Raw genomic sequence first — 57671 nt, forward strand, 5'->3', positions numbered from 1 at the left:
TCCCAGAAACACTAGGATATGATATCGCTCGCGAAACCTTACTCACAGCAAATGAAATCTCAGGAAGTGAACTTCAAGAAAAAGGAATACAACAGGCTGTTTATAGCAAGGACACTATGCTAAAAGAAGCATTTGAACTTGCTAAACAAATAGCGCAACATTCCAGAGCGACGCTTGTTGCTTTCAAAGAACAATTAGTTCATCACAAAATCACTAAAATCGATCAGGTTTATACACGAGAGCTCGCAATGCATGAGCAAAGCTTTGTAGGAGCAACGACTGCATTGCAGCAAATAGAGAAAAACTTTATTCACGATAGTGAAAATACTATTGTTACAAAACAACTTTCTAAAACTACAGCCAACACCGAAAAACAATCGCATATGAAACGTACCATTGGAATTGACGAAGTTTTACATACGATCAAAAAATTCCTAGCAGAAGAACTGCATATGGAAGCCAACCTAATCGATGAAGAAATACAATTTGTGGATTTAGGAATGGATTCTATTACAGGTGTCACATGGGTTCGAAAAATTAACAATCAATTCAAAACGAATATAGAAGCTACAAAAGTATACAGTTATCCAACACTAAAATCGTTTAGCAAATACATCAAAGAACAAGTAGATGAAACATGGATTGACGAAGTAGCTGAAGAAGTTCAAGAAAGTAATATGTCTGTGGAATTTGTAGAACAAATTGTTGAAGAAGTCGTAAATGAAACCATTGATGAACGAGAAGTATTGATGGCGATTAAATCGTTCCTAGCAGAAGAATTACATATGGATGTAAAAGATGTCGATGAACACACACAATTTGTGGATTTAGGAATGGATTCGATCACAGGTGTCACATGGGTTCGAAAAATCAATAATCAATTCAAAACGGCCATAGAAGCAACGAAAATATATAGTTATCCTACGTTAACAGAACTGAGTACATATATAAAGTCAACCATTGAAGAACATACGGATACGACAAAAGTTGTGAAGAAGGTGAAACGAAAACTAATCCAAAAACCAACTTATACAAAGAAACATACAGTTCAAAAACAGGAAAAGAAACTATCAATATTCAATCGAAATGGATTGACTTCTTGGAAAGCACAACAAACACAGCAGAAACAACAGACACAAAAAACAGTTGCTAAAAATATTCGAAACAACAACGATCATCGAATTGCAGTCATTGGTATTGCAGGTCAATTTCCAAAAGCGAAAAATGTAGCAGAATTTTGGAATAACCTAGCTGCAGGTACAGATTGTATTAGCGAAATTACTTCAGATCGATGGAACCATAAAAAGTATTTCAAAGAAGGTGATCCAACACCTAACAAGACTAACAGTAAATGGATGGGCGCATTGGAAGACCATGATAAGTTTGATCCGCTGTTTTTTAACATTTCTCCTGTAGAAGCAGAAAATATGGATCCGCAACAACGCTTATTTTTACAATCTTGTTGGCATACGATCGAAGATGCAGGATACAATACAAATGCATTATCAGGAACCAAATGCGGTGTATTTGTAGGTTGTGGTGCAAGCGATTATCATCAATTATCTAGAGAACACAGACTCAGCGCACAAGGATTTACAGGAGGTTCTACCTCAATACTAGCGGCGCGTATTTCGTACTTACTCAACTTACAAGGACCGTGCCTATCTATCGATACGGCATGCTCGTCATCGTTAGTGGCGTTGGCAACAGCCTGTGATAATTTAGTTTCAGGTAATTGTAACGTAGCACTTGCAGGCGGAGTAGGAATCATGGCAACTCCAGCTATGCACATCATGACAGCACAAGCAGGAATGCTTTCGCAAGATGGAAAATGTCATACCTTCGATCAAAATGCGAATGGATTTGTGCCAGGAGAAGCAGTGGGAGTTGTGATGTTAAAACGTTTAGCAGATGCCGAACGAGATAACGATCGTATTTATGGGGTCATTCAAGGTTGGGGCGTAAATCAAGACGGAAAAACCAACGGAATTACAGCGCCAAATGCAACATCACAAGCGAGTTTAGAAGCAGAAGTATATGAAAAATTTAATATCGATCCTGCACAAATCCAATTGATTGAAGCACATGGTACAGGAACCAAATTGGGCGATCCTATCGAAGTAGATGCCTTAAAACAATCGTTCAAAAAATATACAAACAAAGAAACCTACTGTGCATTAGGTTCAGTAAAAAGTAATATTGGTCATACGATGTGGGCAGCTGGTGTTTCAGGTTTCCTGAAGGTTATTCTCGCTTTACAACAGCAACAATTGCCACCAACGATCAATTATAACAAACTCAATGAACATATCAGTCTAAAAAACAGTCCATTCTATGTAAACGATACTTTGCAAGATTGGAAAACGGACACAAATGAAATCCGCCAAGCAGCAATTAGTTCCTTCGGATTCAGTGGAACAAATGCGCATATGGTGTTGGCAGAATATGTTCCGCAAAAACATCAGCAAAACATTGTTGACTATACGCTAAGTGGATTTGCAATTCCACTTGCGGCTAAAAACAAAACGCAACTTTTACAGAAAGTAAATGATTTAATCACTGCCGTAGAAAGTACTCAGAATGATTGGAAGCTTGAAGAAATTGCCTATACACTACAAGTTGGAAGAGAACCTATGGAGACGCGTGTTGGATTTATCACTAATACCAAAGAAGAGCTTTTAGAACAACTAAAAGGCTATGCAAAAGGAGACGATTTTATCAAAGGAATGTATGTAGGCGATATACACGAAAATAAAGATGAGTTGCGTCTTTTTGCTCAAGATGAAGACTTAAAAGAAACCATAGTACACAAATGGATTCATGAGAATAAATTGTCCAAACTTTTAGAATTATGGGTAAAAGGATTAAACTTTGATTGGAATCTAATGTATGGTGCCAATACGCCAAAACGAATTGGGCTTCCATTATATCCGTTTGCACAAAAACGTTATTGGTTTGAAGCTACGCAATCATTTAATGTAGAAAATAATCGTTTGCAACTGACACAAAAACTGCATCCACTTGTACATAAAAACACTTCCGATTTTACGCAGCAACAATTCACATCAACATTCACAGGAGAAGAATTCTTCTTACGTGACCATCAAGTAAAATTAAATGAAGCTGGAAGTCAAAAAGTATTGCCTGGTGTAGCGTATTTAGAAATGGCACAAACGGCAGTAGCTATGTCATTATCTGTAGAAAACACAGCACAAATCTTAGAATTACATGATGTTGTTTGGATGTATCCAATTGCTGTTGAAACGGAAAAGAAAGTAACCATTGTACTCTTTGAAAATGAAGAAACAGCACAAATTGATTTCGAAATAAGAAGTGTTATCAATACGGATGAACATACCACACAAGAAATCATTCATTGCAAAGGACAAGCTGGATATATAGCAACTCCTAAACTTTCAAAAATCAATCTCAATGTGCTAGAAGCAACAATGAACAAAGGAATCTTAGAAAAAGACAAAGTATATCCAATATTTGCCGCTTCTGGGTTGGAGTATGGAGAAGCACACCAAGGAATTGAACAAATACACATAGGAGAAAATGAAGTATTAGCAACAGTATTGTTGCCAGAAATTCTAGAGGATGACGAAAACACGAGTGCTTTTGAATTGCATCCAAGCATTATGGATAGTGTATTCCAATCAACTATCGGATTAATCACTGCCCTAGATACCATCTCAGAAAAACCATCCTTACCATTTTTAGTAGAATCACTTCGAATCTATAAAAGATGTACAGAAAAAATGGTTGCATGGATTCGAAAATCGTCAACAAGAGTTGCAAGCAGTGATACGCTAAAAGTTGATATCGATATCTGTGATGATAATGGAAACATTTGTATCCAAATACAAGGATTCATTGCACGTCAATTACAAGCAGTGGCAGATAATGCCAACTCTATAGTTGTAGAAACTGCTTCAAAAACAGATAAAGAAAACGATCAATCTTTTGATGAAATCTATCATAAAAACTTAATAAAAAGTTACCTAAACGACGAAGTTTCACTAGATGACATTTTAGAACTCGTTTAGCATCATCATGATGAAACGAACATTAAAAATTAAAAATAGTTCCACAAAAAGAATGCTTAAAATTTTTAATGCGAGAACATAGCAGTTGTTGTACGCGTTCTCAATGTTACAATTAATTTATTATCAGATAATTATTGAAATTTAAAAGTGTGAAAAATCTACTACGAAATATATTTTTAGACTTATCAAATAAAAAGCTAACTGAAGCAGAAGCTTTGGAAAAGATAAGAGCAATCAAAGCAACACAAAGACCTACGGCAGAAAGTACATTGTATGCGAGTCCAACTTGGAAAATAGTTGAAAATATACGTGATGATCAGGCAAAAATTGCAGCACAACATGTCATTTTGATACATGCTACATCCGATTTGCAAAAGCAATTGAGCAAGCAACTTTCGGAAAGTACAATACACAATGTAACTGCAAACCTCACTTCTGTTGCAGCGAATTTTACTAATATGGCATTGTCTTGTTTTGAGATTATCAAAAATATTCTTGAAAATAAACTTAAAGGAACAACCTATGTGCAAATTGTGTTGGGCACTTCCGTAGAAGAGAAACTGTATGAAGGATTAGCTGCGTTGTTAAAAACGACAACCTTAGAAAATCATAATCTTGTTGGGCAACTCATTATTTCCGATCAAAAAACTGCTGTAGAAAAACTTGCGAAAGAATTGCAAGCAGAAACAGCACAAGTGACAGATGCAGTTATAAAATATGAAGCAGATAAAAGATATGTAAAACGTTTAGAAGAAGTTCAACAACAAGCATCAGAGAATACTATTTACAAAGAAAATGGGGTCTATCTGATAACTGGTGGATTTGGAGGAATAGGAATTGCGTTTGCCAAAGAAATTCTTCAACAATTAGAAAAAACAGCTGTCATTCTAGCTGGACGTTCAAAATTAACTTCTGAAAAGAAAAAAATACTAACACAGCTTTCAACAAAAAACAAAACACTACAATACATTCAAATGGATGTAACCAATGCGCAAAATGTAGTTGAAAGCATTGAAAGTATAGTGAAAAATCACAAAAAGTTGCACGGAATTATTCATGCAGCAGGAATTAATAAAGACAATTTTATACTTAAAAAATCGGTTGCAGAATTCCAAGAAGTAGTGCAAGCAAAAATAGCAGGAACCTACAATATAGACGAAGCTACAAAGGCAATTGACTTAGATTTTATCACGTATTTTTCATCAATTGCTGCATGGTTTGGAAATCCTGGACAAGCAGATTATGCGGTAGGAAATGCTTTTATGGACGAATTTGCCAAGTATCGAAATCAACTAGTAGCATCAGGAAAACGCAAAGGAAAAACACTTTCCGTAAATTGGCCACTTTGGGAGAATGGAGGTATGGAGATTGATCAAGAAATCAAATCTAGATTGCTAGAAGAAACAGGCTTCATTCCATTAGACGATCAAACAGGAACTTCCATATTTCAACAAGCAATCAACACTAATTACTCACAAATTTTAAGTGTAAAAGGTGCACTTGATACTATAAAAAACACAGTATTCAGTCAAACTGAGAAACTTCAAAAAGAAGAAATACAAATAACAGAAACCATAAGTGAAGAAGAATTATTCAGCAAAACAACAGCATTTGTGCGCGATGAATTTTCAAAAATCATCAAATTACCAGCGCGTGAAATTGAAACACATGTTGCTTTAGAAAAATATGGAATCGATTCTATCCTAGCTATGAACTTAACAGGTCAGCTAGAAAAAACATTTGGACGACTTTCTAAAACCTTGTTATTCGAGTATCAAACCATTGATGAATTGAGTGCATATTTAACTAACAATTTTGCGGCCAAACTAACGGCAAAGTTTTTACCAAATACTGCAAAACAAACAGTTTCTAATGCTACAAAAAAGACTTCACCAAACAAGTCGAAGCACAGGAAAACAGTAAGAAAGAAACTAAAAACACAACCAACGCAACAGTTCAATACCGTAGAAATACCAAAAAATACAAATCAAAACGATCCTATAGCCATCGTAGGTTTAAGTGGGCGTTATCCAGCATCTGAAAACATTCAAGAATTCTGGAACAATTTGCAACAAGGGAAAGACTGTATCATTGAAGTTCCAAAAGATCGTTGGGATTGGAAAAAACACTACAGCAACGATAGAACAGAACCGAATCGTCATTACAGCAAATGGGGCGGATTCATTACAGGAGTAGACGAATTTGATCCACGTTTCTTCAACATATCTCCAAGAGAAGCCAAAAATATTGATCCGCAAGAGCGTTTATTCTTGCAACACTCGTGGATGGCAATGGAAGATGCAGGATATACACGCGAACGTTTGCAAATAACATCAGAAAATGATTTGTCGGGACAAGTAGGTGTATATGCAGGCGTTATGTATGGAGAATACAATCTCTCAGGAAGTTTGGCAAGTATTGCAAACAGAGTCTCATACGTACTCAATCTGCATGGACCAAGCATCACTTTAGATACCATGTGTTCCTCATCACTTACATCGGTACATTTAGCCTGCCAGGATTTAAAATCTGGACGTACAGACATGGCACTTGCTGGTGGCGTAAATGTAAGTATCGATTCCAATAAATATCAAATGCTCAGTACAGGGCAATTTATCTCAAGTGATGGACATTGTCAAAGTTTTGGAGAAGGTGGTGACGGTTACATACCAGGCGAAGGTGTTGGTGTAGTTGTATTGAAACGATTGTCGGATGCAGAAAAAGATGGCGATCATATCTACGGAATCATCAAAGGTAGTGCGTTGAATCACGGAGGAAAAACCAATGGCTATAGTGTGCCAAATCCACGTGCGCAAGCCAGCGTGATCAGTCGCGCTTTACGAGAAGCAAACATACATCCGCGACATATAAGCTATATAGAAGCGCATGGAACAGGAACCAAATTAGGAGATCCTATTGAAATTACGGCACTAAACAAAGCTTTTGGAATTGATAATGAACAACATTTCTGTCAATTAGGATCTGCCAAATCAAACATAGGACATTGTGAATCAGCCGCAGGAATTGCAGGCATCACAAAAGTACTGTTACAATTACAGCACAAACAAATTGTTCCTTCATTACACTCAGAAAAACTCAATCCACATATCGATTTTGAACATACACCATTTGTGGTGAATCAATCTTTAAAAACCTGGGAAAATCCAATAGTGGATGGTCAAATCATTCCGCGAATTGCAGGAGTTTCTTCATTTGGAGCTGGTGGCGCTAATGCACATATTCTTATCGAAGAATACAATCCAATCAAAGAAAAATTTGCAACGCATACTCTAAATACAGAAGTTGCGATCGTTCTATCGGCACGAACACAGTCACAACTTCAAGAAAAAATACAAGAGCTTGTTCAATTTTTACAAAACAAAGAAAACAAACTGGATCTATTAGCAATTGCATTCACGCTTCAAACAGGTAGAGAAGCTATAGACGAACGCTTTGCTATTACAGTCGTTTCTGTTCAAGAATTAGTAGAAAAATTGAGTACATATCTTAACAATACATTAGCAGCTACAGCATATCTTCAAGCAAAAGTAAAAGACCATAAAAATGAAGTTTTAGACTTTAAATCTAATGTCAACTATAAAGAAACACTTTCAACTTGGACTAAAAATGGAGACTACACACAGCTCTTAACTTGGTGGACTAAAGGAATTGACGTTCCATGGAATGAAGTATACACAAGCAAACAACCGCAACGAATTAGCTTGCCTACGTATCCATTTGCCAAAGAAAGCTATAGATTGACACCTGAAGAAAGAGGTCGCGTAGCACAAGAAACGACAAAGGCAACCCTTCATCCTTTCGTACATGAAAATACGTCAAACATTTCGGAAACGCGTTTTAGTACAACCTTTGGAGGTGATGAACCGTATGTAAAAGATTTTAGCATTCATAAAGAAAATCAGAAGTTTTATGGATTGCCGTTTTCAGCAAGTATCGAAATGGCTAGAGAAGCAATTGCACAAGCAATTCCAAATACGACAGAAAATACAATAGTAGCCATTACAGATGTAAAATTTGGAGCGTTTATCAGACATACTGAGGAAATACCGATACACATTGCAATTCTTCCTGAAAATGACATGGCAATTGCGTACGAAATCTACAGTCAACATGAAGAAGAACACATTCACGTACAAGGAAAAGCGACGTACATTGATAAAAAATCAACGATACAATTAGATACAAATGCTTTGCGTCAGCAAATGACAAAAACGGTCATTGCAGGAGCTTCACTTTTTGTAAATACTACGATTGAGCATGGAGCAATATACCAAAGTATCAAAACACTATATCTTGGAAACAATCAAGCATTAGCACATTTACAATTGCCATCAGAAGCAGTAAGAGATCTAAAAAATTATACCGTACATCCAAGTATTTTAGAAAGTACAGTACAAGCGGTAGCAGGAATCATCGGAGATCAAAATCAACAAGGAACAACGACGATTATTCCAACGGCAATACATACAATAAACATATATGGTTCATGTACAAGTGAAATGTATGCTTGGATTCGCTACAGTGAAACCGCTACACAATTAGACAATGAAATAACACTAGATATTGATATTTGTGATGCAGACGGAATCGTTTGTGTAAAATGCATAGGTATTTCTTTTAGCACTTCCGTAGAAAGTACTCAGAGCGAACCCATTGCAAGGACAGCAGCTGCAGTACAAGAAATAACGCCAGTGGAAATGGAGGAAACGCCACAAGAAATTTTCTTTAGCACTTTAGTGGAATCTTCAAGGTTAGCAACGGAAACGGACATAGAAGGCAGAACGCCTAATTCATTAGAAAAACCTTCGACGATCAAGTTGGCAACTCCAGAAGCGATTGTGTTTGATAAGAAACTTGCTGCAGGTTTGAAAAAAGGACGAGTACAACTTACACGTGATAATTCAGTTCAAACAATACGCACAACAACTCCAAAAATACGCATATTCAATACAGGGAAAGGTATTTACAAACTGCAATTAGAAGCATCTAAACTAGATAGCATGCTGATTTCACAACTCAAAAGTGCGTTGCAGAAACTCACCAACGAAGAGCACCTAAAAGTGCTTCATATTGTAGGAACACATACTGACTTTTTACACGGAGACAATGAAAGTTTTAATGAAGCTTTAGATCAAAAACTATTAGAAGCGTTGATTTCGTTTCCATATCCAATCATTGCCAACATGGAAGGAAACGCTTCCAATGTTGTATTCTTACTCGGTTGCTTATGTGACTTTATGATTTGCAATGAAACAGCAACATACAGTCTCTCACAAACAAATAATGAACTTACACAGCTTTTCAATGAACGTTTTGGAGACGTTTTAGCAGCAGCCATATTAGAACCAAATAAGCGTTTTACAGGAACACAGCTCAAAGAAGTTGGATTCACTATGCCAATTGTTGACTCAAAAGAAGTAACAGCCACGGCAGAAAAATTAGGAGAAAATCTAGCAGAAAAGTCACAGTTGTCGTTAGGTTTACTAAAGCAACATCTTTCAAGGCATCTTGCAGAAAAGGTTCGATCGTTAACAGCAATTGTAACAGAAGAAACAATAGCTTTTGAAACCATACCAGTTTCAAACACAAAGTACATCAATATAAAATACACAAATGATCAGGTTTGTGAACTTACGATCAAGGAAACCAAATTAAAAGGGATTCAAGTACTTGTTAAAGAAATAGACACATTGATCGCAAGTGTGAATACAACAAAAAATCATCTTCCGCTAATTTTAAAAAGTGAACAAGCGAGTTTCATCCCAGAAACAGCAAAAGATACAGATGTTTTAAAACTTTCAGAAAGCCTCTTCAATTGTAAATATCCAATCATAGCAGTATTCAACCAGTCACCAAGTGCAAAAGCATGGTTTATAGGTTTGCATACAGACAAAGTTATTTACAAAGAGTCTTCAAATTATACAGCAAAAGGATTACTAGCAAATAAAGTATTAGCATCACAAGCAAAGTTGATGTTTACCGCGCGTTATGGAGCATTGGCAAGTAAAGAGATTCTGTTATTAGACAAAACATTCAGCGGAAGCGAATTACAATCATTAATTCCAACACTTAGAACAACAGAAGAAAACGAACTTGCAACAACATGGGCGCAAGAAATAAATAGTGTAAAAGCTTGGAAAGCTGCTGTAAACAATATAATTACAGAAAAGCAGTCACAAGTATCAAGTTGGAAAGTAGCTTCTATTGAAGAAGAAAAAACACCAGAAGAAGGAGCAGTAGCCTTACAATCATCTGTAATCAAAGCTGTAGCGCACAAAAATGGAGTCCTAGAAGTTCGCTTAGAAGAACGAAGCGCAAAAAACATGTTTACAGACGCCTTTATGGCTGGTGTCAACGAAGTTTTTGAACACATAGAAAACAATGCATACAAAGTAATCATCCTCACAGGGTATGACAACTATTTCGCTTCAGGAGGTACAAAAGAAGGCTTGGTTGCCATTCAAGAAGGAAAAAGTAAATTCACGGACACCAAGATTTTCCAATTAGCGATGGAATGTAAAGTTCCAGTAATTGCTGCCATGCAAGGACATGCCATTGGAGCAGGTTGGGCAATGGGAATGTATGCCGATTTCACAATATTCAGTAAAGAACGAAAATACAGAAGTCCGTACATGAACTACGGATTTACGCCAGGAGCAGGAGCTACCTATATTTTCCCAGAAGTTGTAGGATACGATTTGGCGCGTGAAACTTTATTTACCGCCAATGAATATAGTGGTTTGGATTTTCAACATAAAGGACTTTTGTTACCTGTGTTATCTAAAGATAAGGTGGTATCTCATGCTATGGAATTGGCAAAAATGATTGCACAAAATTCCAGAAACACATTGATAGCCTTCAAACGTCAATTAACCCAAAACCGTATTGCGGAAGCGGAAGCAACCAAAAAGCTAGAAGTAGCAATGCATGAGGAAACATTTGTCGGAGATGCAGTTACATTACAGCAAATTCAAGAAAACTTTACACACAAACAAACGATTACGACTAGCGATAAAGTAAAAAATATTGAAAATGAAGCGATCATAGTTTCTGAAGAAAATTCCATTTCGGATATTGTCGCAACGATCAAAAAATTCTTAGCGAACGAATTGCATTTGCATGAAAATGAAATTGAAGAAGATGCACAATTTGTCGACATTGGTTTAGATTCTATCACAGGAGTTACCTGGATTCGAAAGATTAATGAGTATTACAAACTTTCGCTAGAAGCAACACAAATCTATACCTATACGACATTACAACAACTAGGTAATTTTATTCAAGAAGAACTTGGAACAGTAGTGAATGCAACGAAAGAAATAAAATCCATTGCGGTTGCAGCACCTACTATTGAAACAACAGTGTATGAAGAAGAAATTGTTGAAGCAGTAGATGAAGTATCTGATATTGTTGTGACGATCAAAAAATTCTTGGCAAGTGAGCTACACTTAGAAGAAAATGAAATTGACGAAACAGCTCAATTTGTAGATATCGGTTTAGATTCGATCACAGGAGTTACGTGGATCCGAAAAATAAACGATCATTACAAAACAAGTATAGAAGCCACACAAATCTATACCTATCCAAGCCTGAATAGTTTAGGTGAATTTATCCAAGAAGAATTACAACGACTAGGATTGGCTAAAAACACAAAAGTTCAAGTCAAAAAAGTAATAACGCAACCAGCAAATACGGTTCAACAGAAAGTATCAAACGCTGTACATCATATACAATTTGAAGAGCGAAAACTAGTTTCTATTCGCACACAAAATTCAATCAAAAAGCATACGTCAAAACCAAACAATTACGCATCGCAACCTATTGCCGTTGTTGGAATGGCAGGACAATTCCCTAAAGCGGAAAACATTCTAGAATTCTGGGAAAATATTGCACAAGGAGAAAATTGCATCACGGAAGTTCCGAAAGAACGTTGGGACATCAATGAATATTACAGAGAAGGGACGCCATCTTCAGGGAAAACCAATAGCAAATGGTTGGGAAGTTTGCCAGGATATGATCAATTTGATCCCTTATTTTTCACTATTTCGCCAATAGAAGCAGAAAGTATGGATCCGCAACAGCGCTTATTTTTACAATCATGTTGGCATAGTATTGAAGATGCAGGATATAATCCGCAAGCACTCTCAGGAACAAAATGTGGAGTTTTTGTAGGTTGTGCAACAGGTGATTATCAACTACCATCAAGAGAGCAACAACTGAGCGCACAAGGATTTACAGGAGGAACTTCTTCTATTCTAGCAGCACGAATTTCATACTTCCTAAACTTGCAAGGACCCTGTATCGCATTAGACACTGCATGTTCTTCATCATTAGTTGCCATTGCGAATGCCTGTGATAGTTTAGCTTCTGGAGCAAGTGATGCAGCATTAGCAGGTGGAGTATATGTGATGACTGGACCAGAAATGCACGTCAAAACAGCACAATCTGGAATGCTTTCGATAGATGGAAAATGCCATACCTTCGATCAAGAAGCAAATGGATTTGTTCCTGGGGAAGCTGTGGGAGTTGTGATGTTAAAACGTTTGGAAGATGCTGAACGCGATCAAGATAATATTTATGGAATCATCAAAGGTTGGGGCGTAAATCAAGATGGAAGAACCAATGGAATTACTGCGCCAAATGCAGCATCGCAGACAAACTTAGAACAGGAAGTATACGATCGATACGAAATCAATCCGGAAGAAATTCAACTGATTGAAGCACACGGAACAGGTACCAAACTTGGTGATCCAATAGAAGTAGCTGCGTTGAAAAAATCGTTTAAAAAATATACAGAAAAAGAACAATATTGCGCCTTAGGATCTGTAAAAAGTAATATTGGCCATTGTTTAACGGCAGCAGGTGTCGCAGGATTCATCAAAGTAATGAAGGCAATGGAACATAAAAAATTGCCACCAACCATACATTACAATCAACTCAATGAGCACATTTCTTTACAACAAAGTCCTTTTTATGTAAATGATCGTTTGCAAGATTGGGAAGTAGGAGTATTTGAAACACGTCATGCAGCTATCAGCGCTTTTGGTTTTAGTGGAACAAATGCGCACTTGGTGATGAGTGAATATATTACTGAAACAATAGATAATGCGCAAATCAATGTCATCACGCAACATAAAAAATACCTCATTCCAATTTCTGCACGCAATGAAGAACAATTGGAAATTCAGGTTGAAAATCTTCTGGAATATGTCAAAGAAAATGTAGCTATGATGGATTTGGTTGAAATGGCATACACGCTTCAATTTGGTCGTGAAGCTATGGAAGCACGTCTAGGTTTTATGGTCACTTCTGTAGAAGAACTCATCGAAAAGTTAACCGCTTATTTACAAGGAGAAGAACTGATCAAAGATTACTACAAAGGGCATATCAAAGAAAACAAAGAAGGACTCAAATTGGTAAGTGGCGATCAAGAAATGAAACAACTGATTGTAGAAAAATGGGTTGCAGATAAAAAATTAAACAAGTTGCTCGATTTATGGACAAAAGGATTGGATTTTGATTGGAGTATTTTATACGGAAATCGCAAACCAAAACGTCTGCGTTTACCTAGCTATCCATTTGCAAAAGAACGTTATTGGCTTGAACCAACAACCATTTCATATACAGCAGCTGTACAAGAAGAAGCAAGAGCAAAATTGCATCCTTTATTACATAAAAATACAGCAAACTTAGCAGCACAAGGATTTAAAGATGCAACGCAAAAAGAAGATGCTTCTACTGAAATAAAACGTAAAAAAATCAAACGCATCAACTTGCCAACTTATCCTTTCGATTTGGAAAAATGTTGGCCAGAACCAGCTCAGAAAAAAGTAGAAACTTCTACAGAATCGACACTCGTATTTAAAGATATAGGTGCTATAGAAGATGTTATTGAGCGCATAGACGGTGAATTATTAGACACAGACGAAGCAGTATTATTATTAAAAGACTTGCTATAAAATCGGGTCAAAAATTCACAAAAAAGATTTCAAATTTCCATCAGCATAAAAAGACACATAAAATGATAGATTTTATTGAATACATAGTTTCAGAACTAAAACAAAAGAGACTATCTAAAGGAAATGCTTTATCTCTGATAAAACAATTTTCACAAAAATCATCCACGAAAGCAGTACAAAAAGCAATTCATCCATTACTGCATACCAATACTTCTGATTTTTATCAGCAACGGTATAGTACTGTTTTCGATGGAAGTGAACCATTTTTGTCAGATCATCAGGTGCGACTAGGCGAAAGTAATTATATGAAAATATTGCCTGGAGTAGCCTATTTAGAAATGGCGAATGCAGCGGTGGAAAATGCGTTGCCAAATATCACAGAAACGCATTGTATTGAGTTGAAAAATGTTGTTTGGATGCAGCCGTTTTTTGTGAATGGAGACAAGGAAATTCACATTGCATTGCTAACAGAAGATGAAGAAAACATACAGTTTGAAATATACAGTAATGAAAATGAAGATCAGGAAATCATTCATTGCAAAGGTGATATACAGTATGCTGAGAAAAAAGAAAATATTGTACTAGATATTGAAAAACTTACAGCAAAGATGCAGCGTAGCGAATTGCAAATGGCTGAAATTTATAAAACATACGATCAATTAGGATTACAATATGGCGAGACGCATCAAGTAATTTCTAAAATCTATCAAGGAACTGATGAATTGATTGCCAAACTAGTACTTTCAGACGCTTCAAAAAGTACAAAAGATGTCTACACACTTCATCATGGAATGCTTGATGGAGCATTGCAAGCTAGCCTAGGTTTGGTAGACGATTTGGCAAACCTTTCGGGAAGTCCCATGTTGCCATTTGCTTTGGAAAGCATTCAAATAGTTGAGGCGTGTACAAACGAAATGAACGTTTGGATTCGTTATTCGGAAGGCGCTAAAAGTACAGATACAATTACAAAATTAGACATTGATGTATGTGATGCAGATGGAATGGTTTGTGCGCAACTTAGTGGATTTACTTCAAAAACATTTGCTGCGTCTACTATTAAAACGATGGCTAATTCAAAAGCTTCAACAGTGGTATATGCTGAACAAATTTGGAAAGAAACAAAAGGAGAAACAGCCGATATAGCCTTTGAACATCATGAAATTCTCTTTTATGACTTTTCTAAGAAAGAAGTACAAGCTATTGAAAACAAATTATCGAATGTAGTGTGCAATACATTAGAAGTTTCTTCAGATAAAAACATAGCAGAAATATATGAAGAAGTGTCGCTTCAAGTATTTGAAAAAGTACAAGCAATCATTCAAAAGAAGCTAAAAGGAAAAGTAAACTTACAATTAGTATTTAAAAATACTCCTGAAAATCAATTACTCACAGGAATCGTAGGTTTACTAAAAACAGCCTCCTTAGAAAATCCAAAATTCTCTGGACAAGTCATTTTTACAGATCAACATATTTCTGAACAAATTATAGATCAGCTACGATTCAATCAAACAAACTATGTGGATACGGTTGTAAAATATGAACATAATACACGCTATGTTTGGCAATTTAAAGCTGTAGACGTATCTACATCAGAGCCTGCTATTTGCCTTAAAGAAAATGGTGTATACGTTATTACAGGCGGATTTGGTGGTTTAGGAATCATTTTTACAAAAGAAATTTTAAAACAAACTCCAAAAGCTACAATTATTCTCACAGGACGTTCTGAACTGACGACAACTAAAGAAGCCAAACTAAAAGAGCTTACCCAAAATGGAGGAAAAATAAGCTACCGACAATTAGATCTATCAAGCGAAACAGAAGTTCATACGTTTATAACTAGTATCAAAGAAGAATTTCATCAGCTCAATGGAATCATTCATGCTGCAGGAATGACAGCAGACAATTTTATTCTTAAAAAGACCAACGAAGAATTCACAACAGTACTTACGCCAAAAGTAATAGGAACCTATCATTTAAGTACCGGAATACAAGAATCAGATGTGGATTTTATACTATTGTTTTCTTCTGGAGTAGCAGCATTAGGAAATGCAGGGCAAGCTGATTATGCACTTGCAAACGGATTTTTAGATCAATTTGCTAACTATCAAAATAAGCAACAAAGCAATACAAAATACATCGCAGTCAATTGGCCATTGTGGAAAGATGGAGGCATGGGACTTCAAACAGAAATGCTAGAAAGAATGGAACAAGAAACAGGTGTACGTCCATTACAAACTGTCAATGGATTAACGGCATTTCATCGGGCACTTTCTCTTACAGCTTCTACGTTATTTGTATTGGAAGGAGACGCGCAAAAAATACACACATTACTCTTTGAAAAACCTGTTGTTGAAGTAGTGCAAAAAGTAACCGAAGCAACGCAAAAAGAAGCTACGACAGCAGACACATCTGATAACTTACTTGAAAAAACGAGTGCATACTTGCGAAAAGAATTTTCATCAGTATTAAAAATATCACTGCATAAAATTGATACACGAGCTGCTTTAGAACGCTACGGAATCGACTCTGTAGTTGCAATGAATTTAACAGGAAAGCTAGAAAAAACATTTGGTACCTTACCTAAAACACTCTTTTTTGAATACCAAACTATTGATGAACTAAGCGAATACATAGCAGCAAATTTTCAAGATAAACTACAAAGTTTATTCTCTATTGAAAAAACAGCAAAAACGTCGTCGATACAATCAGTTGTAAAAGAAATTAAGAAGGAACAAATTCCAACACGTACTCGAACACAACGAAGAAAATTTAAAGCAACAGCACAGCATCAAAATTCATATGCAAAATCCTTAGAAACGGTGATTAATGAACCAATTGCGATTGTAGGATTGAGCGGAAGATACCCTGAGTCGATAGATGTTGAAACCTATTGGAATAATTTAAAAAATGGAAAAGATTGTGTAACCGAAGTACCAGCACAACGTTGGGATTGGCGTGATTTTTACAGTGAAGACACATCAAATCCTGGAACGCATACCAGCAAATGGGGCGGATTTATTTCGGGAGTAGATGAATTTGATCCACGTTTCTTCAATATCTCACCAAGAGAAGCAAGTTATATAGATCCGCAAGAACGCTTGTTTTTACAACATGCTTGGACAGCTATTGAAGATGCAGGATATACACGTCAAACATTACAAATTCCTACGGAAAACGATCTACCTGCTCAAATAGGTGTGTACGTTGGTGTCATGTATGGCGAATACAATTTATCGGGAAGTTTGGCTAGTATTGCCAACAGAGTTTCGTATTTCTTAAACCTTCACGGACCTAGTATGACCTTAGATACCATGTGTTCTTCATCACTCACTGCAATACATCTGGCGTGTCAGGATATCAAATTAGGTCGTACCAAAATGGCAATTGCAGGAGGTGTTAACGTAAGTATTGATGCTAACAAATACAGCATGTTAAGTACTGGACAATTCATTTCGAGCGATGGTCATTGTCAAAGTTTTGGTGAAGGTGGCGATGGATATATTCCAGGAGAAGGCGTAGGCGCAGTGATCTTAAAACGCTTGTCAGATGCAGAAAAAGACAAAGATCATATCTATGGAATCATCAAAGGAACAGCACTAAATCACGGCGGAAAAACCAATGGATACACAGTGCCAAACCCACATGCGCAGGCAGCTGCTATTTCCAGAGCATTGCGTGAATCAAATACAGATCCAAAACATATAAGCTATGTGGAAGCACATGGAACAGGAACCAAATTAGGTGATCCTATAGAAATAGCTGCATTGACAAAAGCCTATAAAATAGCGCCAGAAAATAGTCATTGTTTGGTAGGATCGTCCAAATCAAATATTGGACATTGTGAATCGGCTGCAGGAATCGCAGGATTTACAAAAGTGTTGTTACAAATGAAGCACAAACAAATTGTACCTTCATTACACTCAAAACGTCTCAATCCAAATATTGATTTTGAAAAAACGCCTTTTGAGATCAACCAAACCTTGCGGAACTGGGAAAAACCTGTGATAGCAGGAAGAACCATTCCGCGTTTAGCAGGATTATCTTCGTTTGGTGCAGGCGGTTCTAATGCACACATCATTCTTCAAGAATATGAAAGTGCAACAACCGATACGCATACAACAAAAGCAACTGAAATTTTGGTGCCTTTATCAGCCAGAATTAAAAGTCAATTGCAACAAAAAGCAACGGACTTACTAGCGTTCATTAAAGGAAATAAGCAAAAAATTAATGTACTAGAGCTCGCTTATACATTACAAGTAGGAAGAGAAGCCATGAATGAAAGAGTTGGTTTTATAGTGACTTCTATCGAAGATTTAATCGAAAAACTAGAAGCATTTGTAAAAGGAGAAACGGAGGTTGTTGAAATCTATCGAGGTCAGGTACATCAAAACAAAGAAACCATTTCATTATTTAATTCAGATGAGGATTTTCAAGAAACCATCAATAAGTGGATTGATCAGAAAAAATACGCTAAAGTCATAGACTTATGGGTAAAAGGATTGGAATTAGACTGGAATAGTTTATACGGTGATGAAAAAATACAACGCATCAGTTTACCAACCTATCCATTTGCCAAAGAAAAATACTGGAATGCTCCTGAATTACGTGGAAAAGTATTGCCGCAAACTCAAAATATTGCTACAGTACATCCATTGTTGCATATGAATACTTCCAACTTTGATCAGTTGCGTTTTACAACAACTTTTAGCGGGAAAGAATTTTTTGTAAAAGATTACCAATTAAAACTGAATGGTACCGGAGCTCAAAAAGCATTACCAGCATTGGCAAGTCTTGAAATGGCACGCGCTGCAGCGGAATATGTAAAACCCGTAGCAAAAAAGATGAATACGCTGACCTTAAAAGCTATTCTTTGGGGAAAACCATTTATTCTTACTACGAATCATCAATTCCATATCGTTTTAGAAAAAGAAAATGCAAGTGAGCTGTATTTTGAAATTGCAAGTCAACAAGCAGCAACAGAAATCATTCACGCACAAGGACAAGCAGTGTATGAAGAAGCTAAAGCAACGGTACAATATGATCTTGCAAAACTTCAAAATGAATTAGCTACAAATACGAAGTATGCGCAAGAAATTTATACCGCATTTGCAATCATGGGACTGTATTATGGAACGTCTAATCAAGTGATTCAAAAAGTAAATACGAGCAAGAACGTGCTTTTGGCCGAAACCATTTTGCCACAATCCATCGAAAACAGCCTCACTGATTTTGTGTTGCATCCAAGTATGTTAGACAGTGTAGTACAGGCAGCTATTTGCTTAGTAACCGATTTAAAACTATCGGAAAACTACATGTACATTCCTGTGGTACTAGACGAGCTTACGCTATACAGAAGTTTTACCAAAAAAATGTTTGTATTAGTGCAGCATGCTGAACATAAAGCTGTAGCAGATTCTGTAGCTATCAATGCTGATTTTTGTGATGAAAATGGAATTGTTTGTGCGCAACTAAAAGGACTGCAATTGCAACAAATACAACTAGACAGAACCATCAAGCAGCAACCAATTGCATTGAATATTGAAGCATTGTCGGCACCAATTGAATTTCTAGCCTCTAAAATAGAGAAACCAAACGATGTACAATTACGAGAACTTTCTACCTATATACTAATAGAAGCAGCAACAATTTTACCAAAACCGAACAATATTGATTTGAGACAGACAAATATTGTACAAAAAGCGGTTGCTCATGAAGAAAAACCTGTACTAAAAAAGATTCGTCTGGAGGATGTTTCAACTACGAATGATGCGCCAAAAATTAGAAAAATTACGATTCCAGAAGTAGAACCGATTGCATCACAGAATGATCGTACTGAAGTCAAAGTAACACCTGTAGTTACTAAAAAAGCAGCGAATACAAATATTGGAAATACATTCTCGAAAGAATCACTAAAACAAATGCTCATCAATACACTTGCAGATGCACTGTATCTAGAACCGCATGAAATTGATGCTGACCAATCATTCATTGATATTGGACTCGATTCTATCGTAGGCGTAGAGTGGATTAAGACCATTAACAAAAAACTGGAAATGGAGTTGTCTTCCACTAAAATTTACGATTACGCTACCATCAATGCGCTTGCTAAATATGTCTACAGTGAATTGCAACAACAACAGCGTTCTTTCGCAAATGTAGTTTCCTAACCAAAAACAAAAAATAAACTGAGAATTTCTCATCAAAACATATAAAATGAATAGTCCAACCAAGACACAAATACAAAAACGCCTGATCATGAGTTTGGCAGACGCGCTCTATTTGGAGCCTTCTGAGATTGATGCCGAAAAATCATTCACAGATTTAGGTTTAGATTCGATTGTGGGTGTAGAATGGATTAAGACCATCAATAAGGAATTTGATCTTGAACTTTAATCTACCAAAGTGTACGATTATGCTACCGTAAAACAATTAGCGAATTATGTAGCAGAGGAGTTAAGTAAAAAACCAACGACAGGAGTCACTTCCAATATAGAAAAGGTTGCTAATGAACCCATTGTAAAAGCAACACCGATCATTACGCCTGAACAAACGGAACAGAAACCGACAATAACACTAGACACACCAAAAACAACAGCTTCACTGTCAAGTATATCACTGAATGCATTGACTTCATTTCCAACACTGACGAAAAAGACAAAGAAAAAACAAGTTGAGAAAATCAGTAGTGGATTTAAGGATGAGAAAATTGCCATTGTGGGAATTTCTGGAAGGTATCCAGATGCGCCAAACTTACAGCAATACTGGGAAAACTTAAAAGCAGGAAAAAACTCAGTACGAGAAATTCCTAAATCACGTTGGGATACAAGCAAATATTTTGATGCAGATCCTACAAAACCTGGTAAAATATACTGTAAATGGTTAGGAATGTTGGATGATGTAGATTACTTTGATCCGTTATTTTTTCAAATTTCTCCAGCAGAGGCAGAATCGATGGATCCACAACATCGCATATTCTTGGAAGAAAGTTACAAAGCATTTGAAGATGCAGGATATGCTAGAAACAATTTGAGCGACAAAAAGTGCGGTGTGTATATGGGAATCATGAGTAATGAATATGCACACTTAATGGCAAAAGGAAGCTCAAGTTCTATCAATACTACGGCGAATAGTTTTGCAATTGGTTCCGCTAGAATTTCCTATTTCCTAAATTTAAAAGGACCTGCAATTCCATTTGATACGGCGTGTTCTTCATCACTAGTAGCAACACATGTAGCGTGTCAGGGATTATTAAACAATGAAATTGACATGGCATTGGCTGGCGGTGTAAGTTTATATCTCATTCCAGAATCCTATGTTGGAATGTGTCAAGCAGGCATGTTATCACCAGATGGTCAATGCAAAACATTTGACGATTCCGCCAATGGATTTGTACCAGGAGAAGGTGCGGGAACTATTGTTTTAAAACGTTTGTCCGATGCAGAACGCGACAACGATCATATTTACGGAGTCATTATTGGTTCAGGAATCAATCAAGATGGAAAAACCAATGGAATTACAGCGCCTAGCGTCAATAGTCAAATAGAATTGGAGCGAGAAATCTATAATCGTTACAATATTGATCCAGAAACCATTAGTTATGTAGAAGCACATGGAACAGGAACAAAACTAGGCGATCCAATTGAGTTGGAAGCGTTGGCAACTGTATTTCAAGAGAAAACCGATAAACAAAATTTCTGTGGAATTGGTTCTGTGAAGAGTAACCTAGGACATACTTCGGGAGCAGCAGGAGTAGCAAGTATTCATAAAGTACTGCTGAGTATGCAGCACAAAACCTTAGTACCAAGTTTGAATGTAGAAAAAGAAAACTCCATTTTTGACTTTACCAATTCTCCATTTTATATCTCACGAGAACAAAAAGAATGGGTAACGAACGCTACAGCAGCAGGAAAACCGCGCAGAGCAGCCATTAGCTCTTTTGGTTTTAGTGGAACAAATGCACATTTGGTGATAGAAGAATACCAACAAAACACAGCTACTGTAAAAGCAAAACCAGCCATAAAAAATGATGGTGTCATCGTCCCACTATCAGCAAGAACAAAGGAACAATTAGTTCAAAAAGTTACAGACTTACACACAGTATTAACGGCTAAAAAATCGATTCTCAATCTAAAAGATATTGCATTTACTTTGCAAGTAGGTAGAGAAGAATTAAGACTAAGAGTAGCTTTTGTAGTGACTTCTATTGATGAGCTTTGTGATAAATTTGAAGCATACATTCAAGGGAAAGCACAAATACCAAACGTATTCCAAAAACAAAAAGGAAAAAACAACAATGCTTTAGACATTTTTGAAAATAATGCAACGCTAAGCACACTTGTTGATACATGGATCAAAGAAAAAACCTTTGATAAATTAGCTGAAGTTTGGGCAAATGGATTTGAATTAAACTGGCAACATTTCTACGGAGATGCACAACCAAATCGAATCAGCTTACCAACCTATCCATTTGCTAAAGAACGCTATTGGCCACAAATTTCTGAACAAGATTTTTTGCCAAAAGCAACATCAGAAACTATGGTAACTGTTGAAAAAGCAGTGCCAGAAACCATCGGGAAATTATACTACACGAAAACTTGGGAAGCTAAAGAAATCAACTCACAAACAAATTTATCTTTTCCAGCAAATGCTACGGTATTAATTCTGGACACAGAAGAAACACTCTACACGAACTTTCAGCAACAAGTTAATTTAGGAGAGAATAGCAAAGTAGTATATGTAAAACTAGCGGATGCATACAAAAAAGTGACTTCATCGCACTATGAGGTAAATCCAACAGAAGAAAAAGACATAGTAAGGTTCATTACTGAGTTAGAAGCTTCAGAAGCTATACCAATATATATCATTCACCATGCAGCTAAATTACATCAAAATGATCTGTTGAATGCTATGCAGATAGGCATATTTGCGCTTTTCAATATTTGTAAAAATTTATTGAGTTTAAAAACAAAGCAAGCCATAAAGATCATTTCTGTTGGTCAAAACACTACACCGATAGAAAATTCATTGCAAGAAGCACTTGGCGGATTCTTCAAAACACTTTCACTTGAAAATCCTAAATACAAAGCCAAAACAATCCAAATAGAAGGCAATCAAAATGCTTCAAAGAATTTAGTAACAATACTTACCAATGAATTTTTAGAAGAAACTTGGCAACAAAACGAAATCAAATATAAAATTGCCAATGCACAAAAAACAGAGCGATATACCAAAACACTACAGTCATTTTCGCCTGTACAACGAAACTTGGCAATTCTACCGATAAAACAAAAAGGAGTATACATCATTTCTGGAGGAATAGGAGGATTGGGCTGTATCATCAGTGAATACTTAGCCAAACACTTTGCCTGTACCTTGGTACTATTTGGTCGTTCTGCATTAGACAAAACCAAACAAGCACGACTTGATGCATTAAACGCCTATCAAGCAAAAGTGATATATCAACAAGCAGATGTGACCAATTATGAATCCGTTGAAAAACTTATAAAGACAACTAAGAAAGAATTTTCAGAAATCAACGGAATCATTCACAGTGCTGGTGTTAGTAAAGATAATTTTACACTGAAAAAATCACTGACGGAAGCTCAGCAAGTCATCAACCCGAAAGTCCTAGGAGCTATTCATTTAGACAATGCAAGCAAGGAAGAGAAGTTAGATCTTTTCGTACTCTTTTCATCTATTGCAGGAGTTTTTGGAAACTATGGACAAAGTGATTATGCATTTGCGAACCACTTTTTAGATGCGTTTGCGAATCATAGAAATCAACAGACAAGTAATAATGTACGTTATGGAAAAACGCTTTCCATCAATTGGCCGTTTTGGGAAGAAGGTGGTTTTTCGCTTTCAGAAAGTGATATAGCGCAAGGAAAAGAACATATCGGAATTCATCCAATCTCAACAAAAGTTGGACTTGAATATTTTGAAGAATTTCTTTGTTCAGATGTATCGCAAGCTATTGCATTGTACGGAAACGGACAAAAAATTCAACAATACATACTACAAGGAGCAAAAACCGAAGAAAGTACGCCAACACAAGTTACAACAGTAATAAAAGATGCTGAGTTGTTAGAAAAAACACAAACATACCTTCAAGAACTGATTGGAAATGTAATCAAGTTGGAACCTTCGCGAATCGATATAGAAGAACCATTTGATGTATTTGGAATCGATTCCATTATCATTGGTCAAATCAATATCAGCCTAGAAAATGATCTTGGCGAATTGCCAAAGACCTTGCTGTATGAATATCCAACCATCAAAGAGTTGGCAGAACATTTACACGTAGAAGCCAAACAACAACTCCAAAAAGTATTACAAATTGTCACACCAGTGGCAACCCTTACTTCCGCAGAAGTTAAACGCGATATCATAAAAGTTGAAGCGCCAAAGCAAATAATACAATCACAGGAACTAACAGATGACGAACCAATTGCAATCATTGGAATTGATGGAAAATATCCAAAATCAGATGATATTGATACCTATTGGAAACATCTAAAAAAAGGAAAAAATCTTATCGAAGAAGTTCCGAACACACGTTGGAATTCAGATAGATATTATGACGAAAACCCTGAAAAAGCTGCGGAAGGTAAAATGTACAGCAAATGGGGCGGATTTGTAAATGATGTTGACAAATTTGATCCAAAATTCTTCAAAATTACCGCACAAGAAGCCAAAATGATGGATCCGCAAGAACGTCTGTTTTTAACCTCTGTTTGGGCTGCGATTGAAGATGCTGGATATACAAAAAACAGTCTTCGAGAAAAGTATAAAAAAGGAAAAGGAGCCGATGTTGGTGTTTTTGTAGGAACTACCACCAATACCTATAATATTATAGCAACGGATGCGTGGAGTACAGGAAATTATGTAAATGCGAGTGCATTGCCTTGGTCTATTGCCAATAGAGTATCGTACTTAATGGATTTTCAAGGACCAAGTATGCCTGTAGATACGGCCTGTTCTTCTTCATTAGTCGCCATACATCTGGCATGTGAAAGTTTAAAAAAGAACGAATGTAAAATAGCAGTGGCTGGCGGTGTCAACTTATATTTACATCCATCAAAATACCATTCTTTATGCAGCAAACAAATGGTTGCTAAGGGTGACAAAAATTACAGTTTTGGAGCGGGAGACGATGGTTTTGTTCCTAGTGAAGGTGTCGGAACTGTTTTATTAAAACCACTAAGTAAAGCCATTGCAGATAACGATCATATTTATGGAGTCGTTAAAGGAAGCGCCTATGGTCATAGTGGAAGTTCAAATGGATATGCTGCACCAAATCCGAACTCTCAAACAGCATTGATTGATCAAACATTACAAAATGCGCAAGTCTCGCCAGAAACAATCAATTATGTAGAAGGTCATGGAACGGGAACACAACTAGGTGATAGTTTAGAGATTCTAGCATTAACGAATGCATTCCGAAAAAATACGACAGAAAAACAATATTGTGCTATAGGTTCTGTAAAAGCAAACATGGGACATTCAGAGTCAGCAGCAGGAATTGCAGGATTAACCAAAATTTTATGGCAATTAAAACACAAATTATTAGTGCCAACGATCAATTCAGATGAAGTGAATCCAAACATAGACTTTTCTTCAACGCCATTTTACTTACAACATCAAGTAGCTGCGTGGAAACAAATAAATAATCAACCAAGGCGTGCGCTGATCAATTCTTTTGGTGCTGGTGGCGTAAATGCATGTTTGGTCATTGAAGAATTTGAACAACCACAAAAAACGAATCAAGAAAACAACAATGATCCGCAATTGATCTTACTGTCAGCTAAAAACAAAGCAAGTTTGCAGCAATACACAAATCAATTACTTACCTATTTAGGGAAACATAAAAACGAAGCATTATCCGATATTGCTTTCACGTTACAAGTAGGACGAGAAGCAATGTCCGAACGATTAGCTTTCTTGGCCAAAGACAGAAAAGAATTAATGCAACAGTTAAAGAGCTGGCGAAACAATCAACCTGCTCAAAATGCATATGAAAGCAAACATGAAGAAGGCGCAATTAAAAAGCGATTCTCAAAGCACGAAAAAGAATATCTTCAATTCTTATTAGACAAAAAGAATCTTTCTGAAATTGCGGGTATGTGGATTGAAGGTGCTGATGTCGATTGGCAAAAACTATATACGCATACAAAACCAAAACGAATTTCATTACCAACCTATCCTTTTGCTAAAGAAAGCTACTGGATAACAGAATTTAATACTTCAGAAGCTGTACAACAAAAACAAAATAAGGTTGTTGGCGTAAATTTACATCCATTAGTATCGCATAACATATCAACATTACGAAGCATTGGTTTTGAGTCCTCATTACATCCAAACGAATACTATGCAAAAGATCATAAAATCAATGATGTAGCTGTATTCCCTGGCGCTGGATTTATAGAAATGGCAACTGTTTGTGGAAATATTGCTGGTGAGCGTAAAGCGAGAAAAATCAAAGAAATTGTATGGATGCATCCATTAACGTTTGAAAATGCTTCAAAATCAGTGCAAACCTATTTAGAACAAAAAGGGAATGCGACCTACTATCAAATAAGCTCGTTGAATGATAAAAATGAGCTTGTTACACATTCTGAAGGACGAATCGTTTTTGAAAATACTCGTAATACTTCTCAAGAAACAGATCAAATAGCAATTACAGCATTGCAAGAAAAATGTCATACATCCATTGATAGTCATGCGTATTATGATTCCTTTAAAGAATCAGGAATAGCATACAAAGAAGCGTTTCAAACAATTCAGGAATTACATATAAGCGATACCTATGCGCTGGCAAAATTAACGTTAGACGCTAAACTAAACCCCGATTTTGATCGCTACATACTACATCCGAGCATCTTTGATGGCGCTATGCAAACGGTGGCTGGATTATTAGCAAACGCTGATATAAAAGAAGCACACTTACCATTTGCCATTGACGAATTAGAAATGATTCGACCATTAACATCTACTTGTTATGTAATTGCTGAATTTGCAGATACGGATACAGCTGTTCAATCCGATATTAAAAAATTCAACATCAAAATCGTCAACAAAAAAGGAGCACTTTTAGTACAAGTACACAATTTTTATGCAAGAGCGGTACAACCGACTACAGCTCAAGAGAAAGTAGCAACGCTATAATAGTCAGTAGTTTAACTCTCGATTATCGATTAACAACAATCCGTTAAAAAATATACAAACACCCATGTCAAAATTTAAATCATCTAATGAAGCGTATCCTATTGGTGTATTTACGTCAAAATTTACTGGGAACGAACTTATCTTAGCAGATCATATCATCCAAGGACAAAAAATTCTTCCAGGAATGGCATACTTGGAAATTTCTAGAGCAGCTGTAGCCAATTCAATTACGCTTTTGGAAGATGAAATGATTGTACTAGAAGATAGTGTCTTTGTACAAGCAATTTTAGTATCTCAAAAAAGAAAAGTAGAAGCTAAAGTATATCCTGGAAGTTTTGGCGAATTTGGGGTAGAAGTCATGACAAGTCAAGGCGTGCACTTTCAAACAAAAGCTTTGATAAAAAATAAAGCTGATATACGAAAATCAGCAGCAATTACAGAAACACTCGATCTTATGCAATTGCAAAACGAATGCAATCAAGCAGGACCAACCAAAGCTAAATTTTACGAAAACATGCGGAAGCGTGAAGTATTTCTAGGTCCTAGTCATCAAGGAATCGAATCCATTCATATAGGGAAAAATACAGCTCTAGTTCATTTATCATTACCAGATTCCAGTCAACGCAATATGGCAATGGATCCAGGAATGTTAGACAGTATTATTCAAGGAGGAATCGCTTTGGCAAGTAATCCTGAAGCCAATGTGGTGCCTTTTGCCGTAAAAAATACGTTTGTTTTCGGCGATCTCACAGATACAATGGTAGCCTATATTGAAAAAAAGGAAGAAGGAATGGATTATACCGTGTCTGACGAGCATGGAGACGTAAAAGTCGTTATCAAAGGTTTTCAAGCACGCGAAATAGAAATTGCGGCTCAAGAAGAGCAATTGGTTTATTACAAAGCTACTTGGGAAACAAGCGAAAACGTTGAGGAAGAAACAGATGATATCACTGTAATAAAAGGTGCAAAAAGCTATGAGGAATTAGTACAAACAACGTTTGCTGAGGTAAAAAAGTTAATTGAAAAAAAGATAACAAATCATCTAATAGAAGTACAAATTCCTGAAGATAAACCCTCATGGAAAGGAATTATTGGTTTACTAAAAACTACTACTATTGAATATCCAAAGCTAGAAACCAAAGTTACCATAGCTAATGCAGTCTTAGAAACAACATTTGTAGAAACCGATTTTTCAAACGGTACTTTACAAGTGTGGGAAAATGGTAAAACAATATTAATCACAGGAGCACTTGGTGGTGTAGGAAAGTTAATCTGTCAAGACATTGCTGAAAAAAGTACGAATTCCTCATTAATCCTTGTTGGAAGAAGCACGCTAACCAATGAACGAAAAAAGTTTATCAATTCACTTACTGCAAAAGGTGTAAAAGCTACCTATATTTCGTGTGATATAAGTAATGAGCAAGCAGTAGAAGACTTGATAAAAAAGCATACAAATATCAACGGAATCATTCACTGTTCAGGAACAAATGCAGACAATTTAATCACCAAAAAGACATCCAAAGAAATTGAGCAGGTATTAGCACCAAAAGTACAAGGGTTAAACTATTTAGATGAAGCGACATCACATTTAAAACTTGATTATTTTATCACATTCTCTTCCATTGCAGGCGCTTTAGGAAATGCAGGACAAGCCGATTATGCTGCAGCAAATGCCTATATGGATGCCTATATGGCAAATAGAGCTCAAAAAGTAGCAGCACAACAATGTTATGGAAAAAGCATTAGTATCAACTGGCCTTTATGGGAAAGTGATGGAATGCAACTAGACGAAGAAACCAAAAAGAATCTTCATGAAGTATTTAAAATAAAACCATTGCCAGCACAAAAAGGCTTGGAAGCATTACAACAAATTATACAGAGTACTGAAAATCAGATAGTAGTTTTATACGGAAGTAAGAAAAACATCAAAAATCTATTCAATAAACCTAAGAAAAAGAAAAAAGTAGCACAGCCAGCAACTACCAATACAAATACGGATGCATTACAAAAAGAAATAACTCAAAAAGTAAAAGAACAAGTGGCAGCGCATTTAAAACGAAAAATAGAACAATTGGATACTACTGCCGATTGGTCTGAATTTGGATTCGATTCGATTTTACTTTCAAGTTTTATCAACAAATTCAATGCGGAATTCAACTTAAATCTATTACCTACTGTACTGTTTGAAGCAACAAGTATCGATGCATTTAGTGAATACTTACATGAAAATCATCTAAATACTTTTGAAAAAACGACAGCTTTAGAAAAACCACAAAATATTGAACCAGCACAAACACAAAGCGAAGAAATAGATGACGACGATATCACCTCTTTTGCTCGTAGTTTCAAACAGAAATATAAAAATAGAAACGAGTATCGTGATAAAGATCTAGCAATCGTGGGAATGAGCTGTAAAATTGCTGGAGCCAACAATCCTGAAGAATTCTGGGAAATGCTTATTGGTGAAAAAGATATGATCAGCGAAATACCAAAAGATCGTTGGAATTGGAAAGATTATCCAGGCATCAGTAAATGGGGATCATTTGTAGATGATATTGCAGGGTTTGATCCTTTATTCTTTGGAATATCTCCTGCGGAAGCTACGTACATGTCACCAGAACAACGATTAATGATTCAGTATGTATGGGAATGTATGGAAGATGCAGGGTATGCGCCAGACGAACTGAGAGGAACCAATACAGGTTTATTTATGGGATGTGGTCCAAGTAGTTATGTACACTTGCTCAGTTCAATGCCTGTTGAAGCGTATTCAGCTACAGGAATGGTACCATCTGTAGGTCCAAATAGAATCAGCTTTCTAATGGATTGGCACGGACCAAGTAATCCAATTGATACTGCTTGTAGTAGTAGTTTAGTTGCTTTACATCGCGCTATGGAAGCAATAAACCTTGGACATTGCGATCAAGCCTTTATTGGTGGAGTAAATGCATTGCTTACACCAGATGTGTATATAAGTTTCTCAAAATCAGGAATGCTTTGCGAAGATGGACGTTGCAAAACATTCTCCGATAAAGCCAATGGATATGTTCGCGGAGAAGGAATTGGTGTGTTGATGGTCAAACGATTAAAAGACGCGATCAAAGATGGTGACAACATTTATGCAGTCGTAAAAGGAACCGCTGAAAATCACGGCGGACATGCCAACTCGTTAACGGCACCAAATCCTAAATCGCAAGCAGCAGTGATCAAAAGAGCTTTACAAGATGCAGAAATGGATTTCAGTCGCATAAGTTATGTAGAATGTCATGGAACAGGAACTCCTTTGGGCGATCCTATCGAAATTGAAGGTTTAAAAATGGTAGCTTCCGAAACTACTTTAATAGCTTCCGAAAAACACGAATGTAAAATAGGAAGTATCAAATCCAATATAGGACACTTAGAATACGGAGCGGGTGTTGTAGGCTTGCTAAAAGTCATTCTTCAAATGAAGCATCAAAAAATTGCGAAAACGTTGCATTGTGACGCCGTAAATCCATACATAAAATTGGAAGGAACTCCATTTAAAATTGCCCATCAATCCAGTGATTGGGAACAAACAACTTCGCAACCACGTGTGGCAGGTGTAAGTAGTTTTGGATTTGGAGGTGTAAATGCACATATCATACTTGAAGAATACAATGCATATCCATTAGATATCGAAGACAAAGAAGTAGAAACAGCTCAAAAAATGGTCTTTGTAGTTTCTGCTAATGACACCATGGGGCTCAACAACTATGTAGCTAAATACAAAGAATTTATTCAAAAAGTCGAACAAAATTCAGAAACCTTAGAACGTATAGCATACACCTTACAAACGGGACGCTCTGAAATGCCAGAACGCGTAGCTTTTGTTGCTGATTCTTTCAAAGATTGGGAACATCAAATCGATGCATATCTTAATGAAAATGAAGTAAAAACTTCGGGGAAAGTATTTCGAAATTCAGTATATCAAAAAAAGAAAAAAGGAACAAAAGCTACCGATGATTCCCAACGAGAATACATCCAAAAACTAATCAAAGAAAACAACCACGAAAAAGTAGCAGAACTATGGACAGAAGGCGCTATAATTGATTGGGAATTACTATACGAATAGAAGAAAACAACATGAAGTGGTTTAAACTTTTTGTTTTGTAACGAAAATTAGAGATTTTTTGGGCTAATGAAGCCTTTTTTGAGTAACATAGCCTTAGCTAAGTCAGGAAAAAAAGTCAAAATTAGGACGAAACAAGATCAATTTATAGTCATATAAAAAAAGTTTAAATCACTTCAATATAAACTAAAAATAACCAAAACAAAAAGAGAACTATTTAAAAAAATCTCTGACAAAATTAAATACCAAACACATGAAATTAGTTGGAATTGAAGCAATAAACGTACATGCAGGATCAGCATGTTTAGACGTTAAAAAATTGGCAGAACATAGAAATCTGGACATGACTAGATTTGAAAATTTACTAATGAAAGAAAAAACGGTTGCATTGCCGTATGAAGATCCTATTACCTATGGAGTCAACGCTGCGAAGCCTTTAATAGATGCATTGAGTACTGAAGAACGTGATCGTATTGAAATGGTGATTTCTTGTACAGAATCAGCGTTCGATTTTGGGAAATCCATGAGTACATATTTTCACGATTTATTAGGCTTGAATAGAAATTGCCGTTTATTCGAATTAAAAAATGCATGTTACTCAGGAATCGCAGGTTTACAAACTGCAGTAAACTTCATTCTTTCGCAAACATCTCCAGGAGCAAAAGCATTGGTAATTGCTACAGATGTTTCTCGATTTATGTTAGAAGAAGGTGGAAATGCTTTAACAGAAGATTGGTCATTTGCAGAACCAAGTGGAGGTGCAGGAAGTGTGGCTTTGCTTGTCAGTGATCAACCACATATTTTTCAAATTGATGTTGGCGCTACAGGATACTATGGATATGAAGTTATGGATACCTGTCGTCCAACAGCAGATGGCGATGCAGGAGATTCAGATTTATCATTACTATCCTACCTAGACTGTTGCGAAAATGCATATTTAGAATACGAAAAAAGAGTAGAAGGATGTGACTACAAAACAACTTTTGATTACTTGGCTTTTCATGCACCATTTGGAGGTATGGTAAAAGGAGCACATCGAAATATCATGAGAAAACTTACCAAAACGAAGCCAAAAGAAGTTGAAGAAGATTTCCAACGCAGAGTAATGCCAGGGTTAGACTATTGTCAACGTGTGGCAAATATCATGGGAGCTACAGCTTTATTATCACTAGTAAGTACTATTGCTAATGGAAACTTTGATACTCCAAAGCGTATAGGCGTATTTTCATATGGTTCGGGATGTTGTTCAGAATTCTTTAGTGGTGTTGTCAACAAAGAAGGTCAGGAGCGTTTGAAACAGTTCAACATCAAAGAAAAGTTAGACAATCGCTATGAAATGACGATGGAAGAATATGAGCAATTATTGGTAAACAGTAATGCTGTAAAATTTGGAACCCGAAACACAAAACTTGACGAAGATTTTATTCCGCAAGCAAGAAAAGCATTAGGAAAAGAAACTTTGTTCTTAAAAGAAATTAAAGAATTTCACAGAGAATACGAATGGATATCTTAAACACAACAACATACGAAACATTACAAGTAAAACTTAAGGATGAGATCTGTTTCATACAGATCTATCGTCCTGAGGAAAACAATACGATTAATGAGCGTTTGATCGAAGAGTTTAAAACAGTACTGGAAATTTGTGAAACTGCCGCCAAAATAGTAGTCGTAGAGGGATTGCCAGAAGTATTTTGTTTTGGAGCTGATTTCAAAGCAATCAATGAAAACACAAGCAACCAAGAAGAAACTCCAGAACCTTTATATGATGTGTGGCTTCAATTAGCTACAGGATCGTTTGTTTCCATTGCACATGTGCGAGGAAAAGCAAATGCCGGTGGAGTTGGTTTTGTAGCTGCCTGTGATATTGTTTTATGTGAAGAAAAAGCCGTATTCAGTCTGTCAGAACTTTTATTTGGGTTAATGCCTGCATGCGTCTTACCTTTTCTTGTAAGAAGAATGGGATTTGCCAAAGCAAACTATCTCACCATGATGACGCAGCCAGTTTCAGCAAAACTTGCACTAGAATGGGGATTGGCAGATGCCTGTGAAGAAAACTCTAAAAACTTATTACGAAAGCATTTATTACGCCTCCACAGATTGAACAAAGCAGGTGTGGCTCGCTATAAAAAGTATATGAACAAACTCGATTCATTACCAGAAAAAGCGAAAGCAGACGCCATAGCAGCCAATATAGAAGTGTTTTCAGATGAAGAAAATGTAAATAAAATCAAACGGTTTGTCACGACAGGGCAATTTCCGTGGGAATAAAAATTAGTATATGGATTCGGTAGTAGAACTTGCAGAAATAAATGTTGACATCATTCAAATAAAAATGCAGGATAAAGAAAGTAAAAACACATTTTCTCAGGCATTGACGGATGAACTTATCAAAGCATATCAATACATAGAAAAGCAACAAAAATACAAAGCAGTAATTCTCACAGGTTATGATACCTACTTTGCCAGTGGCGGTACACAAAATCAATTAATGACGCTTTCGGAAGGAAATTCAAAATTTACAGATTTTGATTTATATAGTTTATCACTCAACTGTCCAATTCCTGTCATAGCAGCCATGCAAGGTCATGGAATTGGTGGAGGATTTGCCATGGGATTGTTTGCAGATTTTGTGATACTCAGTAAAGAAAGTATTTATACAACAAACTTTATGAAATACGGTTTCACGCCAGGGATGGGAGCAACCTATATTTTACCTCAAAAACTAGGAATCGTCTTAGCTGAAGAAATGTTGTTAACAGCAAGGAACTATCGTGGCGAAGAACTCAAAAACCGTGGAATTCCTTTTACAGTTTTACCACGTGAAGAAGTAATGAATCATGCGTATGAACTGGCTAAAAGCTTGGCAGAAAAACCACGTGTGTCTTTAATAGCACTAAAAGATCACTTAGTGAAAGAGATGAGAAACGAATTGCCAAAAATTATTCAACAAGAAGTAAAAATGCACGAAATTACTTTTGGGCAACCAGAAGTGAGAGAACGCATCAAAACACTTTTTGGACAATAATCTGTTTGAAAAAGAAAACGTACCTAATGAATTTAAAAAAAGTTTTTCTGTTTTCTGGACAAGGTTCTCAGTATTACGGAATGGGAAAAGAATTATATGAAAATAACAAAATCTTTAATTTTGGGATGAATGAGTGTAGTGAAATCGTATCTGCAGCTATAGGAAAATCACTGATTGAAATGCTATATGATCCAGCAAAAAAAGGACAACCTTTTGATCAACTCTTGTATACAAATCCAGCATTAATTAGTGTACAATACAGTCTTTATCGTATGTTACAAGATATGAATATTCATCCAGAATATTTTATGGGATATAGTTTAGGTGAAATTACTTCGTGCATTGCTTCTGAAATGTTATCACTAGAAAATGGTTTGAACCTTTCTGTAACCATCGCAAAAATGGTGGAAGAAAAAACACCAAAAGCAGCAATGTTAGCAATTATGTCTGGAAAAGAAATCATTGTTCAAAATCCAGATATATTTTCTGCCTTTTGGTTGATAGCAACTAACTTTTCAGAAAGCTTTGTCGTATGTGGTTTGCCCAAAGACATTCAAACATTGCAAAAATCATTACAGCATGAAGGTATAGTATCACAACAATTACCTGTTACTAACGGATTTCACACACCATTAATTGATGCTGTTGAAAACGATCTCAAAGCAGAAATACAAAAAATACAGCTTTCAAAAGGAAAAATTCCAATAATTTCATCCAAAGACGCACGTATCAAAAACGAAGTCTCTCACAATGATTTTTGGGATGTTTTACGATATTCTGTCAATTTTGAAAATGCAGTACATACGATAACCAATCAACATGATTGTGTCTTTATAGATTTAGGACCAAGTGGTTCGTTGGCAACTTCAGTCAAATACATACTAGATGCCGATTCAAAATCAATTCCATTACAACTCATAAATCAATACGGTAAAAATTTACAAACACTTGAAAAATTTACAGAGGCTTTTCACAAGTACAACAATTGAGTTGATCAAAACAAATGAAGAACGAAAAAATGACCTATGCATAAAAGAACTTTAGATGTTCAACAAGAAGGATTAGAGCCACAAGTAGTCATATTGAGAGTGTCTAATATGTTTGTGATTAATTACAATTACTTAGTAATCGATCATATACATAGTGAATCTATCCTTGTAGATCCTGCGTGGGATTTAGGAAAAATACAACTGGCACTAGATGTGAGTAATACCACGCTAAAAGGAATTCTGCTCACGCATTCGCACTTTGATCATATACAATTAGCAAAACCTTTAGCTGAAAAATACAACTGTCCTATATGGATGTCAAGAGAAGAAGTAGCCATTTCTGGGTATGAAGCGGCACAATTACAACCCATAGATGAAGAATCTTTTAGAGTGGGTTCGTTAAAAATAGTTCCGTTACTAACACCAGGTCATACACAAGGAAGCATGTGCTATTTAATCGGTAATAACCTTTTTACGGGTGACACACTTTTTATAGAAGGTTGTGGACTATGTCCCAATCAAGAAGCGGCTTATAATATGTTTGAAAGTTTGGAAAAAATCAAACAATATGTTAAAAAAACAACTCGAATCTATCCAGGGCACAAATATGCGCGTTCCCCTGGAGAACCTTTTGCAGATGTGTTACAAAACAATATCTATTTGCAATTTTCAAAAAAGGAAGATTTTGCTTCATATCGATTGCGAAAAGGGCAGAAATACTCAAAATTCTTTGAATTTTATTAAAAATAAAACCAAAATAAACTTTAACAATTAACTTAAAAATCAAATTATGTCAAGAGAAGAAGTATACGACATCGTACAAGAAACAATTATGGATGTAATTCCAGATGTAGAAAAAGAAGACATCGCTATCGAAAAACAATTAAAAGATATAGGAGCAAACTCTATTGATAGAATGGAGATTGTAACCATGTCAATGCGTGAATTGAATGTAAAAATTCCTTTAATGAGTTTTGCAGGTGTAAACAATATCGAAGGTTTGGTAAATGTATTACATGAAAATGTAAACAATTAAAAAATCGCTAAAAAATAGACTTTAAATGTTACTAAACCAAGGAATCGGAATTACAGGAATGGGCATTGTCTCTTCAATTGGAGACAATATCACTACTTTTACACATTCTTTACAACAAGGAATCTCAGGGATACAAACAAAGGAAGCTATTACAAAACCTCCATTGTCAGTTACGATTGCTGCTGAAATTCGAAATTTTTCTTTTGTAGAAAAATTGAAAAATATTCCGAATGTCCCTGAAGAAAAGTTTAAAAAAGCGAAGCGATTAGGACAACGCGCTCCTTTTGTAATTCAGATGACAATTTTGGCAGCATTGCAAGCATGGACGCAAGCAAAATTATTCGAAAACACAGTAGCTTCAGATCGGATAGGTTTGGTTGTAGCTGGACAAAATAGTACACAAAACTATCAATATAACCTATTATCACAATTCGTAGACAATCCCGAATATCTTTCACCAAGATATGCACTCGAATTCTTAGAAACCAATCAAGTCGGTGTGCTTAGTGAATTGTTTGAAATTGAAGGTGAAGGTGTTGCTGTGGGTGGAGCTTCTGCTACAGGAAATGTTGGCATCATCAAAGGTCACCAATTATTAGCATTGGGAATTGTTGATGTTTGCTTAGTCGTAGGAGTTCCTGCCGATTTATCTCCATTAGATATACAAGGATTTATCAATATTGGTGCAATGGGCGGAAAAACATATAACGATCAGCCTTCATTGGCTTGTAGGCCTTTTGATAAAAAACATGAAGGTTTTATTTACGGACAAGCAAGTACAAGTGTGATCTTAGAAAACCAAAAAAGTGCTGATCAAAGAGTTGTTGCCTCATTAGCAAAGGTGAGTGGCTATGGCTATAATTTAGACAAAAACAGTTCAGCCAATCCAAATCTAACTGGAGAAGAGAAGGCTATGAAAACAGCCATGCAAAACGCAGAAATTAGCACAAGTGACGTTAACTATATCAATACACACGGTAGTTCCTCACCTTTAGGCGATCAAACTGAAGCCGAAGCAATATTTAATATTTTTAAGAATCATACTGACACAGTATATCTAAATGCCACAAAAGGGCTTACAGGACATTGTTTATATACAGCAGGAATGGTAGAAATTATTGCTACTGTTATACAAATGAAACACGGCTTTCTGCATCCTAACAGGAATCTAAAGAATCCTATTCATAACGAATTACAGTTTTGTGGAAAAGTTGCTACAAAATACACAATACAAAACGCCTTGTGCAATTCTTTTGGATTTGGAGGTATCAATACAGCTATCGTATTGGAAAACATAGACTAAATAATCAACTAAAAAAATAACAATGAAAACATATTTATTTCCTGGTCAAGGTTCCCAAAAAAAAGGAATGGGAGCAGGACTCTTCGATGAGTTTCCAGAATTAACAAAAAAAGCAGATAAAATTTTAGGATATTCTATCAAAGAACTTTGTCTGGAAGATCCTAACAAACAATTAAATAAAACACAATTTACCCAACCCGCTTTGTATGTTGTAAATGCTTTATCCTATCAAAAAAAGCTGAAAGATGGTGAAAAGGAGCCTAATTATGTAGCTGGACATAGTTTGGGAGAATACAATGCGCTTCAAGCTGCAGGTGTATTTAGTTTTGAAAGTGGATTGAAACTGGTAAAAAAGCGAGGAGAATTAATGAGTAAAGCCAAAAATGGTGGTATGGCTGCAATTTTAAACTCCTCAGAAGAACAGATAAAAGAAATCTTAAAAGATGCCAATCTTGATACCATTGACATTGCAAATTTGAATGCTTCTTCGCAAATTGTAATCTCTGGTTTAAAAGAAGATGTCACTAATGCACAGCCGTTTTTTGAAAAAGCAGGTGTCATGTTTATTCCGTTGAACACAAGTGGTGCTTTTCACTCACGATACATGAAAGAAGCTGCAGACGAGTTTGAAAAATTCTTAAAAAGAAAACGTTTTTACGAGCCTAAAATTGAGGTGATTGCAAATATTACAGGAAAACCATACGATCACAAAAAAGTATCAGAAAGCTTAGTAAATCAGCTATATAACAGTGTACGATGGGCAGATGGAATGACATATTTGCTAGAAAAAGGAGAGATGGAATTTGAAGAGCTTGGTGTTGGAGAAGTGTTAACAAAACTTACAGGCTATATCAAAAGAGATTTCTCTGAAAAAGAAAAAACAGCAACAGAAAAGAAAACGACCAAAAAAGGAGTTAAAAAGAAAGAAATAACTGCTGTAAAATCTACGCAGGACTCTTTAGCATTAGTTACACAATGGAATGCTTCAAACCCAATTGGTACCAAAGTAAAATCAGACTTTTATGATACTGAACTAGAAACACGAACAGAAGCAATCATACTATTTGGACATAGAGCAGCGGTATACATGAAAGGTTATAACGGATATTTCGATTTAAGAGAAGTAACAGCAGTGTAATTTTTTATGCGAAAGAAACTCATATTTATTTTTCTAGATGGAGTAGGGTTGGGCGATGATGTAGCTACCAATCCGTTGGCAAGTGTTCGCATGCCGATATTACACCAACTTACTGGAAAAAGGCTCCTTCGCAATGTACATGTATGTTCAAACAAAGTATTGTTAAAAGGAATAGACGCATGTCTTAACGTAGATGGAATTCCTCAAAGTGCTACGGGGCAAACGTGCTTATTTACGGGCTACAATGCGTCTGCTTTTTTAGGATATCATTTAATGGCATATCCTACGGAGGAATTGGTGCAAATCATTCAAAAGCGTTCTATATTTAAATATGCGAATTCGCATCATATTTCGAATGTTTTTGCCAATTCGTACACAGACGGTTTTTTTACTTCCGATAATACTTCACGGTATAGTGTCACTACGCATAGTGTATTGGCTGCACATAATCGTTTCAATACCTTAGACGATCTCATAGCTGGAAATGCTGTGCATTGGGATATTACAAATAGTACATTGCAAAATATGCCCAACAATCGTGTCCCAGAAATCAGTCCGTTTGAAGCAGGTAAAAATCTAAAAAACATTACAAATACGCATGATTTAGTAGTGTTTGAATGTTTTTTGCCTGATTTGATCGGGCATCGAAAGGATATGAGTAAATCTGTAGCTTTTTTTGATATGTTTGATGAATTCCTGCGAGGAATACTATATAACAAAGACGACTCTATTCATGTTTTGATGACGAGCGATCATGGAAATATAGAAGATTTGTCTTTTGGTGGACATAGCAAAAATGAAGTGCCATTGTTAGTCATTGGCAATGAAGCAAAACAATTTCAAGAAGTAGCGCGAATCGATGGAATATTTGATGCTATTTTTTCTAAGTTCTTTAATATGAAACCTAACTTACAAAAAGAAAAACTTTGATAGATATTTTTTACACATCTTTTACAACGCCAATAGAAGAAGCGCATTACACCAAGCTTTTGTCTTTGTTACCAAAAGATCTTCAAGAGCGCAATGAAAAGTTTGTTCGTTGGCAAGACAAACATGCAAATTTGTTTGGAAAATTACTTTTGATAGAAGCGTTAAAATATCATGATATCAATAATGATATGCGCAAACTAATCACGTATGGCGCTCACAAACGTCCATTTTTAACACTACCGCAATACGATTTCAATATTTCTCACTCAGGAGATTATGTAATGTGTGCTATAGGTGAAAACATTCGATTGGGAATTGATATCGAAAAGCGACAGCACCGAAATATTGAAAACTTTGATAACTCTATGACAGCGCAAGAATGGACAGAAATACAAGAATCCAATGATTCGCTGAAAACATTTTACAACTATTGGACCATCAAAGAAAGTGTCTCAAAAGCAGATGGACGTGGATTTTACATTCCTTATAATCAACTAGAAGTGATAGACAATACAGTACGGTATGATGGTAAGTTATGGTTTCTACAAGAGATAAGTATAGCAGATGGATACAGTTTTAGTATAGCTTCTAATAAATTAACCTCATGCAAACTACATGCAATTAAATTTTAAATTTAAACATTGATAACAGATATTAACATACCCTATTCTAAAAAACACAAAATCGTCTAAAAAGAAATTTTGGACAGTGTCTTTTTAAGTTAAAAAGAAACTACTTTCAAATTTCAATCATCACAAAAACTTGAATTTCGTCACAAAATAGGGGAAAACCGTAATTGGTCTAAAAAACAATTTTGTAATTTTCTTTTAGCTATTATTAATTAATAAGACATTGACACTATCCAAATTAATCTATTACTTTCAACAGAAACACCAATTAATCGACAATCAAAAGTACTACTTAAAGCTTTCAGTGATTGTTGGTGTTGTATTCACTATTTTTGTCTACATTTTTGATCCGTACGATAATTATTTGGCGATTCCCAAGTTTGAAATTCCTATAAAAATCATACAATTAGGGTATGGAATCAATACCACAATTGTCATATATACGTTGTATTGGTTACTCTTTCGAAAATTACAATTCTCTCATGGAAAGCGAATTTGGAAAACCTATCATCATTGGTTGTTATTAGTAGCAATTTTAAGTATTGCCGGATTCATAGGAACTCTTTATCATCGCTTTATGATGGATGTTGGTGAAGTAGATTCTGCATATTATATGTTTGTCACAATTCCAAGATCAATCATCATTGCAATTCCATTATTTATCATCACTATACTATTAGATCGTTTATATGCTTCACAAAAAACAGTTACTAATGCTACAAATGTATGTGATGAAGAAAAAATAGTTGCAGCTAAAACAATCATCCTAAAATCTCCAGCGGTCAATCAATGTATAGAAGTAACACCTTCAAAAATAGAATACATCATGGCTTCTGGGAATTACGTTGAAATTTATTCTACAGGAGATAAAAAAGCACAATTATTACGTGCTCCATTACGTTTTGTCTCTGAACGTTTGGCATCGTACTCATTTCTTGTAAAATGCCATCGACAGTATTATGTAAACATAGAAAAAGTTCAATTTCATAAAGGGAATTCGCAACGTATCTTGCTTACTTTAGCAACTGCTAAAAATGAAATTCCCGTTAGTAAAAGTTTTATCAAAAGTATTCTTAGTCTTCTAAAAAAATAAGAAAATTAGTCTCTATTCATTCGTCACAAAGCTTGTTCATTCGTAACAATTATTTTTATAATGGAAATTAACAAATTAATTTTAGTGTTGATTTTTACTGAGTTTTACCTAAACCGTGTTCACTAAAAAATATAAAAAGTAATCAATAACTATTTTAAAATTCTTAAATCATGAAGAAAAAGAATGTAACAAAATTGAACCTTCAAAAAAGAGCAATCTCAAGACTTGATAATCCACGTGGCGGACTTGCTGCAGGAAATGCTTCACCAAATCCAGTTCCAGTAGGTACCAATGTATGGTCTAACTGTGAAGTATGTAACACTGTGAGAAAAACACAATGTAAAGGAGGTGATTGTCCTAATTTCACAAGAACTTGTAATGCAGTGTCTGTACCTGTATAAGCAACAATCATAAAAGTGGGCTACATGGCCCACTTTTTTTATTAATAACTTAAAAGAACCGATAATAAAGAAAAAAACTAAAAAAAATTATCACTTAATAAAAGTGCTGTTTCTAAATTAGATCAAGTAAGTGGAGGAGTAGTGATAAACCCAGTAGCTGCAACAAATCCGCTTTCAGTTTGCCCAGTATGCCCATTGCCTAAAGTAACGGATAATACATGTCCTACTGATTGTTTTGCAACATGTTTTTGGACATGCAGGCGTACATGTTTCCCATGCTGGTAAGTTTTACGAATAAAAATTATGATAATGGCGGACTTCGGTTCGCTTTTGTTTTTAAAATACTTTTCAATTCATAAAATGTACGTGTAGAAATTAAGTATATTGTGGTATATTATATGTAATAAAAATGAAAAAGATACTATTTATTGCTGGGCTTTGCTTGGCTCTTTTTGTAGGATATAGTTTTAGTGAAAAGTATATGTATACAAATACATCTTCCCAAAAAGAAGTAGCAAAAGAATTTGATTTGGAAGAGATTTTACTAAAAAATGGATATGCAAAAATTCCTCTTGAAAAATTATTTACTGGACACTTACAATTAAAACTATCGGTGAATGGAGTAGAAGGAAGTTTTCTTTTAGATACAGGTGCTAATGTGACAACAATCGCAGAAAAAAGTACAGACAAATTTCTTATGAAAACGGAGCCACAAGAAGAATTAGCAACTGGCGTAGGTGTCAAAAATATTGAAGTGCAAAATTCAATGAGGAATACGCTCCGCTTAGAATCCTTAGAACTCAGTGATTACACTTTATATGTTATGAATTTAGATCTAGTTAATCAAGCTCTTTTAGATTATGAAATAGGAGAAATAGACGGAATTGTTGGTGCTGACATTTTAAGTGAAAAAGAAGCAATCATAGATTATGCAAAATTAACATTGTATTTAAAAATCTAATATCTCAAATCTATATAGAAATCCCTATATTTAAACTCCAACCAAAACACACACAACATTGAAAAAAGTAAGCTACTTTTTGATGCTTTGTATTTTTATACAATGTCAACCTAAAGAAACCCAAAAAGAAACACCAAAAACGAATACTTCAAAAACTGACAAAACGATTAAAGTTTCAAGTAAAATAGCAACGTTATCCTTAGCAGAGGCCAATCGATTGTCAGCGTTACCGTTGCACTGCATGCAGGAAGAATATCCTAACAAACTCAATCAAACCATTGGTGGTGAAAAAGATTTACAGTCACCAAAAGTATTGCATCCAGCTTTTTATGGATGTTTTGATTGGCATTCATCCGTACATGGACATTGGTCATTGGTAAGTTTACTAAAGCAATTTCCAAAACTTGAAAATAGTGCTGAGATCAGAGTGAAATTGGCTGAAAATATCTCCAAAGAAAACATCGAAATTGAAATTTTATATTTCAAAGGAAAGTTCAACAAGTCGTTTGAACGCACCTATGGTTGGGCTTGGCTATTAAAACTCGCAGAAGAATTACACACATGGAACGATCCATTAGCACGCGAATTAGAAACTAATTTACAACCGTTAACAGACATCATTGTGCAAGGCTATTTAGATTTCTTACCAAAACTATCTTATCCTATTAGAGTAGGCGAACATACAAATACAGCATTCGGACTCACATTTGCGTACGATTATGCCAAAACCGTGAATCATATAGCTTTAAAAAGTCTTATAGAACAACGAGCGAAGGATTTTTATATGGTAGATGCTAACTGTCCCATAACTTGGGAACCTAGCGGATTTGACTTCCTATCACCATGTTTGGAAGAAGCTGATATTATGCGTAGAGTATTAGGAAAAGACGAGTTCAAAACGTGGTTACAAGCATTTTTACCACAATTAGCAGATAAAGATTTTCAAATGGCACAAGGAAAAGTATCCGATCGAACCGATGGAAAACTAGTGCATTTAGATGGTGTGAATTTTAGTAGAGCTTGGTGTTTATACGGAATTGCCAATGAATTTCCAGAATATGCACATCTTAAAAATATTGCAAACCAACACATCAATTATTCCTTACCAAGTATCGTAGATGATAATTATGAAGGAACACACTGGTTGGGTTCATTTGCTATTTATGCCTTAAATACTGCTGCTAATGTTCAAGTGGATTAAAAATATTGGACCTGGTACGCTTGTAGCTGCAGCATTTATAGGTCCAGGAACGGTTACCATGTGTACCAAGGCTGGTGTACAATATGGCTACAGTTTATTATGGGCAATGTTGTTATCCATCATTGCAACCATTGTATTGCAAGAAATGGCAGCGCGAACAGGAATCATTACACAAAAAGGCTTAGCACAAGTTATAAAAGGGCAAATAACAAGTCCATTATTGCGAAACGTAGCTATCTTTTTAATTTTTGGTGCTATTGTCATTGGAAATGCGGCGTATGAAGCAGGAAACATTAGTGGAGCTTCTTTAGGAATGGTAGTTTTTGGGGAAGAAATCGCTGTGTTTTATCCAATTTTGATAGGATTCATCGCTTTCATGGTACTATTTATTGGAAACTACAAAATACTAGAACGTAGTCTTGTTGCGCTAGTATTACTAATGAGCATTTCATTTATAATCACAGCAATTTTAACAAAACCAGATCTTTTGGCAATGCTCAAGGGAACATTTGTACCAACCATACCTGAAAACAGTTGGATCATTATCATTGGATTGATAGGAACAACCGTAGTTCCATACAATCTCTTCTTGCATGCGTCTTTAGTAAAAGAAAAGTGGAAAACAAAAGAAGATCTGGCAAAGGCTAGAAAGGACATGATCATTTCTGTTATTTTAGGAGGAATTGTCTCTATGACAATCATTGTGGCAGCAACAGCTATTACTGGAAGCAATATTAACAATGCTTTTGATTTGGCTAAAGGGTTAGAACCTTTATACGGAGAAAATGCAAAATACTTACTCGGAATTGGATTATTTGCAGCAGGAATTACTTCTGCAATCACGGCACCTTTAGCAGCTGCCTATGTAGCTAAAAGTTGTTTTGGTTGGAAAGCTTCCTTAAGAGACATTCGCTTCAGAGCAGTTTGGGCAATAATCTTGATATTAGGAGTTGTCTTTTCTTCTTTAAAATTCAAGCCAGTAGAAGTCATTACGTTTGCACAAGTAGCAAATGGTTTATTACTTCCAATTGTCGCCATCTTTTTAGTTTGGATCGTTAATAAAGCCAATGTTTTAGGGAAGTATAAGAATACCCTGTTTCAAAATATATTAGCTATTTGCATCATTTTGATAGCACTAATCTTAGGAATTAAAGGGATTTACACGGTATTTTAATCATAAAGCCCAACAGTGAAGTAATCTAAAAGAATAAAAGTAAAAAGATAATTATTTAAAAAATCTAAATTCTAACAGCGAAGCGATCTAAAAAACTAAAAAATGCTACATATCAATTGTGATGTCGGAGAAGGTGTAGGTAATGAAGAAATTCTAATGCCTTACATAAACGCATGCAATATTGCTTGTGGCGGACATGCAGGAGATGTAAAAACAATGCACGAAGTAGTTGCTTTGGCTAAAAGATATCAAGTAGAAATTGGCGCACATCCTTCATATCCTGATCGTGAAAATTTTGGAAGAACTTCTATGGATATGATGGAAGATGAATTCATAAAAATAATCCAAAAACAAATTACAAATCTTGAAGAAATTGTGGCTTTACACGACGCAAAAATTGCACACATAAAACCACATGGAGCCTTGTATAATGATGTGGCAAAAAGTGAAAAAAAAGCACAACTTTTTTTAGATTCAATTGTGAAATATAAAGGTAAATATAAACTCTATATACCCTATAATTCTGTGATTGAAAAATTGGCTTTAAAACAAAATTTTGAAGTCATTTATGAGGTGTTTGCAGATCGAAATTACAACGATGATTTGACCTTAGTTTCGCGCAAAAAAGAACATGCAGTTTTAACTAAAATAGAGGAGGTTATTCCACATGTTTCATTATTGAAAAATGAACAAAAAGTGAAAACAATTTCAGGAACAAAAGTACTCATGAAATCAGATACTTTTTGTGTGCATTCTGACACCTTAAACGCAATGCAAATCATTCAGAAGTTGCACACATATTTTAATTCGGAAAGTCTACAGAGCTTAGACAATTTTCCGACATATAAAAGGTATGGAGAGGCTGGTTTGTTACTCACTTGGGAAGCAAAAATGACACAAAAAGTGCTGTATAACGTGTTGGAATACCAACAAAATATACTAAATTTTAATATTAAAGTTATACTTGATGTAATACAATCAAATAACTCATTATTAATTTTATACGATAATAAAAAAGTAAATATAAAAACGCTCCAACATTTGTTGGAACGACTATTTTTGTTAGAATCTGACAAAATACAGACTTCGACAAGGTGTTGTTGGGAAGTTCCAGTATGTTACGACAAAACTTTTGGAATTGACTTGGAAGAAATTGCTTCAAATAAGAAGCTTTCTGTAAGCGAAATTGTCGAGCTTCATACAGCTCCAAAATACCAAGTTTTTTCTACCGGTTTTTTACCCGGTTTTTTTTACTTGGGAGGACTGGATAAACGCTTACATATCGATCGAAAATCTACACCGAGATTGGAAGTCAAAAAAGGAGCAGTTGGCATTGGTGGAATGCAAACAGGAATCTATCCAAAAACGAGTCCTGGCGGATGGCAAATTTTAGGAAATTCGCCTCTTAATTTTTTTGAGGTTTCTAAAGAAAAACCATGCTTTGCAAAAGCAGGAGATTTTATAAAATTTGTGTCCATTTCTTTGGAAGAATACGAACGAATTTCTGAAGCTATTTCTAATGGAAATTACACCATAAAATCCGCAGAAGTATGTTAGAAATTTTACACAGCGGATTGTATACTTCGGTTCAAGATTTAGGAAGATTTCATCACCGAAATTTTGGTGTTCCAGTTGCTGGAGTCATGGATGATTATCATGCAAAATTGGCAAACCATATTTTGGGAAATGAAGAAAATGATGCGGTTTTAGAAATGACATTACAAGGCGCAGCAGTATGTTTCCATAAAGAGACTCAAATAGCAATTTGCGGAGCTGATTTATCTGCTACACTAAACAATCAACCAATGCGATTAAATGCGTCTGTAAAGGTTTCTAAAGGAGATACACTTACTTTTGGGAAGCGAAAATATGGCGTTCGTACGTATCTAGCCATAAAAAATGGTTTTCAAACAGAAATTGTGTTAAAAAGTAGAAGTTTCTATGATGGAATTACTCCAAAAATAAGAGTTGATAAAGGAGATTTTATTCCATATCAAGTTTCATTACGACCAATAGAAACAAAATCGAATATTGCATTACAAAAAGAAATCTTCAAGAGTAAAGAAATTGATGTTTACGAAGGTCCTGAATTCGATTTCTTATCAAAACAACAGCAAGAAATACTTTTTAAAAGCACATTTTCAATTGGATTGAATAATAGAATGGCATATCAACTTGAAGAAATGTTAAAAAATAGTTGTCCATCCATCATCACTTCGGCAGTATTGCCAGGAACAATTCAGTTAACACCATCTGGAAAGTTGATTATATTGATGAAAGATTGTCAAACGACAGGTGGTTATCCAAGAATTCTACAATTAAATCAAAAAAGCATTATTAGACTTGCGCAAAAACATACGCGAGATCAAATACAATTTAAGAAGCTTTCAACTTAGTAATATCAATTTCGTCCGAAAGTAATTGCATAGCATCTTCTTCACTCAATTTTCCTAAAATATCTTGGGTTCCTTTTCTAAAACCATCGTGATTTAAGAATAAACGCCACAATGCACGAATAAATTCGGTGTAATTCAAACCATCATTCCATTGAATAAACTTTTCAGTAAAAGCCTTGTCAATATGGGATCGAATAATAATTCTTGAGGCATTAATATTTCTGTCTAGGGAAGTCATGTAATGGTAAATCTATCGTTATGTAAAGCGAATTTAAGTTGTAAAAAAATAGCCCACAAGAGGAAAGAGCCTTGAATGAATGGGGATTTTTCCCCTTTTCAAAAGGAAAAACCCTGAGAATTCTAAAGTATATTTTGGGTAAAAATCTCGTTATCAGTTTTTTAACTAGTGTGTTTGGGAATAGTATAGAATTCAAATTTTTAATTGTAATACTTTATAAATAACTTGGAGGCAATAATCAATACATATTATAAGTATGAGTGACTACAAAACCCCTAAAGACAAACTAATTAGTAGTGAAGCAGCTTCAGAATTGAATGCTTGTTTTAAAGCAAAACAAATTGAAGGCTTCGGTGCTAAAAACGACAGTAACTTTTCTTGTTCTAGCTGGTATTCACTAGAAGATTTGGAAGGCTACATCAACTATGTAAAGCAAGAAGCTTTAAAACAAAAAATAACTGTTGATGGAATCCGATTTTATTTTGGTGTATATCCAGAGAGTACTACAGATAAGTCAAAAGCAGGGCAAAACACAATGTTTTTGTGTCCTACTAAAGCATACAGTAGCGAAGAAAAATTTGGAGAAGATAATGGAAGTGACAACAGTGAAGATGTCACTACAATTCCTGCGCTGAACTATGGTAGTACGGGAAATCCTCCTAAAAATGATTATGGCGAATAGAAAGAAATGATTGCATTAGAAGAGTTGAGATTTCTTACAGGGTATTTGGCGTTGGCTACTTTAATTTATGGAATTATTTCATATAGAAATTATTCTAAAACCAATGCCAAATATTTTGTTTATTGTATTTTATTTTCAGTGATTACTGAATTTGTAAGTTTATATTTTAAATCTTTTGGGACTTGGTACTATAATATTTTTGGTGAAACAAACTACCCTATAGCCAATATATTTACTATTGTTCAAATTTCATTTTTTTTATGGTGGATTCAGTTTATTTTGAATTCAAAAAATAGAAAACGTATTGTTGGAGGATTGCTAATAGTATATTTAATTTTTGCAGTATCTAATATAATGTATGGGCAAGAATTTATGGATAAATTGCAGACACATACGTATGCTGTTGGTGTGATTTTCTTACTGATAGCTATTAGTTTTTACTTTGTAGAATCTTTTAAGAAAGAAACAATTTTTAGTATTACAGATTCAATAAAATTCTGGTTCATATTAGGAGTATTATTATTCTATGGTACGTTTATGCCATTTTATTTTGCTTTTCAAGTATTCTTAAAAAGTGATCAACGTATCATAAGTTTAGTAACATTTGCATTAAATGCTATCATGTATATATGTTTTGCTGTAGGATTTTATAAATCGTATAAAAAGAATAATGTAATTGATTAAGTAATGACAGAGGAAGAAATTAAGATATTAGTATTTTTTTGCGCTTCAACGATTTTTCTTATGGGAATATTATTAGTGATTACCTTAGTGTTTTTACATAGAAAAAAAAGGAAATTTATTGAATTAGAGGCTAATATGAAGACGTTTCCTTAAAAATGATATTATTTGAAGAAATCTTATGAACGATCAAGAAATACAAATGCTTGTTGCAGCAACATCCACGGTGTTGCTTATTTTGTTAATCACGGTTATCATCCTGTTTGTATTCTTTCAAAAGCGTAAACTAAAGTTTATTCTTGAAAAGAAAGAAGCGGAAAAGCGATATATGGAAGAAATTGCCAAATCGCAAATTGAAATACAAGAACAAGCTTTGCAAAATATGAGTTGGGAATTACATGATAATATTGGACAGTTATTATCAGTAGCTCGGATGCATATTAATATCTTAGGAACACAACTTACCGAAGAAAATAAAGAGAAACTAGACGATATCAGTGAAATAGTAGGGAAGAGCCTGCAAGAAATCCGATTGTTGTCTAAAACAATGAATACGGAGATTATCCAAAATATGGGACTTATTAAATCAATTGAAGTGGAATTGGATCGATTCAATAAGTTAAATTTCTTAGTAGCAACTTTGCAAGTCTCAGGAGAAGAACGATCGTTAGATATTAAAGAAGAAATCATATTGTTCCGTATCTTACAAGAGTTCTTTTCAAATGCCATTAAACATTCCAAAGCAAAAAACTTGGAAGTAACATTAAATTTTGAAACCGATAAATTAGCTATTCTAGCACAAGATGATGGTGTTGGTTTTGATGAAGGAGAAATAGAAAAAGGATCAGGATTAATTAATATGAAAAGCCGTGCTGCAATCATCAATGCAGAATTTGTGATGAAATCAGCAAAAAATAAAGGAGTTTCCTTAACTTTAGCCTATCCCTATAAATAAGAGTAATGAAAAAACATTCAGTTGTAATTGTAGATGACCATTTATTGTTTGCTCAATCCTTACAAGGTTTGGTCAATGCATTTGATGAGTTTGAGGTTTTGTACCATGTAAAGAATGGAAGCGAACTTATAAAGAAATTATTAGAGTCTGAAAATGTCCCAGATATAATCTTACTAGATATTAATATGCCAGTGATGAACGGTTTTGAAACTATGGAATGGATTAAAGAAAACCGACCAAGTATCCAAGTATTGGCACTTTCTATGGACGATCACGAAGAAACTATTATAAAAATGCTACGTTTGGGCGCAAAAGGATATTTGCTGAAAGATATTCATCCAGAAATATTTTATAAAGCCTTGAATGAAGTAATTTCTAACGGAATCTACTACTCCGAACGTGTAGCAACTACCTTATTGAATTCGCTACATGGAAATGATGAAAAAGAAGTAGCTAACGGAAAACCATTGAAAGATACTGAGCTGACGTTCTTGAAATTGGCGTGTACAGAAATGACGTATAAAGAAATTGCACAAGAAATGTGCTTGAGTCCAAAAACGATTGATGGCTACCGCGAATCTTTATTTAAGCATTTTAAAGTAAAGAGTAGAATAGGTTTGGTATTATACGCAATTCGAAATAATTTAGTGAATAGTAAATAGACTGCTTAGACTTTTTTGAAACGCTGTCGCTTATAGATTTTTAGATACAATTCGCTGTGAACTTGTTAAGCACTTGTATTTTTTTTACGTGCTTATGTTTTTTTACGTGATGCATTAATGATTTTAATATATATTCCTAGCGCATCAATTCGATATAATCAGGAATGCTTTGATATGCTAGTAAGTTCTTAGATGGAAACAAATTTACACTCCGACAAGCTTAGTGTAAACAAAAAGAAGTTAAAGGGTTTATATGTATAACTGTCTTCGCTTTGTTTTAAAAAGTAGTATTAAAAATAACAACTTACCCAATATCCAATACCTAATTCCAACTTATCCTTAAGCTTAATCTTTCGTCGCTTAGATTTTTTGAATACGGATGTTAAATCTAATTTGACAACATTTTTATTACTTAGTTTATGAGACAATACAAATTCATTGTCTGTAATATAGATAAAAGTTGCATTCAGTGTTCCAACCATTTTTCCATTTGTAGCTTTTCTTGTAGGTTGAACTGCCTATCCAAAAGTATTTCCAACTTTTAAAAGATTCATCTCTTTTTCGCCTTTTTCCATTTCGGAAATTCTGTCTTCAATACTTTTATGACAATAACACGGAAAATTCCAGCTTCAGGTTTTACTAGTAATTAATTGGTCATAATGAGTTTATTATCCAGAATTCAATTGAGTTTCTTTACACCATTGAATCATTCAACAACAACGGTTTTACCTGTTTTTGTCTCCAAGCATAATATGACATCTGCAGAATGCAATTTTCTCCTTTTCTAAAAAAGAAATAGATGAACTTGTAATGCTAAAACCTAATACTCATAATAAAACGAAAAGTTTTATCAGTTTCATCTTTTTAAGGTTAAAAAGTTGACAAACTAAAATTCGAGAAACTAAAAAAAGAATATCTAAAAATGAATGTTAAACTTGTGTATACGTTGTCTTAAAAGGAACTCTAAATTGCGGACCATAAATTCCATTTTCACTTCGAACGCCACAACCAATTATCATATTAATTTCAGCGCCACGCGGTAGTTTTAGGATTTTTTTGACGCGTAAGGTATCACTTCCTTCCATTGGGCAAGTATCATAGCCAATTGCTGCCATACTAATCATAAAGTTTTGTGCAGCTAAGCCAGCACTTTTATGTGCCACAATACGTAAATCGCTCAAACGAACTTGTCTGTAAATAGGTCGAAACAAACCAATAATATTAAACACGGCATATTTTAGCCAACCATAAATTCCAAGAAAGTCAGGATATAATGTCGGAATGAGTTTTTTATAGTAGTTGATCGCAAATTTTTCTCTTCTTGAGTATTCTTCTTTCGACTTATTACCAAAAAGATTTTCATAAAATTCGACATTGGCTTTTGCACGTTGTCTCCATTTATCTTTTCTGGTTACAACGACTACCAATTGTTTTGCAGTTTTTGCAGCATTTTGCCCCAAACAAGCTTCTGTTAATTGTTTTAAAACGGTAATATCTGTGACATGATAAAACTCCCACAACTGTAAATTGCTACTTGTAGGTGCTAAAACGGCGTTTTTAAGGCAGTTTTTTACTTTTTCGGCATCAATTTCAATGTCTTTATCAAAAACGCGGACAGAGCGCCTGTATTGAATAGCTTCGGTTACTGTTTTTTCTGAGGTCATATACAAACTTACGGATCTTACGCGAACAAAAAAAGGGAATACGTGTTACAGTATTCCCTTTTCAGTTTCACCTAAACCAATTTCTTGAAGTGAGTGTAAATGTTAAAAATTAGTTTGGATTACTTGTACCACACTCTGTTGGAATACAACTAGATCCACAAGTTACATTTGTTGGGTTTGGTGGTGAGCCTGGATTTGTTGTTCCAATTGGAATAGGTCCGCAGATAAAAGTTGGATCTTCTGGCGGCTCTGTAGCACTTAAACATGGAGGAGCAAATGTCCAACAAAATTCAGTGTAATACCCTGTTCCTCCACTTAAACTTGAAGCTTCCAAGGAAGAAACGGTTCTTTTTCTTAATGATAATCCTGAAATTTTCTTTTTTTTCATAATTAAGTATTTAATAGTTTATAAAATGCGTCTATTTTATTGTTAGCCGCATGTTAATTGATGATCGATCTCAGAACAATATTAACTGTGATTTTTGAAGAAAAAAAGGAAGAGAAACCTAAATTAAACGAATTTGACTTCAATATTTTTAGTATGAGATTTAAGATGTGTATGAAGATTTGAAATTTTCTTGAATGCTTTGAGAACGTTGATTTCAAAAGGTTTTACGGAAATAAATTTACCCGAAATTAAACAAAAAAGGGTAGCTGATAAATGTACAATTGTTGTAATAAAGAGTATGTGATTAGAAACTCATCTATGTTCTTGCTATGAAAGAATTGAATCCATAAAAAAAAGAGGATGCAAGCGCATCCTCTTTCTTAATTTTATAATAGTATTTTATTACATTATCGAGTAGTTACAGTTGTGTTGTCACCACATCCTGGATTTAAACTTCCTGGATTACAATTAGGAACACAGGAGTTACCGCAAGTTTGATTGGTTGGACAAGTGTTAGATTGTCCTGTTCCAGGACCTGTTCCTCCACAATCAAATCGAGAACATTGTTCAATACTATCTGGCGGTTCAGTATTACTAATACATGGAGGAGCCCACGTATATGAACCACCTTTTACAATATTAGAATCAAAAGAAGAAATGGTATTCTTCTTCAGTGACAATTTAGTTACTTTCTTTTTTTTCATAATTAAATCTGTTAATATGATGCCTACTTTTGATGGTTTTCGGCTTTCCCATTTCTAGATCGATCTAAGAACAATATTAGCGTAGTTTTAAGGAGGAAAAAAAGAGGATTAACCTAAATTAGACAAAACGATAGTTATAGTTTGCAGCCACAAGAAGCCTCTGTGGCAAGTAATGTAGGGCATCCGTCAGTACAACCGTGATTGGCCCCAGTGACATCTGTTAATGTTCCTCCTTTAATTTGATAAACTTCAGCACTTGTAATTTTTGCAATGTTAATTTATTTACCGATAATTTCTTTTGAATTTGTTTTTTCATGATACGTGATTATGATGTGTTAATTATTTTAAAGCCCCATATACTAAGGCACTGTAAATATATTTAAACAAATAGAAGAGTAGGTAATTTGTATGAATTTGACCAACCTAAACTAGACAAAATAGGACAGTATTTTATGTTTGCTTATTTAATGTTTTAATATAATATTAAGGATATAACTTTGTATGTTTTTTGAAATGTTTAGCAAAGGAATCAGCACTTTTATATCCAACTTCTTGCGAAATTGATTTGATAGAATACGCTCTAAATTTGAGATCGTTGTTTAAACGTTTTAATGTATACGTAATTCGTAAGTAATTAATGTAATCGTTGAAGTTTTTCTCTTTATGTGTATGAATAATTTTGGTTAAATAGGTTGTATTGGTTTTAACTTTTTTGGCAACAAAACGTAAATTACAATTCGGATCTAAATAAAATTCTTGCTCTTCAAATTTTTGTAAACGTTCTAAAATTTCAGTTGTTTTTTTATCATTGATAATGACTTCTTTTTTAAGTGTATTTTTTTCTTTTTCAGTTGAAGCTTTCTGTTGTTGCTCTAAAGTTGCCACTTTTTTATGAAGTTATGTAAAAATCGCTTTTCTTTTCTTAGCTCTGCATATAAAAAACGAACAACTTAATATTAGAATAATCGCTAAAAATATAGTGAGAAGTTTTAATTTATGATAGCGAAGTTCCTTGGCATCACTGCGATCTTTTTGCTTTTTTATTTGTGCCGTGTATATAAGATCGTTTACACTATTTTTTTCTTTTTGGTATTTGTATTGACTTTCTTTTGAAGCTGTACGATAGAATTCATACAAATGGTCATTATCATTTTTATGATAATTATCTGCCAACAGTTCTAAAATTGAAGTGTATTCATAGGGAATGAAATCTAATTTTGATGTTAGTTCATTGTCTTCTATGATTTGTAAGGCTTGTTTTAGAATGTCTATAGAATCATCGTAACGCTTTAAAAGATAATAGCAATTTCCTATATAATAGTATACTTCAACTAATCTTTTTTCGTTGTGAATGAGTTTCTTAGCTGCCTGTAAATTTTTTAATGAAGTAGAATAATCTTGCTTTAAAATATACGCAATACCAATATCAATATAATAATAGCTTGTATTAAATGAATCTTCTTCTTTTAAAGCTATTTGAAGTCCTTTGTTACTATAGACTAAGGCAGAATCGGGTTGATTTAGCTTTAAAAAACTCCCACCAACTCTTAAGTATAATTTCCTTTCAGGATGAATTGTATTGGCTTTTTCATAATCGGCTAAAGCTTCTTCAAAACGACCTGCTTTTCATTTCATTTTCCCTAAATTACGAGTTGACGTAGCTAATAATCCGGGATTGTTTAATTGTTCTGCTATAGCGTCAGCTGCTAAGAAATATTCAGTAGCTTCTTTGTCGTTTCCTATTTCTTCAGAAATAACACCAAGCAACGTAAGTGTTTGAAATTCTTGCCCTAAAAAACGGGAATCTTTTTGAAAATAGGTAAGACATAATTTTGCGTATCGTATGGAAGCGTCATCATCACCTTTTATTTTTGTGTTTAACGCAGCATACATGTATGCATATTGTACAGCAGTTTCATTATTTGCTTCTTTAGCGTGTTGCAAAAATGCTCTTGTATATATGATGGCATTATCAATGTTTTTATTTCGATTTGCTCTGCTTAGACGGCTTAATTCGCCAATAGTTTTTTGTTGAAGACTATCAGGAATTTCAAAATAATCGTCTTGCGCATGTATTACGTTAACTATGATAAATAGAAAATAAAAGCAAGAGCATAATTTTTTCATGAAAGTATATTCTGTTAAAATGGTATCTGCACTGAAGAGAAAAAAACACTAAAAATACTTTAGTAAAAACTTAAGAAGCTTTATTTTTCCTTTATATGGAGCATATCTTACGGGAACATCTAACCACGTTTTTTTATTGGTAATTGATTTTTTGTGCGAGAAGGTATCAAAACTTCCTTTCCCATGATATGCGCCCATTCCGCTATGACCAACACCACCAAAAGGCATTCTGTGGTTTACAAAATGGGTTACGGTATCATTGATAGCACCACCGCCAAATGAATAGCGTTCTATCATGCGTTTTGCAAATTTTTTATCACTCGAAAATACATACAAAGCCAATGGTTTTTCATAATGGGAAATGATTGTATCGATATCTTCCAACTCAGCATAGACTTGAATCGGTAGAATTGGACCAAAAATTTCATCAAGCATAACCTCACTATTCAAGGCAGGTTCATCCAAAAGCGTAGGAGCAATGTACAACTCGTTTTTATTGGCAACGCCGCCATATAGTACTTTTTGATCTTCCAGCATATTCGCTAAACGTTGAAAATTCTTTTCATTGATAATACGTGGGTAATCTGGAGAAGCTTGCGGATCTGTTCCATAAGCAGCTTCAATTTCAGCAATGAGTACTTTTATAAAGTCAAATTTGGCTTGCGCCTGTACAATCAAATAATCTGGCGCAATACAGGTTTGTCCCGCATTCAAAAATTTTCCCCAAACAATACGCTTAGCGGTCAATTTAAAATCGGAATGAATATCAATAATACATGGATTTTTACCACCGAGTTCCAAAGTAACAGGCGTTAAATGTGGAGCAGCTGCTTTAGCTATGATTTTTCCAACATTAACACTTCCTGTAAAGAAAATATAGTCCCAACGCTGTGCTAAGAGCTCTTGTGAGACAGGAACACCACCTTGAACCACTTTTACATGATTTTCATCAAAAACAGCCGAGATGATTTCCTCTACAATTTGAGAAGTATTTGGTGTTAATTCCGAAGGTTTTAAAACAACCGTATTTCCTGCAGCTACAGCTCCAATTAAAGGCGCTAATGCCAGTTGATACGGATAGTTCCAAGGCGCAATAATCAAAGTAGTTCCGTAGGGTTCAGAGTGAACGCGGTCTTTGGAAGGGAAATTTAATAAAGCTGGCCAAACATGTTTTGGTTTTGCCCAAGATTTCAGTTTTTTTATCGTTAATTTCAACTCTGAAATTACAATACCAGTCTCCGAAATTACAGATTCAAACTTAGGCTTCTTAAAATCAGCATATAAAGCATCACAAATATCATTTTCACGTTTTATGATTTCTTTTGACAGCTTTTTTAAGACCTTTTTTCGATACGTAATATCTTGTGTTTGTCTAGTTTTAAAAAAGTTTTTTTGCGCTAGCACAATTTCGTGACAGTTGTATTCCATAAGCTTTTGTAATCGATATTGCTAAATTATCAAAAAAATAATTTTTGCGAATTCTAGACTTTTTTAGTTTAAAATTAAGGTGTTTTTGGATTGTTTTTTAATTTCTTCAGTGTTCAGTAGCATCTTTCTAAACTTCCCTTGGATGTACATTTCAGCTTGATCGTCATAATGCTCGCTGAAAGGATTTCCAGATTGTCCTGTTGGTAAAATACTCATGCTATTTTCTATGTCAGAAAAATCAATCACACGTCGTGTAGAAGGACCAAAATACACTTCATAGGTCCCTGCTTCGTTGTAGTTAAAACCTAGGTTATTTATAACTTCTTGCGTTCCAGCAATTTCATACGGACCAACATTAAACCAAGAACGAAGCATTTCAACTTTTCCTATCGGATGCGGATGTTCAACAGTATGTACTTTATTCCATGTCCAAGTGTTAATGTCACTTCCAAACTGCGTTTCTAAATGTGCGACGGCTTCTTTGAATGATTTTACTAAGATGTCTTTTCGAGTTTCTTTTGCAGTCGTGGATACATCGTCATACCATATAGATTCTTTGAACAATAATGATGACGTAAAA

The 57671-nt window shown here is 34.9% G+C and carries 36 protein-coding genes and 1 pseudogene (2 of these 37 running past the window's edge); 27 read left to right on the plus strand and 10 right to left on the minus strand.

Annotated features, from left to right (window positions below):
- From MK119_RS05340 to MK119_RS05450, 23 genes are all read left to right on the plus strand, one after another.
- On the plus strand, positions 1-4049 hold the 3' end of the coding sequence (locus MK119_RS05340) for an SDR family NAD(P)-dependent oxidoreductase (RefSeq protein WP_290671592.1). The gene continues 20050 nt to the left of window position 1, outside the view; only the last 4049 of its 24099 coding nucleotides appear in the window; its start codon lies off the left edge, out of view; its stop codon occupies positions 4047-4049.
- A 149-nt stretch (positions 4050-4198) separates the two neighbouring features.
- Positions 4199-14029, plus strand: coding sequence for an SDR family NAD(P)-dependent oxidoreductase (locus tag MK119_RS05345; RefSeq protein WP_290671594.1), 9831 nt, complete (start codon positions 4199-4201; stop codon positions 14027-14029).
- A 62-nt stretch (positions 14030-14091) separates the two neighbouring features.
- A complete protein-coding gene (locus MK119_RS05350) occupies positions 14092-20196 on the plus strand; it encodes an SDR family NAD(P)-dependent oxidoreductase (RefSeq protein WP_290671596.1) in 6105 nt (2034 codons plus the stop codon).
- Positions 20197-20242: 46 nt separating this feature from the next.
- On the plus strand, positions 20243-20422 hold the full coding sequence (locus MK119_RS05355; protein WP_290671598.1) for an acyl carrier protein: 180 nt from the start codon (positions 20243-20245) through the stop codon (positions 20420-20422).
- 9 nt (positions 20423-20431) lie between these two features.
- Positions 20432-27193, plus strand: coding sequence for an SDR family NAD(P)-dependent oxidoreductase (locus MK119_RS05360; protein ID WP_290671600.1), 6762 nt, complete (start codon positions 20432-20434; stop codon positions 27191-27193).
- A gap of 64 nt (positions 27194-27257) precedes the next feature.
- The gene (locus MK119_RS05365; protein WP_290671602.1) at positions 27258-31286 is read left to right on the plus strand and encodes an SDR family NAD(P)-dependent oxidoreductase; all 4029 of its coding nucleotides are present in this window, start codon (positions 27258-27260) and stop codon (positions 31284-31286) included.
- 250 nt (positions 31287-31536) lie between these two features.
- Positions 31537-32796 (plus strand): hydroxymethylglutaryl-CoA synthase family protein, encoded by a 1260-nt coding sequence (locus MK119_RS05370; RefSeq protein ID WP_290671604.1) that lies wholly within the window; start codon positions 31537-31539, stop codon positions 32794-32796.
- Positions 32784-33554 carry an enoyl-CoA hydratase/isomerase gene (locus MK119_RS05375; protein ID WP_290671606.1) on the plus strand — a complete coding sequence of 257 codons (771 nt, stop codon included), beginning with the start codon at positions 32784-32786 and terminating at the stop codon, positions 33552-33554. The genes MK119_RS05370 and MK119_RS05375 overlap by 13 nt, the downstream gene beginning before the upstream one ends.
- A 10-nt stretch (positions 33555-33564) precedes the next feature.
- Complete coding sequence (locus MK119_RS05380) at positions 33565-34311, plus strand: polyketide synthase (RefSeq protein ID WP_290671608.1); 747 nt, start codon at positions 33565-33567, stop codon at positions 34309-34311.
- A gap of 26 nt (positions 34312-34337) precedes the next feature.
- Positions 34338-35300 carry an acyltransferase domain-containing protein gene (locus MK119_RS05385; protein WP_290671610.1) on the plus strand — a complete coding sequence of 321 codons (963 nt, stop codon included), beginning with the start codon at positions 34338-34340 and terminating at the stop codon, positions 35298-35300.
- A gap of 36 nt (positions 35301-35336) precedes the next feature.
- Positions 35337-36044: an MBL fold metallo-hydrolase gene (locus MK119_RS05390; RefSeq protein WP_290671612.1), complete on the plus strand. Its 708-nt coding sequence runs from the start codon at positions 35337-35339 to the stop codon at positions 36042-36044.
- A gap of 46 nt (positions 36045-36090) precedes the next feature.
- Complete coding sequence (locus MK119_RS05395; RefSeq protein WP_290671613.1) at positions 36091-36336, plus strand: acyl carrier protein; 246 nt, start codon at positions 36091-36093, stop codon at positions 36334-36336.
- A gap of 25 nt (positions 36337-36361) precedes the next feature.
- Positions 36362-37639 carry a beta-ketoacyl synthase N-terminal-like domain-containing protein gene (locus MK119_RS05400; protein WP_290671615.1) on the plus strand — a complete coding sequence of 426 codons (1278 nt, stop codon included), beginning with the start codon at positions 36362-36364 and terminating at the stop codon, positions 37637-37639.
- Between the two features lie 22 nt (positions 37640-37661).
- A complete protein-coding gene (gene fabD, locus MK119_RS05405) occupies positions 37662-38777 on the plus strand; it encodes an ACP S-malonyltransferase (RefSeq protein ID WP_290671617.1) in 1116 nt (371 codons plus the stop codon).
- 6 nt (positions 38778-38783) lie between these two features.
- A complete protein-coding gene (locus MK119_RS05410; protein WP_290671619.1) occupies positions 38784-39707 on the plus strand; it encodes a phosphoglyceromutase in 924 nt (307 codons plus the stop codon).
- Positions 39704-40339 (plus strand): 4'-phosphopantetheinyl transferase superfamily protein, encoded by a 636-nt coding sequence (locus MK119_RS05415; protein ID WP_290671621.1) that lies wholly within the window; start codon positions 39704-39706, stop codon positions 40337-40339. The genes MK119_RS05410 and MK119_RS05415 overlap by 4 nt, the downstream gene beginning before the upstream one ends.
- 220 nt (positions 40340-40559) lie before the next feature.
- Complete coding sequence (locus MK119_RS05420; protein WP_290671623.1) at positions 40560-41429, plus strand: LytTR family DNA-binding domain-containing protein; 870 nt, start codon at positions 40560-40562, stop codon at positions 41427-41429.
- Positions 41430-41599: 170 nt separating this feature from the next.
- Positions 41600-41830: a hypothetical protein gene (locus MK119_RS05425; protein ID WP_290671624.1), complete on the plus strand. Its 231-nt coding sequence runs from the start codon at positions 41600-41602 to the stop codon at positions 41828-41830.
- Between the two features lie 409 nt (positions 41831-42239).
- Complete coding sequence (locus MK119_RS05430) at positions 42240-42791, plus strand: retropepsin-like aspartic protease (RefSeq protein ID WP_290671626.1); 552 nt, start codon at positions 42240-42242, stop codon at positions 42789-42791.
- Between the two features lie 58 nt (positions 42792-42849).
- Positions 42850-43992 carry a DUF2891 domain-containing protein gene (locus MK119_RS05435; RefSeq protein ID WP_290671628.1) on the plus strand — a complete coding sequence of 381 codons (1143 nt, stop codon included), beginning with the start codon at positions 42850-42852 and terminating at the stop codon, positions 43990-43992.
- Positions 43976-45166, plus strand: a complete 1191-nt coding sequence (locus tag MK119_RS05440) for an Nramp family divalent metal transporter (RefSeq protein WP_290671630.1) — start codon at positions 43976-43978, stop codon at positions 45164-45166. Before MK119_RS05435 ends, MK119_RS05440 begins: the two co-directional genes overlap by 17 nt.
- Positions 45167-45268: 102 nt before the next feature.
- The gene (gene pxpB, locus MK119_RS05445; protein ID WP_290671632.1) at positions 45269-46723 is read left to right on the plus strand and encodes a 5-oxoprolinase subunit PxpB; all 1455 of its coding nucleotides are present in this window, start codon (positions 45269-45271) and stop codon (positions 46721-46723) included.
- Positions 46717-47562 carry a biotin-dependent carboxyltransferase family protein gene (locus tag MK119_RS05450; protein WP_290671634.1) on the plus strand — a complete coding sequence of 282 codons (846 nt, stop codon included), beginning with the start codon at positions 46717-46719 and terminating at the stop codon, positions 47560-47562. The genes pxpB and MK119_RS05450 overlap by 7 nt, the downstream gene beginning before the upstream one ends.
- Here MK119_RS05450 and MK119_RS05455 read toward each other — a convergent pair.
- A complete protein-coding gene (locus MK119_RS05455; protein ID WP_290671636.1) occupies positions 47543-47800 on the minus strand; it encodes a hypothetical protein in 258 nt (85 codons plus the stop codon). The genes MK119_RS05450 and MK119_RS05455 overlap by 20 nt on opposite strands.
- A 256-nt stretch (positions 47801-48056) precedes the next feature.
- On the opposite strand from MK119_RS05455, the gene MK119_RS05460 reads away from it, so the two are divergent.
- The 4 genes from MK119_RS05460 (at position 48057) to MK119_RS05475 (ending at position 50780) form a co-directional block, all read left to right on the plus strand.
- The gene (locus MK119_RS05460) at positions 48057-48482 is read left to right on the plus strand and encodes a hypothetical protein (RefSeq protein WP_290671638.1); all 426 of its coding nucleotides are present in this window, start codon (positions 48057-48059) and stop codon (positions 48480-48482) included.
- A 6-nt stretch (positions 48483-48488) separates the two neighbouring features.
- The gene (locus MK119_RS05465; RefSeq protein WP_290671640.1) at positions 48489-49166 is read left to right on the plus strand and encodes a hypothetical protein; all 678 of its coding nucleotides are present in this window, start codon (positions 48489-48491) and stop codon (positions 49164-49166) included.
- Positions 49167-49344: 178 nt separating this feature from the next.
- A complete protein-coding gene (locus MK119_RS05470; protein WP_290671642.1) occupies positions 49345-50118 on the plus strand; it encodes a histidine kinase in 774 nt (257 codons plus the stop codon).
- Between the two features lie 5 nt (positions 50119-50123).
- On the plus strand, positions 50124-50780 hold the full coding sequence (locus MK119_RS05475; RefSeq protein ID WP_290671644.1) for a response regulator transcription factor: 657 nt from the start codon (positions 50124-50126) through the stop codon (positions 50778-50780).
- Between the two features lie 929 nt (positions 50781-51709).
- On the opposite strand, the gene MK119_RS05480 is transcribed toward MK119_RS05475, so the two are convergent.
- From MK119_RS05480 to MK119_RS05515, 9 genes and pseudogenes are all read right to left on the minus strand, one after another.
- Complete coding sequence (locus MK119_RS05480) at positions 51710-52444, minus strand: nitroreductase family protein (protein WP_290671646.1); 735 nt, start codon at positions 52442-52444, stop codon at positions 51710-51712.
- A gap of 109 nt (positions 52445-52553) precedes the next feature.
- Positions 52554-52832: a hypothetical protein gene (locus MK119_RS05485; protein ID WP_290671648.1), complete on the minus strand. Its 279-nt coding sequence runs from the start codon at positions 52830-52832 to the stop codon at positions 52554-52556.
- 407 nt (positions 52833-53239) lie between these two features.
- Positions 53240-53536: a hypothetical protein gene (locus tag MK119_RS05490; RefSeq protein ID WP_290671650.1), complete on the minus strand. Its 297-nt coding sequence runs from the start codon at positions 53534-53536 to the stop codon at positions 53240-53242.
- Between the two features lie 483 nt (positions 53537-54019).
- On the minus strand, positions 54020-54421 hold the full coding sequence (locus tag MK119_RS05495; RefSeq protein ID WP_290671652.1) for a helix-turn-helix domain-containing protein: 402 nt from the start codon (positions 54419-54421) through the stop codon (positions 54020-54022).
- Between the two features lie 12 nt (positions 54422-54433).
- Complete coding sequence (locus MK119_RS05500; protein WP_290671654.1) at positions 54434-54709, minus strand: hypothetical protein; 276 nt, start codon at positions 54707-54709, stop codon at positions 54434-54436.
- Between the two features lie 69 nt (positions 54710-54778).
- Positions 54779-55111: pseudogene (locus MK119_RS24215) on the minus strand (tetratricopeptide repeat protein); the annotation flags it as partial.
- A 51-nt stretch (positions 55112-55162) separates the two neighbouring features.
- Entirely contained in the window at positions 55163-55663 is a 501-nt protein-coding gene (locus MK119_RS05505) for a hypothetical protein (protein ID WP_290671656.1), read from the minus strand.
- A gap of 48 nt (positions 55664-55711) precedes the next feature.
- On the minus strand, positions 55712-57091 hold the full coding sequence (locus tag MK119_RS05510; RefSeq protein ID WP_290671658.1) for an aldehyde dehydrogenase: 1380 nt from the start codon (positions 57089-57091) through the stop codon (positions 55712-55714).
- A 63-nt stretch (positions 57092-57154) separates the two neighbouring features.
- Positions 57155-57671, minus strand: the 3' portion of a protein-coding gene (locus MK119_RS05515; protein WP_290671659.1) for a penicillin acylase family protein. It continues 1817 nt past the right edge of the window; the window shows 517 of its 2334 coding nt (coding positions 1818-2334); its start codon lies beyond the right edge, outside the window; it ends in the stop codon at positions 57155-57157.

It is taken from the genome of Kordia sp. (assembly GCF_022447245.1).
GTDB lineage: Bacteria > Bacteroidota > Bacteroidia > Flavobacteriales > Flavobacteriaceae > Kordia.

Excerpts from the sequence above, each read along its gene's own strand:
- MK119_RS05475 (WP_290671644.1), top strand. The coding sequence starts at position 50,124 with ATGAAAAAACATTCAGTTGTAATTGTAGATGACCATTTATTGTTTGCT.
- MK119_RS05425 (WP_290671624.1), top strand. The coding sequence starts at position 41,600 with ATGAAGAAAAAGAATGTAACAAAATTGAACCTTCAAAAAAGAGCAATC.
- MK119_RS05350 (WP_290671596.1), top strand. The coding sequence starts at position 14,092 with ATGATAGATTTTATTGAATACATAGTTTCAGAACTAAAACAAAAGAGA.
- pxpB (WP_290671632.1), top strand. The coding sequence starts at position 45,269 with ATGCTACATATCAATTGTGATGTCGGAGAAGGTGTAGGTAATGAAGAA.
- MK119_RS05390 (WP_290671612.1), top strand. The coding sequence starts at position 35,337 with ATGCATAAAAGAACTTTAGATGTTCAACAAGAAGGATTAGAGCCACAA.
- MK119_RS05465 (WP_290671640.1), top strand. The coding sequence starts at position 48,489 with ATGATTGCATTAGAAGAGTTGAGATTTCTTACAGGGTATTTGGCGTTG.
- MK119_RS05385 (WP_290671610.1), top strand. The coding sequence starts at position 34,338 with ATGAATTTAAAAAAAGTTTTTCTGTTTTCTGGACAAGGTTCTCAGTAT.
- MK119_RS05410 (WP_290671619.1), top strand. The coding sequence starts at position 38,784 with ATGCGAAAGAAACTCATATTTATTTTTCTAGATGGAGTAGGGTTGGGC.
- MK119_RS05395 (WP_290671613.1), top strand. The coding sequence starts at position 36,091 with ATGTCAAGAGAAGAAGTATACGACATCGTACAAGAAACAATTATGGAT.
- MK119_RS05455 (WP_290671636.1), bottom strand. The coding sequence starts at position 47,800 with ATGACTTCCCTAGACAGAAATATTAATGCCTCAAGAATTATTATTCGA.
- MK119_RS05375 (WP_290671606.1), top strand. The coding sequence starts at position 32,784 with ATGGATATCTTAAACACAACAACATACGAAACATTACAAGTAAAACTT.
- MK119_RS05490 (WP_290671650.1), bottom strand. The coding sequence starts at position 53,536 with ATGAAAAAAAAGAAAGTAACTAAATTGTCACTGAAGAAGAATACCATT.
- fabD (WP_290671617.1), top strand. The coding sequence starts at position 37,662 with ATGAAAACATATTTATTTCCTGGTCAAGGTTCCCAAAAAAAAGGAATG.
- MK119_RS05430 (WP_290671626.1), top strand. The coding sequence starts at position 42,240 with ATGAAAAAGATACTATTTATTGCTGGGCTTTGCTTGGCTCTTTTTGTA.
- MK119_RS05460 (WP_290671638.1), top strand. The coding sequence starts at position 48,057 with ATGAGTGACTACAAAACCCCTAAAGACAAACTAATTAGTAGTGAAGCA.
- MK119_RS05355 (WP_290671598.1), top strand. The coding sequence starts at position 20,243 with ATGAATAGTCCAACCAAGACACAAATACAAAAACGCCTGATCATGAGT.
- MK119_RS05510 (WP_290671658.1), bottom strand. The coding sequence starts at position 57,091 with ATGGAATACAACTGTCACGAAATTGTGCTAGCGCAAAAAAACTTTTTT.
- MK119_RS05480 (WP_290671646.1), bottom strand. The coding sequence starts at position 52,444 with ATGACCTCAGAAAAAACAGTAACCGAAGCTATTCAATACAGGCGCTCT.
- MK119_RS05365 (WP_290671602.1), top strand. The coding sequence starts at position 27,258 with ATGTCAAAATTTAAATCATCTAATGAAGCGTATCCTATTGGTGTATTT.
- MK119_RS05505 (WP_290671656.1), bottom strand. The coding sequence starts at position 55,663 with ATGAAAAAATTATGCTCTTGCTTTTATTTTCTATTTATCATAGTTAAC.
- MK119_RS05485 (WP_290671648.1), bottom strand. The coding sequence starts at position 52,832 with ATGAAAAAAAAGAAAATTTCAGGATTATCATTAAGAAAAAGAACCGTT.
- MK119_RS05470 (WP_290671642.1), top strand. The coding sequence starts at position 49,345 with ATGAACGATCAAGAAATACAAATGCTTGTTGCAGCAACATCCACGGTG.
- MK119_RS05370 (WP_290671604.1), top strand. The coding sequence starts at position 31,537 with ATGAAATTAGTTGGAATTGAAGCAATAAACGTACATGCAGGATCAGCA.
- MK119_RS05400 (WP_290671615.1), top strand. The coding sequence starts at position 36,362 with ATGTTACTAAACCAAGGAATCGGAATTACAGGAATGGGCATTGTCTCT.
- MK119_RS05380 (WP_290671608.1), top strand. The coding sequence starts at position 33,565 with ATGGATTCGGTAGTAGAACTTGCAGAAATAAATGTTGACATCATTCAA.
- MK119_RS05440 (WP_290671630.1), top strand. The coding sequence starts at position 43,976 with ATGTTCAAGTGGATTAAAAATATTGGACCTGGTACGCTTGTAGCTGCA.
- MK119_RS05450 (WP_290671634.1), top strand. The coding sequence starts at position 46,717 with ATGTTAGAAATTTTACACAGCGGATTGTATACTTCGGTTCAAGATTTA.